This window comes from Aquimarina sp. I32.4, from assembly GCF_002924285.1.
Classification (GTDB): Bacteria; Bacteroidota; Bacteroidia; order Flavobacteriales; family Flavobacteriaceae; genus Aquimarina.
This window is the reverse complement of sequence record NZ_PGUB01000023.1, coordinates 1-53,194: the sequence shown is the minus strand read 5'-3', so window position 1 is coordinate 53,194 and position 53,194 is coordinate 1. Positions and strand designations below refer to the sequence as shown.

Here is a 53,194-nt window from a genome sequence, read left to right as displayed (position 1 = left end):
CCGCTTGTACGTAACTATGGAAACCTTGCTCTGGATTATTAAGTCGTTTTGATAATCCATCGTGTACAGCTGGAGTAATGATTCGCTTGCGCTGCTGTTTTTCTTTTGAATTCAAAAGCATGGCGAATAAACCTCCTTCTTTATATAACTTGAGCCAAAGTTCCATACTACGAACGTGATATCCTAAATGTTCTGCCAAGGCTGATTGTGTAGAAAAGCTTGATTCTCTAATATGTAACAAAGATTGTAGTCGTAATACATTTTTAGGATTAGTCTCTTTTCTGATTAAATTCCGTAAATGACTTGAGGATTCTTTTACTTCTAATAATATATGCTTACCCATTCTTTAAATATACGAAAAATTTATCCGTAAATTGTATTACTACAAAACTCGAACTTCTTTTCACTTTAATTCTTGGTCTATACCAACATTTCTATAGTGGAGTGGTTTCTAGAAATGAAGAAAAATAAAACAGCCGTTACTGTTGATGGTTATTCGAAAACTTTGGTGTTGGGCGTTCAGTATTAGGTGTTCGATATTTTTTCACTTTATCATTTTATATTTCAGTTCATTTGTTATTCTGAAGAATAGTGAGTGTAGACAGGAACCTATCACGACGCAATGAGTACGCCTTGTTTCCCAGCCTGTGCTGGGAGGATAAAAAATGAGGTGGTGAGTAGTGAGGTTTTGACTATGTATAACAATAGCAGATACTAATCATCATGTATATTTCTCATGAATCACTACTTCTTTTGTAAGCTTTCTTCTGTCCCATTTTTTTAGTTCTAATTCTGGTTGGTTATAGAACATATCGGTATATCCAAAACAGAGATATCCTATTAATTGATTTTCTTGGGGAGCTCCTAGTATTTGTTTTACTTTTTCTGGATCAAGGATGCTTACCCACCCCATTCCTATATTTAATGACCTTGCCATAAGCCACATATTTTGAATGGCACAGACGACACTGTATTTCCCCATGTTAGGCATACTGGTTTGTCCTAGTACGGGTTCTCCTTTGGGCTTATAAAATACTGCCATATTGAGAGGGGATTCTAAAATACCTTCTAGTTTGAGCTTGATATATTCTCGTTGTTTCTCATCTGCAAATTGCATGGCGGCACGGGCTGTTTCCTCAGAAAAGGTTTCTTTTATGGCTTGCTTTGTTTCTTGATCTTTGATCAATACAAATTCCCATGGTTGTGAGAACCCAACGGAAGGAGCGGTTAATCCTGCATCAATAATTTTATCTATGGCTTCCTGAGATATGGGTGTATCGAGAAAGTGATTTCCTCGTACATCTCTGCGATGCATTAGTATTTCTTCTAGTAGTTGTTGTTCTTCATTGGTAAAAATACGTTGTGGCTCCTTCATATTTTCTTATATTTTTGCTTCGTCGAGTGTAAATGCGGCATTGACTATGGCGGCCGCAAAATTGCTTCCTCCTCGTTTCTCAGTAATCAATGCGTATGGCAGGTGTTGTATCGTCTTGAGTCTTTCTTTGGATTCTATTACATTGATAAACCCTACTGGTGCGCCAATGACTCCTGCGGGTGATAGTGTTCCTTCTTGTATCTGGTCTACTATCTCGATTAATGCGGTGGGTGCATTACCGATTACAAATAGGGCATCTGGATATTTTTTTACGGCTACCTTTATCCCTGCTTGTGAGCGTGTCAACCCTTCTTTTGCGGCTACTTCTAGGGCTTCTTTATCATTGAGCATACAGATTACCTGATTTTTATATTTGGTAGTATATGCTTTGGTGATTCCTGCTTGTACCATGGTTACATCTGTTACAATAGTTCCTCCGTTCTTGAGATATTCATGCCAATTTGCTATGGCTTTTTCTGAGGTTTGCAAATAGTTGATATACTCAAAGTCTCCTGAGGTATGAATACATCGTATGGCTGCCCATAAAGCATCACTGGCTAGTGAGTTTGAGGGTATATTATTGAGTATCTCTCTAAAGCTGGCTTGCTGTATCTCTTCTCCTGTTTCTGGTTTTCTGTTTAGATATCCTCTTGGGGTTACTAGATTGTCTTTATGCCTAAATGTTTGACTGTTTCCTATCAATACGACACAAAACATATCTACCTCATTTATATCAAAGTCTCCTAGGGTAGTGATTTTAATTTCTTCTTCTACGCGTCCTAATTGCTTGCATATGGCTACGGGTGTTGCCGCAGAACGATATTGCAGGTATATCTCCTTTAAGGTTTGTAATTGCCAATAACGTTTTTTACTTCTGGGATTGTATAGCCCTGTTACAAAATCTCCCATAGCGGCCGCATGGATTCGTTTTTGTATGGTGGTCCATGGGGTCATCAAATCTGATAATGAGATGCAACAGAAATCATGTCCTAAAATAGCTCCTAGCTTGCTTCCTGCGGTGATAAATGCCGATATCCCTGGTACTGTTTCTACTGGGACATCTACTTGTTGCTCTGCTACTTTTTGATATACAATAGATGCCATTGCATATATACTTGCATCACCAGAACCGATCACCACTACATCTTCTCCTTCTAGGGCGTGTTGTATGGCGATATCTGCTCTTTTTTCTTCTTCGCTCAGTTCTTTACCGATGCATAATGCATCAGGTTGTATGAGATGTTGTATAAACTGAAAGTAATAATGATAGCCAATAATTACTGTGGCTTGTGATATGGCTTGTGTTGCCATTGGGATTATATAGTCTGAATGTCCGGGGCCTAACCCTACAACTTTGATCATCTGATCTTTGTGTTTAACGATTATTGTTATCGTATTATTTCTTAATTATCATTAATGAGAAATAAGGAATTTCTCTATGTTCTAATGTGGTGATATCGGTTGTGATATATTCTTCTTGTGTACCTAATCGTTCACAATAATAATAGTTCCAGTTCTTTTGTAATAGTTCTGGATAAAAATTACTCCACCCCGATCTGATCTTCATCAGTACAATGGTATCAAAATCACTAAAATACTGAGTAATTTCTTCTATATTTTTTACTCTTGGTACTATTGCTATTTTATCATTAAGCAAACTTAATGGTACTTGATGTTGTGCCGCTCCCATTGAAAAAGAATTTATACCAGGAACCAAAGATATTGGCAGTTTTGATTCTTGTAATTGTGCTAACAGGTAAGAGAAAGAGGCATACAAACTGATATCTCCTTCACATACAATAGCTATTCTTTTTCCTGAGTGATATGCTGCTTCAATTTTTTTTACTGTCGCGGCATATGTTTCTGTGGCTTCTTCTCTATTATTAGACATTTTTAGAAAAAAGCCTATTAGCTCTTTGTCTTCTAACCCGTGATATTGTAATATAGGATATACAAAACTTTTTTTTTGCCCTTTGGTAATAGACCCTGGATAAAAAATAAGATCTGCTTCTTTTAATATTCTCAGGGCTTTGAGCGTTAGCAATTCGGGATCACCAGGCCCCATAGCTATCCCATGAATTGTATGCAAATCTATGATGTTTTTTTCTTTTTTCTCTTATATAAAAATAGCTGCCATTTTTCTTCTGCAACTCCTGCTTTGTCCATTTCTGCTCTGGCCATTGTAAAAAACAAATCAGACAATCGGTTTACATAGGCGATTACATAGTCTTCTACAGATTCGGGGTCTTCATGCATGAGTGTTACTAATCTGCGTTCTCCTCTTCTGATTTGAGTTCTGCATACATGACATAATGCAGAGATTTCGTTTCCGCCTGGTAATAAGAAATAGTCTGAAGGGGAGCTTATATTTGCTTCCATATCATCCATCCATTGCTCACAAAAATCGGCTCCATCTACAGGTCTAGGATTTGGGTTTTCTTTTTTAGAGTCTGATGGTCTTGCCAAATGTGACATCATATCCATCAGATCTTTCTGGATTTTATGCAAATTCTGTTGCCATTCATGGTCATTATCTAATTTGGATCGTAATAATCCTATGGTAGAGTTTGCTTCATCCAAGGCTCCATTACATTCTATACGGGCTGAGTCTTTGTATTCTCTTTTGCCTCCAAAAACTCCTGTTTTACCTGTATCTCCTTTGCGTGTATATATTTTCACAGCGTACGGTTTTTTTAATTAGTATATTGATCTCTATCAAGTAATACAGTTATACCTGGGCTCCTGCCATTAGTTTTTCTTCTATGGCCTGTACTATTTTCTGCTCTTCAAGTTTTTCACCAATAATCACCAGTTGCGTGGCTTTGGTTTCTCCTTCTGCCCATTTTCTATCAAAATAGTTTTCGAACCTGCTTGCTACTCCTTGTACAATCATACGCATTGGTTTACCTGGTACATGTATGATTCCTTTTATTCTATATATTGGGTATTCTGCTACTAGCTCTTTTAGGGTATTTACCAAAACTGTTGGAGTGTGTGGGGCTTTGATTTCTATAACAATAGAGTTAATGGTTTCATCATGTTCGTGGTCATGATGATGATGTTCATGGTCGTGATCATGATCATGGTGATGGTGATGCGCTTCATGATGAGAGTGTTTGCTATCTACATGATCTTCTGCTTTTGCGTCTATACCCAATAATACGTCTACAGGTATATCTCCTTTTACTGCAGAAATCAATTTAATTTTTGACCCCACTCGTTTTTGAATAATGTCTCGTACTTCTATATACTCCTCATTATTAATAAGGTCTGATTTGGTCATTACAATCAAATCTGCACAAGACAACTGATCTTCAAACAGTTCTTCTATAGAGGATTCATGATCTAGGTTCTCATCGTCTAATCTTTGCGATTGTACTTTATCTCGATCACAAATTTCTCCTGTTGCCTGCCCTACAGAATCTACTACAGTAATAACTGCATCTACTGTAATTTGTGGTTTGAGATCAGGCCAATTAAAGGCTTTTAGCAATGGTTTTGGCAATGCCAATCCTGAGGTTTCTATAATAATGTGATCAATATCTTGTTTGCGCTCCATCAATTGTAACATGGTTGGCAAAAATTCTTCTTGTACTGTACAACAAAGGCAACCGTTACTCAATTCTAATATATTTTCTTCATCGCAACCGCAGTCATTCCCTTTTAGGATTTCTCCATCCATTCCTAATTCTCCAAACTCATTGACAATGATTGCTAATCGTCTGCCATTGGCATTTTTAGCAATTTGATGTATCAAAGTAGTTTTTCCTGAGCCTAGAAATCCTGTAATTATAGTTACAGGGATTTTTTGTGTTTGTATAGCCATAAGTTCTTATGAAAAAGATTATAAACAAAACTATTTATTATTGTTTAAAGGAAAAAACAATTCCTGATATCTTTCTCATTAATATTTACAGATTTATATCGCTCTTTTTATGTTTTTCTAAAGGAGGTATAATCTTAAATTCTTTTAACTCTATATCTGATGAAATAAAGTTTGATTTAATAGGCTCTTCTTTACATATATCTGTGCTTAAATATTTTTTATTACTATCACTAAAAACGGTCGCTACCACCGCTTTGCTTGATAAATTACTCTGTGCTACTACTGCCCCCAAAAAGTTTGCTCCAGAGGATATCCCTACTCCTAACCCTATTTCTTTTGCTAATTTTTGAGCCATAATAATAGCATCACCATCATCAACTTGTATGATGCTGTCTAATTCTTTGAGCTTGACTATTGAAGGTATAAATTCATCTGAGATGCCTTGAATTCTATGAGAACCCACTTTGTGACCTGTTGTCAAGGTCGGGGAATTAGAGGGTTCTAAAGGGTGTATCACAATCTTTGCGTCTTTTTCTCTAAGGTACTTGCCTACTCCCATAACGGTACCTCCTGTACCTACTCCTGCAACAAAAGCGTCTATTCTTTTATTTATCTGTTCTAGTTGCTCATAAATTTCGGGGCCTGTTGATTTGTAATGTGCTTCACTATTACAGGTATTATCAAATTGACAAGGCAAAAATACGTTGGGTGTTTTTTTTGCATACTCTTGCGTCATGGCTATACTCCCCAAAAAACCTCCTTCTTCACTATTGACTAATCGTATGGTAGCACCAAAATTCTTGATGATATCGATTCGTTCCTTACTCATCCAATCTGGCATAAATATTTTTACTGGATGACCTAATGCTTTTCCTATTGCCGCAAAAGCAATACCTGTATTACCACTTGTGGCTTCTACTATCTCATCTCCTTTTTTTAATTCTCCTGTAGCATATGATTTTTTGATAATATGATATGCCATTCTATCCTTAATACTACCAGTCATATTAAAATTCTCTAATTTGGCATATATAACTCGTGGTACTTGCTTGTATGTAAAGTGAATTTCTGCCAGAGGAGTGTTTCCTACTACAGCATCTATGTTTTTAGCCATGTTTTTGTTTTTATGGTTCGATTTGTTTTATTGAATATCTAAGTATGTGTGGTATTACTTTTTGGAAATAGCATGCCTAACCCAAGACATGAACACTTTATAAAGCACTATATATCAAGGGGTATTCATTCTGCATTTCCTCTATTGAGAAGAAAGAACCACTTTGATTAGTCAGATCAAAGCGATTCTCACTCAACTAACAAAAATCAACTATGTTTAAATGTTTAGTTTGCTAAAAAGTTCGTTTAATTTTGCATCTGACGGCCTTGGTGCTGATGCTGATATGATTTTACCTTCTGGGTCTAGTAATATGAATCTTGGAATTCCCATTACTTTATATTTTTCTATAAATTGGGATTTGAAGTCTTTATCGGCAATCAATTGTACTCCTGTTAATTCTTTCTCTTCTATCATATCTCTCCATTTCTGGTTATCTTTTTCTTGATCGAGAGAAATACTTACAAATTCTATGTTTTTATCATGATAGGCCATTTCTACTTCTTTGAGATAAGGTATCTCGGCTTTACATGGCCCACACCAAGTCGCCCATAAGTCTATATATACATACTTTCCTTTTAAATCATCAAGTGAAGTAGTGCCTCCATTATAATTTTCGTAATCTACAAACTGTGGCGAATGCTGTCCTTTTAAGTTATTTAAAAACTGTTTTTGCTTAAAACTACCTACCAGTTCTTTTTTCATTACTTCAAAATCTTTTTCCTCATTGGCAATAAATGTAGAATCCAAATCCTTTGTGGCTTGTAATAATTGCCTAAAATTATTAGTAACCTCATCTACTTTTTTATCAAAACCAGATGTATCGAGATCAAATAGTGCAGAATCTCTTAAACTTTCTTCTTCCATCAACGCTCTTTTAGCCAAATAATTGCTAGCATCAGCTCCTATACCATTATAGATTATAGTTTCATCAAATTGCTTGGTATCTAATGTAATCTGTACATCGTATCCATTTTTCAGATACATAGTGGTCTGCTCTTTTCCATCAAAAAACGTATGTTTTCCTGCCGCTACTTTTAGTGTATCCTTAAAGCTTCCGTCTTCATTTACTTTGATTACTTTTTTAAACCCTCTAGTGACTATCATGAGAGAGTCTGAGTTTTTATCCGTTATTTTTCCTGATAATGTGACATAATCTTTGGTGACCTCTTTTGTACATGATGCTGTAACTGCTATTGCAATCAGTGCTATTACAAGTTTTTTCATTGTTATATTTTTATTTATCAAAATTAGAAACCCCACTATTCAACCAATTCAGGTATTCCTCTACATCTGGGGTATATGCTACAGGGTCAATAAGGTTATTTTCGTCATGATCCATTAACACATAATAGGGTTGAGAGTTTGCTTTGTATTTTATAGTTTGTAATTCGCTCCATTTTTGACCTATGTATTTTATTTTTTTTCCTGGTCTTAATTTGGAGGCTATTATTTGATCTTTTGGCAGAGGTCTTTTGTCGTCTACATATAAAGAGATTAGTACTACTTTGTTTTTTAAAATATCCAGCACTTCAGGTTTAGGCCATACATTCTGTTCCATCTTACGGCAGTTTACACAAGCCCACCCTGTAAAGTCTATCATTATGGGTTTGCCTATTTTTCTGGCATAGGCTACTCCTTTGTCATAATCGTTAAAAGCTAGGATATCATGAGGCTCCATCAGGTGTGCTCCTTCTGGTATTTCTTTATGAACAGAAATTGCCCCTTCTCCTACTTTTGTGTACCCAACTCCATAAGGGGATTCACTATAATGTTGTGGTGGTGGAAATGCACTAATTAAATTTAATGGGGCTCCCCATAACCCTGGTATCATATATATAGTAAATGTGAGTGCAAGAAGCCCTAAACTCAACCGACCTACAGAGATATGAGTAAGGGGTGAGTCATGTGGTAATTGTATTTTTCCGAAAAGATATAGGGTAAGTGTGGCAAAAACTGCAATCCAAATGGCTAAAAACACTTCTCGTTCTAACCAGTGTAATTGTAATACCAGATCTGCTTGTGATAAAAATTTGAATGCGAGTGCTAATTCAAGAAATCCTAATACTACTTTTACAGTGTTTAACCAGCCTCCTGATTTTGGAAGTGAGTTTAACCATCCAGGAAAAGCAGCAAATAATGCAAATGGTAAAGCGATTGCCAAAGAAAAACCTAACATTCCTATGATTGGTGCCAATCCTCCTTTTGAAGCTGCTTCTACCAATAATGTACCTACAATTGGCCCTGTGCATGAAAAAGAGACAATAGCTAATGCCAAGGCCATAAAAAAGATGCCTATAATTCCTCCTTTATTGGCTTGTGAATCTACTTTGTTTGCCCATGAATTGGGTAACATAATCTCAAAAGCCCCTAAAAAAGAAACTGCAAAAACAACTAGTAGTAAAAAGAATATAATATTGAACCACACATTGGTTGCTAATGCATTTAATGCGTCTGCTCCAAAAATTCCTGTTACTGCTGATCCTAATAATACATAGATCACAACAATTGAAACTCCATAGAGTATGGCATTTTTAATTCCTTGAGTTTTATTTTTACTTTGCTTGGTAAAAAAACTGACTGTCATGGGTATCATGGGGAATACACAGGGGGTCAGTAGTGCTGCAAAACCAGATAAGAAGGCTATAAAAAATATTCCTAAAAAGCTATTATCTGATTTATGTTTGGTGGTATTCTTGGTATTTCCTTTATCTAACTGTGCAGAAGACTTTTTTCCACTCTTATCAGTTACCTGATCTTTATCAACAAGTTGATTGTTTTTCTTTTTTAATTTTTCTTTTTTTTTTTCGGCAGGCACCACTGCCCCCGATACCTGATTAGAAATCGTAAAACTTAAATCAACTTCTGTGGGAGGCAAACATTGTGTGTCATTGCATACCATAAACTCAACTATTGCTGTAATCACTCCTGATGGTTTTAGCAATTTAACACGTTGTTTGAATATTGCTTTATGCCCAAAATATTTGATCTTCATACCAAACACAGGATCGTCTATAGTTGTTCCTGTTCCTTCTTTTGTATCTTCGACAAGCTTATACAACTTTTTTGCCTCCTCAAATGTAAAAATAGTAGGTATAGGCCCATTTTTTGGTACTTGCTGAGCGTATAAATGCCAATTATCTTCTATAGTTGCTTTGACCACCAAATCATACAGGTTATCTGAAACTTTTTCTACGGATGTAGACCACCTTACTGGATCGTGTATTTGTGCATTGCTTATGAAAAAACAAAACAACGCTACTATCATTACAATTCTCTTCATATATTTATTATTCTTTTACAGAAACCTCTGGAGATTAAAAACACCGTCTCCCTTTGGTCATTTCAACCACCTTGGTTTCTTATTTAAACAGGCATTATTTTGTAATGTAAATTATGATTGCTTTGGCTTAAAAACTACCTCATATGTATCTGCTTTTTTAAGCATCTCTTTTGTAAACTCCTGAATATCTTTTTGGGATATGGTAGTTACTATGTTTTCAAAATTTTTAGGGTCATTTCTGTTATATCCATCTCTATAGAATGATAACAATGATTGCATATCATAACTGTTATAGCTTTTTTCCTGCTCACGTTCTTTAAGAAAATTTGTAAGAGTTTTATCTAGATCTTCCTGATTGATCTTTCCTTCTGCTATTTTATTGAGTTCTGCATGTACAATAGTAATTAGTTTTTCGGCTAAATCGGGGTTGCAATCAAAAGAAACAGAGATACTGCTTTGAGATTTAGGTTCTTTTTGCATACTACCTCTTGCACTTGGGCTATATACTCCTCCTTCTTCTTCTCTTAATGTTTCTGTAAGACGTAATTGTAAGACATCACTCAACGCACTTGTAAGCAATCTGTTTTTGATGGTATACTCCAAAGGTGTTTTTAGGGATATATTTACATTGGTTTTAGGATCTTCCATGTCTATATATATATCCTTATCAATCTTCTTATTGGCCCATTGTAGATTATTATCTTTAAACTTTTCTTTTGTGTTTTTTACAGGTAAACTTGCTATATACTTAGCTAGCAATGGTTGTAATGTTTCGGGTTTTATATCTCCCACCATGTAAAATTCAAAATCTGCTGCATTATTGAATCTACTGGTGTAGATTTCTTTTATTTTATCAAATGAAACCTTACTTGCATATTCTTTGGTAAATATTTTTAATCTGGGGTGATCTTCTCCGTATAGTGTTACAGTAAGGCTATCACTCATTTGAGATTTTATATTTTTGCTTTTTTGTAACAAGAAATTATCAATTGACCCTTGCAATACCTGATATGCCTCCTTATCAAAACGAGGTTTTACAAAATACAAATATGCCAATTGTAACATTGTCTCTACATCTTTTGTGGTAGATGATCCACCTAAACTTTCTGTAATTTTACCCAGTCCTGGGCCAAATCTTACGGTTTTTCCTGCCAGAACTTTTTGTAATTCTGTTGCGGAATACTCTCCCACACCAGACATTGATATCAAATCTCCTAATAGTTCTGCTGATGGTAAGTCGCTATCCTTGATCAAGGATTTACCTCCATAACTAATTGCTTGTAATGCTACACTATTTTTTTCTTTATCAGTAAACTTATAGTGTACTTTTACTCCGTTACTTAGTATAAATGTGGAGGAACCTAATTCCTTATTTTTTTTAACCTCCTCTACTTTCCCTTCTTTGATAGATACTCCCGAAATCAAGGTTTTCCCATCAAAAGCTTCTGTATATGGTTTGATATCTGATGAGTTCTCTACTTCTTTTATAATCTGTAATGCTTCTGTTTTAGTTACGTTATTTTTCCCTTTTACCCCAGTAACATTCAACATCCTATTGGTAGGTGTATATAAGCTTTGTATCGTTTGATGTAATTCTTGTGGAGTAATCATTGCAAAAATCTGTTTTGCTAAAGCATATTCTTTTTCTATATCAGTCATCTCTACCTGCTCTAGATAGTTATTCTGTATCACATTGATGATACTACCATGTGGCTGGTCATTCTTTGCTGCAATTTGCGTTTCATAGCTATTCACAAACTGAGCTATGGTTCTATCAATTTCTGATTGTGTATATCCATGTTTTACGGCTCTTACTATCTCTGTAAGCACCTCTGCAAAAGCTGCTTGTTGTTTTTCTGGTTTGGGTGCAATACGCACATTCAACGTATTATTGGTCCTAGAAGAGCCTCCGTATCCAATTCCTGCTCTTAAAAATGTAGCTTCTGGTTTTTGGGCTTTTTCTCTGATTCTGGAAGACAACATGGTCATTGCCATATTTTCTAGCAATGCTCTTTTTAGACCTCCTACAGTATTAGCATCTGATGGTTTTTTATGTCGAATTCCAAATCCAATTGAAGCTGTAGATACCTCTGGATCCATTCCCAGATTATACAACAGTTCTTTATTATCAGGAATAGTAACTACAAAACGTTCTCTAGGTTTTTTGACTGCTGGTATGCTAGAAAACCTTGCTTTTATTTTTTTCTCTATCTCCTCTACATTAATATCTCCAACTATTGCTATTGCTTGTAAATCTGTCCTGTACCAATCATGATAAAAATCACGAAGAGCCTTATATTCAAAATTCTCTACAATATCCATCAAACCTATAGGCATGCGTTTTGCATATTTAGAATGATTAAACATGGTAGGCAATGAAGCTTCAAGCAAACGCATTTGTCCGCTTTGTCGAGTTCTCCACTCTTCTTTGATTACCCCTCGCTCTGCATCTATTTCTTCTTCTGTAAGTGATAAATAATTAGACCAGTCATGTAATATCAATAAACAGGTGTCTACCAAACCATCTTTAACTGGAATGTTATCTAGGTTATATACGGTTTCATCAAAAGAAGTATACGCATTAATATCTTTTCCGAAAACTGCTCCGTGTTTTTGTAGGGTGTTGAGAATCCCCTTTCCTTTAAAATTTTTGGTTCCATTAAATGCCATATGCTCTAAAAAATGTGCCAGTCCTTGCTGGTCATCATTTTCTAAAATAGATCCTACATTTTGGATGATATAATAACTGGCTGCATCTTTTACTACATCAGTACTTTTAATATAATAGGTCATTCCGTTAAGCAACACTCCTTTTCGTATGCTTTGATCAATGGGTAATGCCTGCTTTAGGTTTATGGATTGACTGTTTACTTGTATGCAAAAGGCAAAAAGTAACATTATTACTACAGTAGAGTTGATTTTCATTAATATTTTTGGTTTTTTCATTTTTATTTTTTTTTTAAAGAGGGTCACTGACTAAGGTAACCCTCAGACTAAAACTTTATAATCTTTTTTAGGTAACTAATCTATATCAGACAATGAAAACAAAGATGTATAAAGGTTTTATAGGTAATTATTTCTTATTTAGGATAAACTCTAATAAAAAGTCATACAAAATCAAGGCTCTTCAACAAATAAAAATCTTGTAACTTATTATTTAGGTATCTCATCTTTTTTAAACTTTATATGTATACTTATTAATACGTCTAAAAAAGGTAATACCCTTATAATAGATACGTTAAAAAAAGCATAAACCACTTCACTATTCAATTTAAATACCCCCTTAACACCCTGACAGCAAACTAATTAACAAAAAACAACTATTATATTTGCTCCGTAGACAATCTTATTTACTCTCCAAATAATTCCTCCAATTTTTCATCCAAAGCCCACTCTCTAAGTCTTTTACCCACTATTTTACCCTCAGAATCTATTAAATAATTCATTGGTATCCCTCTTATGGCATAATCTGTTCCGGCTTTTCCATTATAAGCTTCATGATCTACCACATCTATCCAAGGCACGTTCTCTTCTTGCATAGCTTTTATCCAATCTTCTCTCTTTTCATCCAGTGACAAAGCATATATTTCAAACCCTTGATCATGATATTTTTTATATGCTTTCTTTAAATGAGGAAATTCTCCTCTACAAGGACCGCACCAACTTGCCCAGAAATCTAATAATGTATATTTATTTTTAGTAATTATTTCTGATAATTTTAGTTGAGTCCCATCTTCTTTATCTGCTTCTACATCTATATAAACTGCCCCGATTGATAGTTTTTTTTGTATTTTTTCAACCTCTAAAACCTTGTTCATTTCTTCTTGTAGAAAAGAAATTTGTGGATGATTCCCCAATTTTTTCTCATATTCATCCAATATTGAAAGGCTTTTCTCAAAACCAAACTCCTCAGAACCCACTAGTATAGACAAGGCGTATAACTTCTCTAATGTTGTTGTATTTCCCTTTATCACATTTTCTAAATAGTTAGTTGTAAATCCCCAAACTTTATCTAGTGCTTCATCACTCGCTTTTCTTGCATTAGTAACAGCCTTTTTATCCATCTTAAACGATTCATAGTCTTTAAAAACACTATCCAAAACCTTATCCTTATTTTTTATTAACTCATCATATTCTGATAATTCCTTATACCCATATATTGCAGTATTCAAATCCCCTCCTCTAATTTTTAATTCATCATTCTTAACAATAAAATCATAGGTGTCATTTTCCAAAATCATTTTTTCTCGTAGTTGAAATTTTTGTTCTTTTCCCTTTACCAAAACTATAGCTATGCACTCTCTCTCTAATTCTCCTTCTATTACAAAAGTGTTTCCTTGTACTTTGATCGATGCTATTTTCGTATCGTAGTCTATCTCAGTTCTTAATAAGACACTATCAATTTTGACTTCTCCTTCAACCCATCCTTTAATAACAAATTTCTTAGGTTTATTTTGACATGCGATTAAAACCATAAATAGTATACTACCTAAGATGCCTCTCTTTAATAATTTCATTATAATCATTTTTATATGTTTCTTGAATATTTATTGGTGTGATTACTATACATAAAACAATTGCTATTTGACATATAGATAACCTCCTTTTTTTTTATGGATTCGGAACTAATAGATTATTTCCTGACAAAGCATTTCTTGGAATGGGTAGGATTAGTTTATTTTCTGTAGCTATCGATGGCTTAAAATCTACTATATTCAACTCTCCTAGCCTATCATATCTTACTAAATCAAACCATGTTTCTGCACTTTCGGTAAAAAGCTCCAACATTTTTTCGTTTCGTATATCTTCTAACAAGTTTATCTGATTTACCAATTTTTTTGGAGCTACTCCTGCTCTGTTTCTTATTTGATTTAGTCTTTGTAAAGCGTCTGATAAGACACCTCCACTTCTTCTTGCTTCTGCTTCTGCATATATTAAATATACTTCTGCCATTCTCATATAATAAAATGTATTACCTTGATCATCGTTCAAGGAAAAGTCAACAAATGGATATTTCCCATTTCCTGTTGTTTCTAATGTATTTACATTATAAGCAAACATAAATCTGGGATCATATCCAGAGCTATTGGTTGCTATATCTCCATCATTAGAAACTCCATCCTGATCGTCTGCCAAAACCCTAAACAATGATGAAGGAGACATTACATTAATTCCAAAAAATATAGGAGGCCCTTTTTCAGTACTACCATCTACAAAAGGTGCAAATAAGACTTCTGAAGATTTCCAACGTTTTGAAAAAATATCCTCATACACTGGTTCTAGACTAAAAGTATCTGTATTATTTATTACATTTAAAGATGTTGCCGCGGCATTATCAAAGTTCCCCATGTACAAATAAACTTTGGCCAATAGACTTTGAGCAAAAGTACTATTGACATAATAATGCTCCCGGCCAGAAGGAGCGTTTAATACCGTAAATTGTAAATCTTCTACAATAGACCTATAGGTTTCCTGTACTGTATTACGTTCTAGATATACAGCTTCATTTATAGGACTGGAGCTAACTACAATACCTAAATCAGAGCTTAGATCATAGAATTTTCCAAAATGTCGTAACAAATTAAAATGGCTTAACGCTCTGAATAACCTTGCTTCTGCAATCATTTCCTTCTTTCTAGTTTCTGATAGATCAGGAGCTTTTCCTGCTTCCAGCTGATCTATTAAAAAATTTGCGTGGTTGATAATATTGTAAAAGATAATATAAGCCCCTAGAATAGTACCATTAGTATCCAAAACATTATTAGTAGCAAATCCTTCATCATTAAAAAATCCATTAATTCTGTCTTGTTCTGTTCCAGATAAAGTCATCCCCGATAATACCCAAGAATATTCAAAACTCCTCTGTAAATTATAAACTCTATTTAACAAAGCTTCAGCTGAAGCCTCATCCTGTACTACATTTTCTTCTGTCAGTAAATTAAGTGGTGTAATATCATCTATACTACATCCAATAGTTGACAATACTATAAAAATGTATATTACTATTTTTATGTTTTTCTGTTTCATAATACTTTTTTTTTAGAATTTAGAATGTAACACTAAAACCTAGTGACCATGTTTTTGTCAATGGGTAAGGATTCCTACTATTTGTAGATCCAAAACTGGAAATTTGCCCTGTTGCTTCAGGGTCAATCCCAGGGAAATCAGTCCATGTCCAAATATTAGAACCTGTTACATAAATAAAAGCTTTGGTTAGGCCCAGACTATTAAGAACCTGTCCAGATATATCATATTTGAATTGCATACTTTTTAATCTCAAAAACGAGGTGTCATAAACCAATCTGTCTGATCGCCTTGAATTACCATTAGGATCTTGAATAATTGCTCTCGGATATTGTGCAGTAGTATTATCAGGAGTCCAACGATCAAAAAATCTTTCTTGTATATTATTATGAGGTTCGAATATCCCTAAAGAAGCAGCATCAGAAAACAATGTAGCTTCACCTCCTTGGGAGAAATTAAAAAATGATGAAAACTCTAACCTTTTGTACCTGATTGAAGTATTAAACCCTCCAAAGAAATTTACCTGAGAACTCCCTAATACCTTTCTATCATCTATAGTGATTTCTCCATCTCCATTAAGATCAACATATTTATAATCTCCAATTGCTGTACCTGGTTCTTGATAAAAACCATCAGAAGCATTGGCATTGAGCTGATCTATTTCTGATTGATCCTGAAAAATATCTTCAACTACCCAACCTTTTATCAAATTTACTTCTTTGCCTACTTCATAAAAATCTATCAAAAATGAATTCAATCCTTCTTCATTAAATTTATCTAGCGTATTCTTATTTTGCGCCAAATTTATATTCGCCGACCATCTAAGGTCTTTATTTCTAACAATATCGCCTCCAAATTCTATTTCAATACCCTTATTGGTTAAATCTGCTACATTTGCCAGAAAAGAACCAGCCCCACTTTCTAACGGATATGGAGAATTCATCAGCGCACCTCTTGTTTTTCTGTTATACACATCTACACTACCTCTCAAACGGTTATTAAACAACCCAAAATTTAATCCAAAATTTGTTTCATCAGTAATTGCCCATTTGATATTTTGATTTGGCAATACCCCAGTCAAACCAACCGCAGGATTACCTGCATAAAATGCTCCTTCTCTAAATGGTGTGTTAAAAAATTGCAAATACTCAAAATCTCCGATATTATTTGATCCTGATCTACCAATACCAAATCGTACTCTCATGTTATTTACAATAGTGCTATTAATCAAAAAATTCTCCTTAGAAATATCCCAACTTGCTGCTATAGATGGGAAATAAGCCCTTTGATTACTTGGACCAAATTTAATTGACTTATCACTTCTAAAATTTACTGTCATAAAATATTTATTGGCATAGTTATAAGACAACCGACTAAAAATAGAATTTAACCCTGTTTCTATCTTAGATCCTGATTTTACTAATAAATCATCTGCATTTGTAATATTAGTTAATACCTCATCATCAGGAAACCCAACAAAATAAAACAAGCTTCTATCAGTAGTTGTTCTATCCCAAGCAAAACCAGCTAAAGCATCTAGTGTATGCTTTTCGAGTTTTTTTGAATAATTTGTGGTAATATTTGTTATCAAATTTGTATTTACCGCATTAGCCATAGTTAATCGAGATTCATTTGGTCCAAAAGCAGGAACAATATCTAAAACTATAGAAGCTGGCTGAAAAATATCACTATCCGTAGAAAACATTGATAGATTAACATCTGATCGTAGTATAAAACCTTTAAAAAGCTCTAAACTTGCATACATATTCCCTAATAATGTCAGCCCCTTTCTGGTATTAGTATTTCCCGTTACTACAGCCAAAGGATTAGCTGATTCTCCTTCAAAAGTTCCAAATAATTTAATTGGTAATCTATTAAAACTACCATTGGCATCTAATGGGGCAATATCGGGCCTTGCGTTTAATAAAGAATTAAGATTATCTCCACTACTACTTACTACATAACCAGACACATTTTTTGAATACCCAATATTAGCTGTTGCTCCCACAGATACTATTTTATTAAGCTTACTATCTATTCCTAATCTAAAATTATACTGTTTATAGCGTTCTTTTTTAAGTAAGCCTTCTTGATTAGTATGACCTAATGAAAATGTATAACTTGTATTTTCGTTTCCTCCTCGTAATGATAAATTATGCTGTTGTGTATATGACATACCTCTATACACCTCATCTGCCCAATTCACATCTTCTTTATCAAACCAATCTTCATTAAGTCCATTATAAGCTAACACAAATGGGGAACTGCCAAAATCTATTGATAAATCTCCCATATTATCATATCCTGCAACTCCAAAAATACTATATGAGTCATTCAAATTTGCAAATAAAGTGGATTGTTCCAGTACTTGATCGATATATGTTTTATAGTCGTTGGTATCTAAATAATGTAATGTACTCACAGGTTTACCAAACACAGAAGAGGTAGAAAATGTTATTTCCATTTTCTCGTTTTTTTTTCCCTTTTTTGTCTTCACAAGAATAACCCCATTGGCTCCTCTAGAGCCATAAATAGCAGTTGCTGCTGCATCCTTCAATACATCAATACTCTCGATATCATTGGGGTTGATGGAAAGCAGAGGGTTCTCTATCTCTACAAACTCAGTTTCATCTCTAAAAGTAAATGCTGGATTTACTTGAAATGGTACTCCATCTATCACAAAAAGAGGATTATTATCACCATCAGAGAAAGGAGAAGTAATTCCTCGTATATTGATATCAACATTACTACCAGGAGCCCCAGAAGTTTGTTTGATCACTACGCCTGGTAATAATCCTCCCAAAGCCCTGTCAAAACTTGTATTACCAATACTATTTTGTTGGATACTTTCTCCTTTAACTGAGGATATCGAAGTAGAAACCTCTGACCTGCTTTTACTACCATACCCTACTAAGACTATTTGTTCCAATTGAGTAGTATTTTCTTGTAAGACTACATTTATCTGGCTTTGATTCTGAATTTCAATTTCCTGAGTTATATATCCAATTGATGAAAACAATAAGGTACTTTTTTTATTCTTGGGTATAGAAATTTCGTATTGCCCATCAAAATCTGTTGTAGTACCTATATCTAATTTTTCCTTATAAACAACAGCAACACCTGGCAAGGGCATTTTATTAGAATCTGTAACAAGTCCCTTTATTACAATATCTTGTACATCTACTGTTTTTGAAATTACCTTTCGCTTAACAATAACGGTATTGTTATTAAATTCATATGTACATGAAATGGGTGCAAGCCCTTTTTTTAATAACATCCCAGCTTTGATAACTCCTCTTTCAAGAAAAACCCGAGGAGCATCCTTAATAAGGTCATATCTGTATACAAATTGATACTCAGTCTGTTCTTTGATCAATTTGAAAATTTGCTCAACAGATACAGTTTTGTTTACATCAATTATAATATTGGTATTTTGAGAAAATCCATTATGAGGATTAAAACTAAATACAACCGCACAATAAAAAAACAAAAAGGTTCTCATAATCATTTTTAGGCACCTTGGGTTATAATAAACCAAAGGCTTAGTCAATTTAAATTTCATAAATTAGCATTTCAATTAGTTAAACAATTATTTAATTAATTTCGAGTAAAGGGAATTCAGCTACTACTTTGGACGGTTCTAGCTTTATTCCTTTTTTTATTGTATTGTTATTTTCTTGTTATCTATTTTAAAATGTACTTCATTGGTTTTTTCTATATTTTCTAATAGCTCTTCTATATTATATTCTCTACTCAATATTCCTGAAAAAATGATGTTTTTAGCTTCTTCATTTTCAAATACTACTTCAATATCATACCATCGAGACAAGGTTTTCATCATGCTGCCTAGTTTTTGCTTGTCAAACATGAAAAAATTGTTTTTCCATGCGATCTCGGGAGTTGTATCTATACCATCTATTATTTTTAATTGCTCATTTTGAATATTGACTATGGCTTGTTGCCCTGAGTTCAAAAACTTGCTCAAAATACCATTATCGATAGCTACTCTTCCTTTAATCAATGTAGTATACAAGGACTCTTCGTTTTGATATGCTTTAATATTGAATTCTGTTCCCAATACCTCGATATTTTGTATTTGCGTATGCACCTTAAAAGCATCTCCGTTATGAAGTGTGCTATGGGATACATCAAAATAAGCTTCTCCATAAACCAGTTCTACCTCTCTGGGTTGCCCTTTGATAAAACTTACTGGGTACTTTAATTTGGTTTCTGAATTTAACCACACTTTGGTTCCATCAGACAGGTGTATAAAAAAGCGTCCTCCCCTAGGAATGGTAAGGTAATTATATTTCAATTCTTTGCCTGAAGAGGTCTCTCTATATACCAATTCTTCACCATTACTTACTCTATTCTGATAGTGATACTCTTTTCCTTTTTCCAAAAATATTTGTTTTCCATCTTCTAGACTTAATATCGCCTTGTTTGTTCCTGGTTCTATAATTGCCTCTACATCGTTGTCATAATATTTATAAACAAAAGGCATGGAAATCAATAGTACTATGACAGCAGCGTATTTAGATATTATTTGAAAATTAAATCTCCTACGATCATTTTTAATCTTTTTTGCAATGATCTTTTTAGTTTGTTCTGCATCATATTGATTCATATTATGACGGATTGCATAATTAATTTTGATATACTCATTAAATATTTTTTTGTTACCTGTATTTTCTAACCATTCTGACAACACATCAAGCTCTATTGCAGAAATTGATGCGGCCATATATTTTATAATAAGTTCTTCTGTTTTTTTGGATATCATACCCTTATTACGAGGCTCATTACGAATACCCTACCTTTTTTGTTAATTTTTTTTTATTTTTTTTAACATTACATTTGTTTCTTAAGAATGCTATTAAAACCTGCTATGTCTATTGTATAATTTTATCTAGAAAAGAGTATGAAACAGTGTTTTAAAGATGAAGCAACACTTATGTTGTTTTTGAAAAAAGGAGATGAGAAAGCTTATAATTATCTAATAGATACATACCACCACACACTTTGTGTTTATGCAGATAGTTTGATAAACGATACTATGAAATCTCAGGATATCGTACAGAATGTTTTTATCAAAATATGGGAAAAAAGAAAACTGCTTAATATAAATTTTTCATTACAAAATTATTTATATCGACTCACTTATAATGAGTTTATTGATCAATATCGAAAAACCAAAGCAGTAACCAAAATAGAAAAAAAATACATCGAATATCTTAATTCTTTTGTAGAGAAAGAAGATCATGAAATGATGGAAAAACTCATTAATATGGTTAAACATGCAATACAAGAGCTTCCTCCTAAATGCAAACAAATTTTTGAATTAAGTAAAAAAGAAGGACTTACAAATCTAGAAATATCTAATCATCTTAATATCAATATCAAAACTGTAGAAGCTCATATCACCAAGGCTTTTTCTCTAATACGCAAACGTCTTAAGGATAGCATTAATACCATCCTGTTTCTATTATTTGATTGGGGAAAAATGGGGCATCGTGTTTTTGGATAAATAGAGGTAGTAAAATTGTTTCGCTATATATAAAAGCGATAACCATTGGTTTGTGTTTTTTAAAATAATAATTTTACTTTTTGTAAGTACTACCTAATCATTACGACGGTATTAGTTCCAAAATGAAAATTGAGAATCCATTGCCAAACCATCAAAAGCAAATAGCTATCCTTGTATTTGCCAATTCTTCTCAAGAAGAATTGAAACACAAGCATTTAGTACATGGACAACAGTTGTTTGATCATTTTAATAAAAAAACTCTTACCGAGGTTCGTAAAACAGGGCTTCCTTATGCTATATATTCAGAGAAAGAGCAACATGGTACTACTTTTGGAGAACGTTTTGCCAATGCTATAGAAGATCTTTTTGAAAAAGGATATCAAAAAATTATTACCATTGGTAATGATAGTCCAAATCTAACTGCATCTTACCTTATTGATACTAGTCATAAATTGATGCACAATACTATGGTTGTTGGTCCATCTATAGATGGTGGCATCTACCTTCTGGGGCTTGATAGATCAGATTTTGAAAAAGACTCTTTTATACAATTACCTTGGCAAACAAGGCTATTATCAAAATCTCTTATTAAAAAAATATCTGCCTCTGGGGTACATATTAAACTCCTATCTAGGCTTAAGGATATTGATGAATTACAGGATTTAAGGTTCTTTTTAAGTAGAATAAATCGTACTACTAGACTATTAAAATCTATTCTCTTACAATTATTTTCTTGTATTTATGAGGCTATTATCTATCAGTTTAAACTTGTAGTTACTACAATACATACTATTCCTTTTAATAAAGGTTCTCCAGATTTGATATCATACATACAGTCAAATTAATAGTTTAATTCTATCTTATTATTTTTATGAAGCACCTTTTTATAGGGCTGGCACTATTATTAGTGTCCTTTGGTCATGCCCAAAATGTAATTACAGGAACTGTAACTACAGCAACCGATGGTACTACTATACCATTTGTAAATATTCAAGTTAAAAACACTTCTCAAGGTACTAGTAGTGATGCCAATGGTAACTATTCTATCTCAACACAAAACAATGATGCTATCCTTGTTTTTTCTTCTTTAGGTTTTAAAACCAAAGAGGTAATCATAAATAACAATTCTATTATCAATGTAAGTCTCGTAGAAGGATCTACAGGTTTGGATGAAATCGTTATTACAGCTCTCAATCGTAAACGAGAAAACAAAGAGTTGGGATATGTTGTGCAAAGTATTAATCATAAAGATATTGCAGAGGTAAAATCAGTAAACTTTCTGGATAATCTGGCAGGAAAACTGGCAGGAGTTACCGTTACTCCAGGAGGAGCTACAGGAGTTGGTTCTTCTTCAAAAATTGTAATACGAGGAGAGCAATCCTTTACCAATAATACCCCTTTATTTATTGTAGACGGTACTCCTATTAATAATTCAACCGTTTTTAATAATACTAATGAGGCAGCAGCAGGTTTTCAGGAAGTTGATTTTGGAAATGGTGCTATGGCCGTAAATCCAGATGACATTGAAAATGTATCTGTATTAAAAGGGCCAAGTGCTGCAGCATTATATGGAACCAGAGCTTCAAACGGGGTTATTATTATTACTACAAAAAATGGTGCTAACAGCAAAGGATTAGGAATTAGTATCAATTCTAGCTTGTTTATCGATACTGCTTTTCGATTGCCTCAATTTCAAAATCAATACGGACAGGGAAACTCTGGTCAGTTTGAATATGTAGATGGTTTAGGAGGTGGAGTTAATGATAATATCACCTATAGTTGGGGACCAAGATTAAATCAAGGTACATTGATTCCTCAATTTGATAGCCCTGTTACTTTATCCAATGGCACTGTTGTGCGTGGGGGAGACACTGCTCTATATGATAATCCTTCTACTTCTATTACTCCTACTCCATTTATTTCTCATCCAGACAACCTGAAAGATTTTTATCAAACTGGGGTAACCACTATAAATAACATAGCTCTTTCTTCTCATTTTGACAAAGGAAACTATCGCTTATCTTTTACTGATTTACGAAGCGAATCTATTATTCCTGGAGTAGATCTTGATAGAAAAACTATAGCTACCCACCTTGGTTTTTTGCCCACAAAAAAAACAACAGTAAATGCTTCTATAAATTATGTAAATACTGGCAGTGATAACCGCCCATCTAATGGGTATGGTTCTGAGAATGTAAACTATTCTCTAGTAGCATGGGGGCCTAGATCTCTTAATACCAACAACCTAAAAGACTATTGGCAATCAGGCCTTGAAGGAATACAACAATATTCATTTAACTATACGTTTTTTGATAATCCCTATTTTATTCTTTCTGAAAACCGAAACAGTTTTGATAGAGATCGTGTCTTTGGTAATATATCTATACAACAAGAGTTGGCTACTAATCTAAGTCTGACAATACGGTCTGGAATGGATTATTCTAATGAAAAGCGACAATTTTTAAGAAATTTTAGCACCAATAGATTTAGAAACGGTGCCTATGCAGAGCATGATGTTACCTATAGAGAAATCAATACTGATTTCTTACTGAATTATACTAAGAAAATTAATGATTTTAATTTTGACATCTCATTGGGAGGAAATCGCCTAGATCAAAAAGCAAAAACCTCACAGACCCAAACTACACAATTGGCGCAACCTGGAATTTTTAGCTTTAATAATGCCGCTTCTCCTATAGAAAGTTTTGGTTTTGAGTCTAAAAAGCGTATTAATAGCTTGTACGGATTGCTCAAATTTGGATATAAAAATTATCTATTTCTTGATATTACAGGGCGAAATGATTGGTCTAGTGCATTGGCAACTCCTTTTTCGGCAGAAAATACTTCTTTTTTCTATCCTTCGGCATCTACTAGTTTTGTTGTAAGTAATGCCTTCAAATTACCTAAAGTAATTTCATTTGCCAAAGTAAGAGCTAGTATTGCTCAGGTAGGTAACGATACTGATCCCTATCAGACTTCTGGTGCTTTTGTGTCGCAGACCTCTGTAAATTCACAACCTACATTTACAAATCAAAATTTTATCCCTAATCCTAATTTAAAACCTGAACAGACCACCTCATATGAATTTGGAACAGATATTCACTTTTTTAAAGATCGCCTGAATCTGGATATTACTTATTATCATGCACTCACCAAAGATCAAATCCTATCGCTGCCTATTCCTATATCATCAGGGTTCAATCAACAGGTAGTTAATGGAGGTAAGGTGCGTTCTTGTGGTGTAGAAATTGTATTAAACGCTATCCCTATTAAACATGAAAACTTTAAATGGAACACTACCATCAATTTTAGTAAAAATGTCTCTACTATTACATCACTACCGCAACAAGAAGGTAGGGTTACACTAGCTTATTCTAGAGTATATAATAACCCGGATCAAACAGTTTGGTTTCAGGTAGAAGAAGGTGGACGTATAGGCGATTTTTATGGTACTGGTTATTTGCGTAATGAGAATGGTGATTTTGTAATTACTCCAGAAGGGCGATTTATAGCCGATAATACACTAAAAAAACTAGGAAATTATACTCCTGATTTTATAGTCGGGATAAACAATCAATTTCAATATAAAAATTGGGATATTAATTTTTTACTGGATTGGAGACAAGGTGGTAAACTTGTTTCTCGCACACTATCGTTGGCAGCTGTTGGGGGGCAATTAGAAGAAACTGCTTACAGACCTGATGCTGGTATTATTGCTCAAGGAGTTGTAAATACTGGTACGGCAGACACTCCTGTTTATACTCCTAACACAACGGCAGTAACACCAGAGAGTTATTACCGACAGTTCTATGATCGTAATCATGAAGAGAACAATGTATATGATGCTTCTTATCTAAAACTTAGACAATTTTCTATCGGGTATTCTTTTGCTCTTGATAAAGGAGCTGTAGGCTTCCTAAAAGAAGGGGCTGATTTCAATATCTCCCTTATTGGTAGAAATCTATTTGCAATTAGTGATATTTCTCATTTTGACCCTGAACAATTAGCTGTACAGGGACAAGGGCTCGTAAGTGGCGTTGAGGATCTGTCATATGCTACTTCTAGAAGTTTTGGTTTAAAAATTGGGATTAACTTTTAAAAAACGCAAAAATGAAAAATTATATCTATTTATTTGTTTTTACAATTCTTCTAGCTGGATGTGCAGAGGATTTTGAAGATATTAATACGAATCCCAATGCTCCTGTAGATGTACAGCCTAGTTTATTATTACGACAAGTACTTTATAATTATGGAGAGCAAATGTCTTATGAAGGTTTTGTGGCAGGTAATCTATTGAGCCAACACCTTACTGCATTAGATTTTAATTTATTTGATCGCCATGCACTCAAATCTCCACAGTTAGGAGGAAACCCATGGGCTATCTTTTATACCAATCTTCGGGATAATGAAACCATTTTGACTAAATCACGTGAGGTGTCAACTTTTACTGTTTATGAAGGGCCTGCATTGATCTTTAAAGCTTATATGACCATGACACTTACTGATCTTTTTGGAGATGTTCCTTATAGCGAAGCGTTTATCGGTGATCAGGGTACCGTTACCCCAAAATACGATACGCAAGAAACTATCTATATGGCTGAAGGTGGAATTCTTGATAACCTAGAAAAAGGTATCGAAGCTATTCAAAACTATTCAGGAAATAGTACTCTAGAGGGTGATGTACTATATAATGGTAACCTAGATAACTGGATTAAATTTGCTAATTCTTTACGTATCAAAGCACTCATACGCATCTCTGGAAAAGAAGATATTAGTGAACAATTACAAGCTATCGTATCTGAAGGTAATTATATCACTACCAATGCTGGTAATGCCGTTTTTGAATTTACAGATAGTGAACCTAATAATTTTAGATTGGCCAGACTGCGTGCAGGAGATTTTAATAACTTTGTTATGTCTGAAACAATAGAAAATATCCTTATTGAATTGAATGATCCTAGAATAAACGTTTTATTTCGTCCTTTTGGTAATGCTACAGCGAATGAGTATAATGGACTTATCAATGGTATTGATGCTTCTCAAACCACAATTTCTCTGGCAGAATATTCTTTGGCAGGAACAATTTTTAGGGAACACACAGGGGACCTTGATGCCAATTATATGACTGCTTGGGAAACTCACTTTTTACTAGCTGAAGCGGCTGTAAAAGGGTTTATTACAGAAGATGCAAAAACATTGTATGATACAGGAATAACAGAGGCTTTTGAGTATTGGCAAACTACATTACCAGAGAATTACTTGAATACTACTGTAGCTTTTGATACCAATAAGGCACTAGAACAGATCAGTACTCAAAAATGGATTGCTAATATGATTAATGGATATGAAGGGTGGATAGAGTATCGCCGTACTGGTTTTCCTAGATTAAAACCTGTATCTGCAAGCTTGAATAATGGAGCTATCCCAGTGAGAATACCATACCCAACTGAGGAAGCAACATTAAATACTGCTAATTATAATCAAGCAGCACAAAACACGAATAACAATAGTATTGATTTTCCTGTTTGGTGGGATGAATAAAGAAATAAAATGGAAGAAATAGAAATCTGGCAATGGTCTCTAATTATAGTATCTGGATTGTTATTTTTCTGGTGGTCACCACTAGCTAAAACCAACAATCAATTTTATAAAGCATCCAGTGCAAAGACTCAGCCTTCGTTATGGATGCTTACTGGTAGTCTTGTAATCTCTTGGATATTTGCCAAAAGCATTACCAATGCTGCAAATCTGGGGCTTAGCTTTGGGCTGGTTGGAGGTGTTGCTTATGCTGCTTATTATGTATCCTTTGCTGTTGCGGGAATTATAATATACCAATTACGAACTCAAGGAGGTTTTGAGAGTATTCATCAATTCCTAGCTTCTCGTTTTGGGCAAGGAGCATTGCTCATTTTTTCTATATTGATTGGTATACGACTGTTTAATGAGGTATGGTCCAACACAATGGTAATAGGTTCTTATTTTGGAGAAGCAGGTAGTAGTGGGTATTATAGTGCAATCATACTTTTTACTATTCTTACACTTGCTTATGCGCTAAAAGGTGGTTTAAGTAGTAGTATCTTTACAGATGTATTACAAATGGGATTATTTGCAATTTTACTTTTTGTAATTCTTTGGAATATTTTTGAGGTAGATACTTTCTCCTTGACAGATGTTGCCTCATCTGGAGAGTGGAGCATGGCTATGGGAGGAAATCTATTACTTGCCGCCATACTGCAATCGTTCAGTTATCCTTTTCATGACCCTGTATTAACAGACCGAGGATTTATCAGCACACCAAAAACAACATTACACAGTTTTTTATGGGCTACAGTAATAGGCGGAGTATGCATTACCCTTTTTAGTGTAGTAGGTATTTTTGCTCAGCAACAAGGTTTACAAGGTCAAGCAGCGGTAACTGTGAGTAAAGCTTTTGGGGCTGTCATTTTACTTGTTGTCAATTTTATTATGATTACTTCAGGCGCTTCTACACTTGATTCCACATTTTCTTCTTCTGCCAAATTACTGGCAATAGATCTACAACTAGGTACTAGTTTATCTTTGGGTAGATGGATAATGGTTATTGTGGCTATTGCAGGAACAATTCCTGTTTTTCTAGATGCCGAGATTCTGTCTGCAACTACCATAAGTGGTACGATGGTTATTGGATTAACTCCCATTTTTTTATGTTGGAAACAAAAGGTTCCTAAAATCAGCTTTTTTCTTTCTGTAGGCTGTGGATTATTATTTGGCTTTATACTTGTCTTTGATCTTTTCCCAAAAGAGTTTATATATACTACTGGTACTTATTCTGAACTCTTATGGGTTAATATTTGGGGGTTAGTATGTTGTTTTATTGCTTATTTTGTACCTGTATGGATAAAAAGACGATAGCCCTAGGCAAACGTAACGGAAAAATACTCCTCTTTGGTGGAGTATACAGTAATTTGCAAGCATTAGAATTTCTTATTGCGATTGCTGAAAAAAAAGGAATTGCTTCAGAAAATTGTTTCTGTACTGGTGATATTGTAGGATATTGTGCACAACCCGAAGAAACCGTGCAACGATTTATGCAATGGGGAGCACATTCTATTATTGGAAATGTAGAAGAACAATTGCGAACTGGTGCTATAGACTGTGGATGTGATTTTAAAGCTGGTTCTCGTTGTGATGGGTTTTCTAAAACCTGGTATGCGTATGCTCAAAACCAATTATCAAAGACATCGATACAGTGGATGCAATCTCTACCAGACTATATGAGTTTTGAGTTTGCTAGCAAAAATTTCACAATGGTTCATGGTAGCTATAATCATATCTCAGAATTCATTTTTCAGTCTACTTCTTGGCAGATAAAACAATCATCTTTTGATGCGAGTAATAGCGATGTGATTATTGCTGGGCATTGTGGATTGCCTTTTTATGATAAAAAAGAAGAGTTAATCTGGATTAACCCTGGAGTAATTGGCATGCCTGCTAATGAAGGTTTGACTAGAAGTTGGTATGCGATTATAGATGATTCTAATGGTTTTTCGATTCAATATGAGACTTTTGAGTATGATAATCTAACCGCAAATCAATTAATGCTAAAAAAAGAATTACCGCAAGAATATGCAAAAACACTTCTCACTGGCCTCTGGGATAATATGGAAATTCTTCCTGAAATGGAAAAGAAGTTACAAGGCAGGGATTTGAAGAAATTGTTTAACACCATATTAATCAAATAATCGACTCTTTTGATAATGATCGCCATTACAAAACGTATAAAACTTACAAACATACACCCTATTAATCAATAAATTAAACTCAACAAACAAACCTTAAACTGCTATATTAGCTTGTGAGAATAACTCAAACATCTTGGCTATAATCTAGTGACATAAAGATTTGAGCATACTCAAATATGACACCTATCATAAGACCTACCTGATAAATTATATCACTCTTAGCTAAATATACTATAGAAAAAAAAGAACCAAACAACATAAACAACACCAGACACAATAAGAAAAAACAAAAATCGTATTTTACGAACACTTATGAAATTAAAAACAAAATATAAAAATTGATTTTTATGAACTGCGAAGAATTCACTAAATATTGGCGTACAACCTATGCTGAAGCCAATCCAATTTGGCATGAATTGAAAGGTATTTATTCAAATAGATGGATACGGGTTCATAATCTACCAGAATCAAAGAGATATGCAGAAACAGAAGATGAATATCAAATAATTTTAAATAGACAAAATAAATTAATTTCGGAATTAGTTGAAGAAAATTCAGAAATCATGATTGTAACGGGACAATACGAAAAGGAATTGACAACTGGTATCTCAAATGAATTATCTGGCTTTGGGGAATTTAAAAAATGTAGAACTCTTGAGCTTCATAAAATCTACCCCGAACAATATGATGTTGATTTTTTCTATGACATTTATTTTAGATCTGACATTTGGAAACGGAATTCTAAAAACGATTTATTGAAAAGTATAGCCGATGATGAATTTCAAGCAATGTTTATCAGTCCAAAAGGAGGTTGCATTCTAATACCATATTATGGAGGAATGGATATTATAGTTGATTCTAAAGAAAAAAGAGATGGCTTAAAAATCAAATATTCAGATTGGCTTTCAAAACGAGAAGATGGGCTTTAAAAATAAAAAAACGTGTTACTCCCAAGTAGAAAAAGGAAGTTTCAATTCTAAAACCCTATGCGTTTAATTAAGAAGAAGGTATGTCCTTCAGGAGTAAACTCACTACAGTATTAAAATTAATTAGTAAATAGTATCCGTAATTATAAGACCCAGATGCAACCTAATCATTTTTTTCCTGTCAATAGATTAGATCAATTGTCCAAATAACAAGAAGTAAAACAATACATACATGATAAAAAAGAACAAAATTATAAATCTGTTGCTATTCTTTGTTTCATTGACAAGTATCTCACAAACAGAAACCCCTACTCTTTCTAAAAAAGAATTGAGAAAAAACACACCTGCCTATATTGGTATTTCTGCGGGGTTGGGTCCTTCTAATTTCAGGGATTTTGCCACCTCTCCTCTTTTTTATAAAGGAACCTCAAAATACCTCTCTCTATCCTATCTCAAAGCTAATTCAAAAAGAGAATCAGAGATTGGATTATCTTATTCTTTTGGGCAGTTTCATAATAAATTTAATAATCATTCAGAATTCAGTACTGTTAAAAGTGTATCTCTATTTTATTCGCGATTATATCAGATCCGCAAATTGAGTTCTCAAAAACTAAATATAAAAGCTGGAGGTTTATTGAGTACTTCTGGTAATTTTAGAGTCAATGAGGCTTTATTAAATAACCAAATAGGGTTTGAACTAATACCAACTCTTTTTGGTTCTGTAAAACTGGAAAAAGATGTAAGCCGCAAAAAAGAAAAAAACAAGAAGTTTTTATTTATAAAATATAAGCTAAAACCTAGAACAAAAAATTTGGCATTCAGGCTTAATGTTGGTTTGATTAATAGTTCTTTTCGTAATGGTTATGCATATTCTGGGCAATCAAGCTTACTTAATGACCCTGTACTGTTTGATGATTATCAGTTTAAGATATTTTCTGGGTACAGAGTTAATAGCGCCTTAGACTACACCATTTCACTAAAAAACAAGAATGCAATTCAATTTTCCTATTTATGGGATGCATATAAGACTGGAGGTGATTTAGATAAATTTGAAATGGCTAATCACACTTTAAAATTCACTCTCTTGTTTAATACAAATAATAAATAAATGATGAGAAAGTTATATACTATAGTAATCATAGCACTATCACTTACTTCTTGTGAGAAAGTACTTTTTGAAGATGATCTAGAATCTACAAACCCAAGAGACAACTTTGAATACTTGTGGAATGAATGTAATGAGAAATATGCTTATTTTGAATTAAAAAATATTGATTGGGAACTTGTAAAATCTGAGTATTCTGCCAAAATATATGATGGCATGACTCAAGATTCTCTCTTTAATGTATTAGGAGCAATGCTGACAGAACTTAGAGATGATCATACAAACCTCATTTCAAATTTTAATATCTCAACTTTTGGAGTTAATTACTTAGGGCAAGATAATTTTGATTGGCGTATCATTGAGGATCATTATTTATCCCAAGATTACTATATTTCTGGGCCGTTTCGCCATAACTTCCTTGACAACAAAGAAATTGGGTATATACGTTTCCCATCTTTTCCAGGAACTGTTGACGCAACCAATTTAAATTTTGTACTAAATAGGTATAAAGATACCAAAGGACTAATTTTGGATTTAAGAGAAAATGGTGGCGGAGCAGTATCAGATATATTCGACATATTAAATCGTTTTGTTGAACAGAAAACACTTGTAAACTATTCTAGAATAAAAACAGGTACTGGTCATAATGATTTTTCAGATGCCAAACCAGTATACGTATCACCATATAACGGAATACGATATAAAAATAAGGTAATCGTATTGGTAGACAGAGGTACATATAGTGCAGGATCATTTTTCTCTCTTTCTACAAAGGCACTTCCTAATATGATACTCATGGGCGATACCACGGGAGGAGGACTTGGCCTTCCTAATGGCGGACAATTACCCAATGGATGGACCTATCGGTTTTCTATTACCCAAGCACTAACATTAGATAAAAAGCCTGATTATGAAAATGGAGTTCCCCCAGATATTCAAGTTCTTTTTGACTGGAGTGATTTGACAAAAGATGAGATTCTAGAGCGAGCTATCACAGAATTACAATAGAACTTGATATTATAATACGATACACTGATTAGCGATAAAATGATATAGATTAATAAAATCTTACTTTTTTATCGCTAGTTGTATTCTTGAAACATATCACAGCGTACAAGAAATACAATTACTACACTTATAATCAACCATTAAAAACAAAAAAAGGGCTTTAAATAAAATTTTAACACTATAAAATTTGTTTAACTAGACGAGTGGTCATACTTTTGTTTCTTCAAAAGAAAAATAATGTCAAAAACTATAAAGCATGAAACCAAGGCCGACTACCTTTTAGAAAAAGGGATAGAAATCATATGGTCTAAAGGGTATAATGCTACTAGTGTAAATGACATCGTAAAAGCGGCTGAGGTTCCTAAAGGTTCTTTTTATTTTTATTTTGATAGCAAAGAAGATTTTGTAGTGAAGGCTCTTGATAAGTATTTTACAATGCAGATCACTCCTACTATTGCTATTTTGCACGACACATCACTTTCTGCAAAACAGCGTTTGCTTAAATTTTATGAATATAGAATTGAAATACTCAAAAAAGAATTGGAATGCAAAATGGGGTGCATGGGTTGTAATTTGAGTAATGAAATGGCCGAGCATAATGACAATATCAGAAAAGCTATTTTGGATAAAAATAATATTATAAAAGAAGCAATTATCAAAACAGGCCTAGAAGCCCAACAAAAGGGAGAGATTGATGCTTCTATAAACATAATCGATATAGTTGAATTTATTGAGGATGCTGGTAAAGGAGCAATGACCACTATGAAAGAATCTCAAAGCAGCTATCCTATTGAAAATGTACTCAATATGACTAAACAATTCTTTTTAAAGTAATTTTTTTTGAACACCTAATAGATGACTGGTCAATTATTAATTTTAAAATAAAATAACAATATGGTATAGATAATAAATAATATTAACCAATAATCGACTGGTCAATTTTTAACCATTACTACTTAAAAGATCATGTCCTATTTTACTATAAATAAACCACCACAGAACTAGCCTCATAGTATTAAAATCTCACTTAGTGAGTAAATCGTCTAAATAATAAAACTCATATCAACAACCTGTATCAGATTGAATTGTATCACACCACAAGTCGACTGGTCAACTAATAAACTAAAAAATGAATGCACTTAAAAAAGCTGGTAACGCTACAAACGCGTTTGCAAAAAAATGGGCAGAATTTGTAATCAAATTCAAATGGGCAGTATTAATTTTTACCCTAATAATCGCATTAGGTCTCGGATCTCAAGGAAATATGGAGTTTGATGGTGATTATCATGTATTCTTCAGTGAATCTAATCCGGAACTCGAAGCTTTTGATGCACTACAAGATAAATACACCAAAGATGATAATGTAGTTATCGTTCTCTCCCCTTCTAATGAGAATATATTTACCAAAGAGAATCTGACTGCTATAGAAGAACTCACAGCAGAAGCGTGGAATACTCCTCATTCTTCTAGAGTAGATGCCATAACCAATTTTCAACATACAAGCGCTCAAGGGGATGACCTTTATGTAGATGATTTGTCGTATGAATCAGCTTCAAAAACAGAGGCAGAAATCAAAATCATCAAAGAAAAAGCATTAAAAGAACCTTTGCTTGTCAATCGTATTATCAATGAAAAAGGAAGTGTAACCGCTATTAATATTACCGTGCGATTACCAGGAAAAGACAGTGCAAAAGAAATACCAGAGGTAACTGCTTTTATAAGAAAAACCATTGCTGATTTTCAAGAAAAACACCCTAACTTTCAGATACATTCATCTGGTTTAGTTCCTCTAAACACTGCATTTTTTGAGTCTTCTATGAGAGATATGATGCTCACTTTAATCATGCTAGTAATTGTTATCATAACCACCTTGATCCTTACACGAAACTTTGTGAGTACGATTGCTACTTTTATCGTAGTTGTATTCTCTATAATGAGTGCTATTGGTTTTGTAGGGTTGATGGGAATTAAGCTTACTCCTCCCTCTTCAGTTTTTCCTACAATGATATTAACCTTGGCTGTAGCAGATAGTATTCATATTCTGATCACAATGTTACAAAAAATGCGTAAAGAAGGGTACGCAAAAAAGGAAGCTCTTGTAGAATCTATACGTCTTAATTTTATGCCTGTATTTATCACCAGTCTAACTACTGTTATAGGTTTTCTGACTATGAATTTTGGAGATGTTCCTCCTTTTTGGGATTTAGGAAACATTACAGCATTCGGGATGACTATGGCTTTCTTGTATTCTACGACTGCACTACCAGCTCTTATGGCTATTTTACCTGTAAAAACTAAAGAGACTAAAAAAGATGTTCAAAAAACAAGTTGGTACACCAGTCTAGGAGAATTTGTAGCCAAACAACCAGTACGACTTACTATTATATCCACAATCATTATAAGTGGTATGACCTACTTGGCCACAAAAAATCAATTTAATGATGAATTCATTAACTATTTTGATGAGACAGTACAGTTCAGAAGTGATACAGATTACATCAGTAAAAATCTAACCGGAATTTACAATGTTGAATTTTCTGTTGGTAGCGAAGAAAGTGGAGGAATCAATAACCCTGAATATCTGCAAAAATTAAATGAATTTGAGAACTGGCTCAATATACAACCAGAAGTTATTCATGTAAATGCATTTAGTGAGGTCGCTAGAAGAGTCAACAAGTCAATGCATGGGGATGATGAATCTTTTTACAAAGTTCCTAATAACCGTGAAGAAGCTGCTCAATACTTATTATTATATGAGCTCTCTCTTCCTTTTGGTTTAGACCTCAACAATCAAATCAATGTTGATAAATCAGAAACCCGAGTAACTGTTACTATACAAAATATATCGAGTTCTGAGATGATTAATTTTTCAAAAAGAGCTGAACAGTGGCTACAGGATAACACTCCAAAACCAATGCATACAATTGCTGTAAGCCCTACTCTTATGTTTTCAAAATTAGGCTTTAGACAAGCAGACAGCATGCTCAAAGGAAATATTATTGCTTTAATCCTAATTTCTTTAGTACTCATGTTTGCTTTACGGAATTTCAAAATGGGACTACTCAGTATCATTCCAAATGTTACTCCTGTATTTATCGGTTTTGGTTTTTGGGCTATGTACAAGGCACAAATCAATACAGGAATGGTCATCGTTTTTGGTATGACCTTAGGGATTATTGTAGATGACACAGTACATTTTATGAGTAAATTCTTACGAGCACGTAGAGAGCTGGGGTATGATGCCAAACAAGCTGTTATCTATGCTTTTGAAACGGTAGGAAAAGCATTGGTAACCACTACAATTGTACTCTTGGCAGGATTTGCAGTGCTTTCTACTTCTTCATTTGCTTTAAACAGTTATATGGCTAGGATTACAGTTATCATCATTCTATCTGCATTAATTATTGATTTCATATTGCTTCCTTCATTACTAATTCTGGTAAGCAAAAAAAGTGAAGTCAAAACACCTGTAAAAGAATTAAACACACAAATACAATTAGACAAATAATAAACAATAAAAATTATCATTTATGAAAACCTTAATTTTAATTGGCCTATCTCTTTTGAGTATCACTTTTTTAACAGCACAAAGTGCCGAAGAACGTGGCTTACAAATTGCTAAAGCTGCTGACAAAGCAGACCAAGGATTTAACAGTTCTATCGTTCATCTAAAAATGACTCTAAAAAATAAAAACGGGCAAACCAGTGAACGTTTGTTGATTACCAAAACTCTGGAACAAACTACCGATGGTGACAAATCATTAATTGTTTTTAATAGCCCCAAAGATGTAAAAGGAACCTCAACTCTTACCTTTACTCATAAAATAGGGTCAGATGATCAATGGTTATTCTTACCCTCTATCAAAAGAGTAAAAAGAATATCCTCTAATAATAAATCTGGGCCTTTTGTTGGTAGTGAGTTTGCTTATGAGGATCTTTCTTCTCAGGAAGTGGAAAAGTATAGCTACAAATTTCTAAAAGAAAATGGAACTCTTTTACTGGTAGAACAAGATCCTGTTGATCCAAAATCAGGATATACCAGACGTATTGTGACCTATAACAAGAGTAAAGGGTATCGCATTGAAAAAATTGAGTTCTATGATAGAAAGAATTCTCTTCTAAAAACACTTACTTATAGTAATTACAAGTTATACAAAGGAAAATTCTGGAGAGCAGGTACATTTACTATGGTAAACCATCAAAGTAATAAAGAAACTGTGCTAAAATTTAGTGAATACAACTTTGAAGCTAATCTTACCGATGAAGATTTTACTCAAGTAGCACTCAAAAGAGCTGGGCAATAAAAACAATTATATAATTGGCATAACAAAATCACAAGGCTCTGTCTGAGCGTTAATTACAGGTTTTTTTGGTTACAAAACAGTTAGTATCACAAACTTGCCTTGTGTTTTTTGTTACTCATAATAAAATAAAAGTATGAATAGTAAACCTATTTATTATCTACTTCTCTTAGTATGCAATATGCATAATATAGCTGCCCAAACGGAAAGCCTAAAAAAGACACATCATGATTTTGAACTAGAATTAGAAGGTGAATACCGTTACTTTTATGATGACGCTCTTTTTGATGAACAGAAAGATCATTTTCCTTCTCTGGCAATACGACCTGAATACAAAGCAGCATGGAATAAAGGATACGAGAGCATCAATTTCAAAGGTTTTTTGCGAGTAGATGTTGATGATGAGCGTACGCATTGGGATATTCGAGAACTATATTATCAAAAGGCTAAGAATAACTGGCAGTTGAATTTAGGAATCAGAAAAGTGTACTGGGGAGTAACAGAAAGCAACCACCTAGTTGATATTATCAATCAAACGGATGCGGTAGAAACTTTTGATGGTGAGAAAAAACTAGGTCAGCCCATGGCTCAGTTTACATGGAATAGCGATAAATTTGGAACTTTTGACTTTTTCTACCTTCCTTATCATCGCAAACGTACGTTTGCAGGTGATAAAGGGAGATTGCGTTTTGCTACGGTTATCGATAAAGATGATTTAGGCTATGAGAGTGGTGCTGAAGAGTGGAGACAAGATGCTGCTTTTCGTTGGAATCACTATTTTGGTATTTTTGACATTGGGCTTTCTCATTTTTATGGAACTGGTAGAGAACCTTTGTTTTTGTTTGATACCACAGGTAACATCAATGCTTTTTATCCTATCATCAATCAAACAGGATTAGATTTACAGATTACGCATAATGCTTTTTTATGGAAACTGGAGTCTATCTATCGTCATGCAAAGGCACAAGACTTTTTTGCAATGGCAGTTGGGTTAGAATACACTTTTTCTAATATTGACAGAAATGGTCTTGATATTGGATTATTAGCCGAATATTTATATGATGAGCGAGATGAACTTGCATTGAATGCTTTGCAAAATGACATCTTCTTTGGTAGCAGAATCGCTTTCAACGATACTCAAGACACATCAATACTATTTGGGGGAATTACTGATCTAGAGTCTAGTAGTACTATTTTTAGTCTTGAGGCTTCAAGGCGTTTTGGTAGTAGTTGGACTGCCGCTATAGAAGGTCGTATTTTTAATGATATTGATAAAGATGAATTGATCTTATCCAATTTTAGAGAGGATAGCTTTTTTAGAATCTCTATATCAAAATATTTTTAAACCAAATTGTACAGTAGAACATAGCTCGTCTTATAACTAATAGTTTTTCTACTGTACAACTTGTTTTTTTTTTCTAACTACAATCCTACTGGATTTATAGCCAAACTATTAAATAGTTTGGCTTTTGTTTTAAGAAATTTATTCTGCATTTTTACTTCTTTGAGTCTAGCGTCGATAAGACTACGTTCTCTATAATTCACAATAAATAAAGAACTCTCTCCAAAACTAAATTTACGTTCCTCAGCAGTAAGTAATGTGTTATAATCCTTGACGATATCTTTGATTAACTTATTTTGGTCTGTAAAAGATGATAATTCTGCATAAATCGTCAGAATTTTATTCTTGATTTTTAACTGAGTGGACTCTAGTTCAAATTTAGCATCTTGTACTTTATATTTTGCCATTTTTAAATCTCCTCGTTCTTTTCTTAGAAATAGAGGAAAACGAAACCTAACTCCTCCTTTATAATCTGCGGTATTATAAGACACTGCTTCTCTGGGATATTCTGTCAAAAACTTGTATTCCAGATTGATTTTTGGCAATAGCTTATTTGCTTTTAGTTTCTTATCTATTTCTAATCTTTTCACCTTATAATTGAGTGCTATTAATTTAGGATGGTTTTCTACCGTATAATCACTCAAAGGCAGATCATTTATCTCTAATGTAGTATCTACACTTTTTTCGAGTTCATTTTCAGGAACAACATTAGATTGTAATTCTACTGGAGTATTCTCTATCCATAAAAAATTAGATACTATTAATTGCTTTTTGATTAATTTAATTTTTGCTTGCTCTAGACTAAGTACTCTATTCTGAAAAGTAATTTTGGCTTCTACAGTATCTATACTTGCTTTATCACCAGCCAAAGCGCTTTTTTTGACTCCTTCAAAACGCATTTTTGCATTCTGTACAAAATTGGCATAAATCTCTTTTTCATTATACGCTTGTACCCAATCAAAATAGGATAATGCGGCATCATGTAAAACCTGGTTTACCAAAAGATCACGATCTGCTTTGGTTTGCTTTTTAAAGAGTTTCGCTTTTTTTAAGGCAGCCATTCTATCATTAATCAATAAGCCTTGTGCCACATCAATAGAAATTCCTGCATTAAAAAGACCGTCTTGCGGAACTACATTTTGAGGATTTAGATAATACCCTTCATTTTGTTCAAAACCTCCTTTTAATTCTATCCCATACCAAGTAGGGATTTTGAATGTCGCATTTAATAAATCATAATATTCTTTCTCTTTAAATTTTTTACGATCATAGTCTATTTCTATCTTTGGATCAAAGCCTCCTCTGGCTTTCATGAGGCTTGCTTGTCCAATACTAATAGTTAATTCAGCCTGTTTAGCTATTGGGTGGTACTTTTTTACATAGCCTAAATACTCTTTAAAATCTAATACGATAGTATCTTTTTGCTGAGAATAAAGAGAGTTTACCAACAAAAACAAGGAAAACAAAAAATAGTTTTTCATTTTATTTTTTTTCAGATTTGGCTATTTTTTTATTGGGTTGATAATAGTTTGGCGGAAAACCACTTAACTGTCTCCATAGCTCATACCATATGGGTACATCATCTAATAAAGCAATGGTTATCGCTCCTGATCCTACTTGTATTTTTGGCCATTTATGGTCATCTGGATCTGGAGCAATGAGAATTCTGTATTTTCCGTTGTCACTAATAAAAGTTTCTATAGCTACAATTTCTCCTCCATAAGTTCCGTAAGAAACATTAGGCCATCCGCTGAATACTATTGCTGGCCATCCATCAAATCGTATCCTTGTTTTTTCTCCTAGATGAATCAATGGTAAATCAATAGGTCTTACATATGTTTCTACTGCCAAGTCATATTCTGATGGCATGATATTAACAAGTTTTTCTCCTTCTTTGAATGTCTCTCCTACTCCAGAACGCAATGTTTTATTTATAAAACCATTTTGTGGCGCTTTTATATAATGCATATCACTTCGCCTCTCGTAGTTTGTATATTGGTTCTCTAGTTTGGTTACTTGTGCTTCTGCATCAAATTGATTAGATGTTGCCGTAAACTTATCGCTCTGAGATTTTGATATCTTATCTGTATATGCTGCCATTACACGACTAATCTCTACCTGAGCATTGATGATTTCATTTTTGCTTGCCAATAACTTATTTTTCTTAGATACTAGTTTTGCTTGGGTTTCCTGAAGCTTTAACCTCTTTCCTTCTACATCTGTCAATGACTTTAATCCTTCCTTTTCTAATTGTACTATACGATCATATTGTCGTTCTGCTATATTTATATTCGTTTTTGCCGCTTCATACTCAATACTATCACTTTGCACTTTTAACTTAGACTGTAAAAGCTTATTTTTTGCTTGTTGCAGTTTTAGAGATCGCTCACTTTGCAAAGCTTGTATCTGATTTCCTATGGCTTTTACTTTTCCTTCATACGACGATACTGCCATAGATTTGGCACGTATTTGCTTACCTGTTCTCTCTATTAGATTGGGGTCAAAATATTCATTTTTTACTTCGGAAATAAATAAGATAGTATCTCCTTTATTAACAAAATCTCCTTCTTTCACATACCATTTTTCTATCCTACCAGGAATCGGAGATTGTATTGTCTGCGGTCTTTGGTCAGGTTTTAGCGTGGTCAAAAAACCATTACCAGAAACATTTTGAGTCCAAGGAAGAAACAATACCACTACCACCAAAATGGCAAAGATTTTTAAAAATCTATTAAAATACTTATAGTGCCTTTTATGAAGGACTTTTTTCATTGCATTATAATTAGAAAGGTCTACTTTCTTATTTAAAGTATTATGAGAAATATTTAGCATAACTTTCTATTTATCGTCTATAATTTTACCTCTTTCAATATTCATTTTTCTAGTACATCGTTGTCTCCATTTTTGGTTTTGACTTACAACAATTAGTGCCCAAGGGCTTGAGGGTTCTGTAAGAAAATCCATAATTCTAGTTACCTCATCATCATCAAACTGATCTAGCGGATCTTTTAAAATCAATAATTTTGGTTTATTGATGATACTTCTTGCTAGAACTACTTTTTTGGATATGGTATATGCTATTTGTTTTCCTTCTGGATAGAGTATCGTATTCAATCCTGCTGGTTGTTCTTTTACAAATTGTGTTAATCCAACCTTTTCTATTGCCCAATACACATCTTGCATTGGTATAGAGGTGTCTCCAAAAGTGATATTTTCTAAAATACTTCCTTCAAAAGGGGATTCTTCTGCCAGTGATTGTCCTATATGAGATCTGTAATAGTTTAGATTTACACCTTTTAGATCAACATTGTTTATATATATATTTCCGTTATCGGGTTCTATAAGTCCTACTATCAATCGTAATAATGTAGACTTACCAGCACCATTGGCCCCTTGTATCAAAATTTTACTATTCTCATCTATAGTCAAAGACACGTCATCAATAATTTTTCTTTTACTGTCGGGGTTAACAAAAGAAACAGTATCAAGTTCAACAATAAAACCTTCATCTTCTTTAAACGGTTTTTCTCCTCCTTGTGGTTCTAACTCTTTATCTACAACCTGCCCTAATTTCTCTAAAGAGGTCAATACATCATAAAAAGTTTCTAGTCCTGCAATTAGCTTTTCTACAGAACCTATTACTAATACAATAATAATTTCTGCCGCCACAAATTGACCTATATTCATCTCTTGATTAAGAACCAAAATACCCCCTATCAATAAGAGGCCTGCAGTAACAAGTACTTTGAACCCTATCAATTGTATTAGTTGGACTACAAGAACTTTGAAATGCCCTTCTCTTTCTTTCAGGTATTCTGTAACCAAAGCATCATTTTTTTGTAGTGCCAGATTGGTTTTACCTGATAGTTTAAAACTTACAATAGATCTGGCTATTTCCTGAATCCAATGCGCTACTTTGTATTTATTTTTGGATTCTTTAAGGCTAGTTTCTAATCCTTTTTTTGCTGTGTATTTAAAAACTATATATACCAATACTAATAATAACAGCCCATAAATGATAAAAAACGGGTGATAAAAAGACAGTAACATTAACCCAAAAATAATTTGCAAAATAGCCGATGGAAAATCAACCAATATCTTTGCCAAGCCTTTTTGTGTTGTTAATGTATCAAAAAAGCGATTCGCTAATTCTGGTGGGTAATAGTTACGCAACTCACTCATTTTTATTTTTGGAAACCGATACGAAAATTCAAAAGAGGCGCGTGTGAAAATTTTCTGTTGAACATTTTCTATAATACGAATTTGCATTAATTGCAGCAATCCAACAAAGACCACTCCTATTGTTACCAAAACTACCAAAACAATCCATGATGTACTAATCTGTGCACTTTGTAGTAAGTTTATAATTGCTTGTATTCCCAAAGGAAGGGACAGGTTTACCAACCCCGCAAATATTGCATAATAAAATGTTTGTAAAATATCTTTTTTATCAAGTTTTAAAAGCCCTATTAGTCTTTGCCAAGAGGTTAAAACGTTTTTGATCATATATTACTTCTTTATTGAATTAAATACTAGGTCTATAAAATATTCTGTAGGAGTTACTTTTTTATTGCAGTCTGTTAATGAAGGAAAGTGATCTGCCAAAAAATGTTGGTGCATTGCGCCTTCTATTATAGTACTGGACAAACTAGAAGGATATGCATAGACGTTATCAACATCTTTAATCATATCGGTAAGTCGTATTACCAGTCGTTTATATATAGAAAAATACCCTTCTTTATTCTCTTCATCTACTTCTTTTGTCAAATATGACTTAGAATATTCATTGATAACAATCTGATTAAGTAATACCTCGTTTATATGAGAAAAAGAGGTATCTTCTTTTACAGATCTTGTAATGATCTCAATCCCTTTTCTTAGTTTATTCTTTGAATCAGGAATACTATTGGTTGCAAACACCAATTGATACTCTAGCCATCCCCAATACCAAGAGGTTAGATATAAAAGTAATTTATGTTTATTTTCAAAATAGCGATAAACAGAGCTTTCATTAGACCCTATTTTTTCTCCAAGCTTCTTAAAAGTAAACTTATCAAACCCTATTTCATGAATCATAAGAATACTATGCTCGATAATTCTTTTTCCTAAATCTGATGATTCAGGGTCTTTAATATAAATTTTGTCATTGACTCTAACCTTTAAATCCTGAAGCAAATATTTCATATTAATATATTTTCGCCCAAAGATAATAGTATTACTATCACAATATAGTAGATTAACTTTTATTTAACCTATTAAACCCCCTTTATGCAATAGAAAATTTACTACGAAACTCTATTGCATAAAGCGGATTAAACAAAAAAAAGTGTCATTTAAAAAAACCTGAATAAGAATAATTTATTCACCAAAAACACATGATTACAATCAATGAATCAACATTTTACATGGTATCGCAGAATACATTAAAAAGACAAAAAAAGCCATCCCTAGTTAACAGGATGGCTTTCATAAAACGTTCAAAGCTTATCTAATATATTACTATTTTTTAATACAGTGCATTAATTGCTGTTATATCACTACTTGAGAATTCTCCATCATCACTAGAGTTAAAACACGCAAGCATTATAGAATCTTCAAACTGAGAACTAGGTGTACCTGGTATTAAAACCGCCCCTACTCCTGCTTGTCCTTCATTCGTATTTTCATTACAACTTTGACGAGATACCCAATCCTGATGGCGAAATCCTATAGAATGCCCGATTTCATGAGTCATTACATGCTCTATTACATTCGTATTAAACGAATCTGTACCTTGGTTGATTTGAATCCACTTATGCGCTTTTCCTCCGCTAGGAAAACCTGCAGACCCTCCGCCTCCAGAAGCTCCATTATTATACACTACCATATCTGCATTTGTTGACGCACTAAAAGATAAAGTGAAATTTAATGAATTGTTTAATGCATTATAGTTATTTACTGCCCACTGTAATGCTGTTTGCATCTTACTGGTCAACGCATACCCAGACCCAGTATATCCGATAACGCTAATGTTTCTATTAGAACTAGATACTAGGTTATTTGTTCTGTACTGCTTTTGACCTCCTGCTACAACTTCTAATTCTTCGAATTTTTGAAGCCCCGAAAAAGGAACTGTTATATCCCCTGAAACCAAGAAATTTTCTGAGGTTCCATCAGGAAAAGCTATTTTCTCTACAGTAACATTATCTGTATTAATCCCCATATTATACAACTTTGACAGTTGATCTTTTGTTGGGGTTAAAACTGCTTCTTGTTGTGTTTCGTTAGAAATGTCTTCTTTTTGACAGGATGTTACGAACCCTGCTACGATAGCACAGAGTGCTAATACTTTGATTTTTTTCATTTTTAATTAAGTTGAATTTGTGTAGTTATTTTAAACTAAAAATAGAATTGTTACCTTCTATCCTAAATACAATTATGTAGAAAGCTTTGAACTTTTCTATTTTTTTGCGGTTTGAAGATATGATATTTTTTTTGAAAAAAAAGTTAATTTTTTACACTATTCTCTAAAAATACGGTTAAACCGTAGGTTTTTTTTAATTAAAATCAAAAAAACATATTTTTAGCCACCCAACAAAATCGACAAAATACACAGATAACTCTTACAAAAACATACAACTAAAGCATTTAAACAAAAGGGAAAAAAGAATGTTAAAGAAAACTTAATCATATATAAGGAAATACAAAAAAGAAAGTTTTTTCTTACAAATAAAGAGAATCAAGATTACGTATGTTAAATTTTACCTTGTTTTTAAATATTTAACAAAAAAGCAAAAAAGTGTACTCATATGTAACAGCAAAATGCAACTCTTTAGTTCCAAAAAAATAAAATAAAACCAAAAAAAAGTCCATAATTTTATGGACTTCTTAATTTTCTTATCAAAAAATGGTTGCAAATTAGTCAATCATACAATCTCTGCACTAAGTCCTGCTTCTAACAATTTAGAACACCTAGGCACTAATTCCTCATAAACTCCAGTTTTTACTGTACATTTCCCTTTATAATGTACCAATAATGCGCATTGTTCTGCTTGTACTGGTGTATGCTCACATGAATAGATTAAAGTTTCTATAACATGATCAAACGTATTCACATCATCATTATACAAAACAATCTCGCTATTGCCTTGTTCTACCGTTTTTTCTAAAACTTCTTCTAAAACTTTTTCCTGAGTACTCATAGGGGGTATTTTATGCAAATATACTAACTTCGTATTTTATAATCTCAATAAATATATCACTTTACATCATAAGATGCTGCTATCCAATTATTTCTAACAAAATTATCATTAAAAATTAAGTTATGCTTACTACATTCGTTGGTGATCATATCCAAATCCTCTTGATAAAACCCACTTAGAAACAGTTTCCCTCCTGTTCTTAAACATCTTGCATAATATTGAATATCATTAAGTAATATATTACGATTAATATTTGCTATAATGATATCATATTCTTTTCCTGACAACAAAGAAGCATCTCCTTCATAGGTCGTAATATTTTTGCAATGGTTACGCGCTACATTTTCTACCGTATTCAAATAACACCAATTATCAATATCGATAGCATCAGTTAATCCTGCCCCTCTCATTTCTCCTAAAATTGCCAAAACACCTGTACCACACCCCATATCCAATACTTTTTTATTTTTCATATCAGTTTTCAAAATATGTTGAATCATCATATGCGTGGTCTCATGATGTCCTGTACCAAAAGACATTTTAGGCTCTATAATGATATCATACTTTGTATCTGGTTTATCATGAAACGGAGCTCTCACACTACACACATCATCTACAATAATGGGGTTAAAATTTTTCTCCCATTCTTTATTCCAATTGATCTGTTCTATTTCTTCAACTTTATAATCTATCGCAAACTCTCCTGAATTCAAGACATAAATTTCTTCGAGAATTTTTTCATTCCACTCACTCTTTTGTATAAAAGCATTAACTCCTTCTTCTGTTTCTACAAAGCTTTCGAACCCAGCATACCCCAACTCTGCCACTAATATTTCTGTAGCAGGCTGAACAGGTGATACTTTAAAGTAATATCCTATATATATTATGTCTGACATTTCATTATTTTTATATCGAGGCAAAGTTACTCTATTACCACAAAATATACCTAATAAAAAAGCATCCCATATAAATGAGATGCTCTAGAATTATCACTTCTATTGAAGTGTTTATTTTTTAGATTGCATTTACTATAGCTGTAAAATTATCTGCATCTAATGATGCTCCGCCAATTAATCCTCCATCTACATCTGTTTTTGCAAAAATTTCTTGTGCATTCGCTGGTTTTACACTTCCACCGTACAAAATAGAAACTTGATCTGCTATATTTTGGTCAAAGGCTTGTGCAATAGTTTTACGAATAAAAGCATGCATTTCTTGTGCTTGTTCTGGAGATGCTGTTTCTCCTGTTCCTATAGCCCATACTGGTTCATATGCTAAAACTACATTTTTCCAATCTGCAGTATTGATATGAAAAAGCCCTTCTTTTAATTGGTTCTCAACCACTGTAAAATGAGCATCGTTTTTACGATCTTGTAATTCTTCTCCAAAACAAAAAATCACAGTCATCTCATGTTGTAATGCTGTATTCACTTTATTTGCAAGCAATTCATCTGTTTCTCCAAAATAAGCTCTACGCTCACTATGTCCTAATATCACGGTTTCTACTCCAATGTTTTTAAGCATATTTGCAGAAATCTCTCCTGTATAGGCACCATTTTCTGCCTGATGCATATTTTGTGCTGCCACAACAATATCAGTTCCTCCTAGAGCTTCTTTGGCTGTATGCAGATTTGTAAATGTAGGTGCTACAATTACTTCTGCATCAGATGATCCCCCTAACTTAGCTGTCAAATCTGACAACAATGTTTTGGTTTCTGCCAGGTTTTTATTCATTTTCCAGTTTCCGGCTACAATTTTTTTTCTCATTTAATTTAAAATTTTATGTATTTGGTTAATAGTGTGGTTACTTATTCTTAAGATATTAAGTTATCAAGTCCTTATCCTTGGATCCAACCATCCGTATATTATATCGACAAATATATTGATTAGTATAAACATAGTTGCTATTACTAATACAGATCCCATAATTACTGGCAGGTCTAATGTATTTAATGCATTTACTATTTCTTTCCCCAATCCATTCCATCCAAAAATATATTCTACAAATACTGCTCCTGCCAACATAGATGCAAACCACCCTGATACTGCAGTAACTACAGGATTCAACGCATTTTTTAGTGCATGTTTCCTGATGACATCAAATGTTGAAAGCCCTTTTGCTTTTGCGGTACGAATATAATCATGACTCATTACTTCTAATAATGAATTACGCATTAATTGTGTAACTACTGCCAAAGGGCGTATACCCAATACCACTGATGGGAGTAATAAGTTTTTCCACTGTATATAACTTCCTTCTCCAAAGTCATCTACTTCATACAAACTTCCCGTCATATTGAGGTTTGTATATTCTCTCAGCACATACCCGAACAACCATGCAAAAATGATGGCACTAAAAAAAGAAGGAACGCTCATCCCTAATGTGCTCAATAACTGAATCATTTTATCTGGCCATCTATCTTTTGTCAAAGCACTTATAATTCCTAACAAAACCCCTAAAATGATTGCTATTGATATAGCAAATACCGCCAAAATAGCGGTATTAGGTAGTGTTTCTTTAATTACTTCGCTCACTTTCTTTCCATTCTTTTGAAAAGATTCTCTTAGGTATGGAAATTTGAACACTATCACCTTATTACCAATCTCTAAAAGATCAAATCCTGTATATTTTTCTTTATCATAATATGAGAAATCATCAGGGTTTGTACTATGAATCGAAACTGGAGAGAGGTCATTAAGATAGTATAAATATTGTGTTGATATTGGTTTATCAAAACCATATTTTTTCTTTACATTTTCTAACTGCTCTTTTGTTTCGTTTTGCCCTAACATCATCTGCGCAGGATCACCAGGAAGAATTGTGAATAACATAAAAATTACAGTTACCACACCTATCAAAGTAAGCAAAGCATATCCGATTTTACTGATGAGATAACTCCCCATTTTTATTTTGAGTTTCCTTTTTTATTTAATCAACAGGTCTTGCTACTTTTTACAAATCAATTTTCCCTGCATCATTCCAATGTAATTTTTCTATGATGGTTCCTTTTTTGAGTTTCATAACCCCAGGATTTGATCGTATAATTGTTTTCAAAGCAGTTTCATCTGTTGTATAAAAATCAAACTCTAGACCAAACTGTTCTTGTTTTTTGGCAATATCTTCTGGCATAGAAGCGGTAAGTCCTATTACCTCATACCCTTGAGACTTTGCTTTATCTGTAATCTTTTTTATAGCATGAAAACCTTCTGTCTCACTTTTTGATAAATTATAAGTCACAATAATAATTACATTTTCTTTCTCTAAAAATTTTGCGGTATAATCTTCTCCTCCTTTTTCTATAGAAAAATCATGAATTGGGGGTTCGTACCCTTCTTCAACTGTTTTGGTTTCAACCTCAATAAAATCGCCTTCTACTTTTGGGTAGTCTCCTCCAGTTGTTATAATTTTTTCTTCTCCGTTGACATTAAATTTCCATAGGTATTCAAACACAGCTTCTGGCGCCCCTTCTGGAACCTCCATACCTGCCTGAATATTTGTTCCTTCTTTATATGCTCTAAAATCAAGAGCCGGAAGATGCATCAAAACATAATATGCAAATCCTAGACATGCTGTAAAAGAAGCAAATACTATCCACTTGTGAGCTGTAAGAGGCTGCAATGGTGTTATATACTTTCTCCCAAAGAACAATATCAAAATAAACACTAATAAAATCAAATCTTTGGTAAAAGACTCCCACGGCGTCAATGGTACTGCATCCCCAAAACACCCACAGTCTGTAACCTTATTGAAATAGGCTGAGTAAAACGTAAGAAACGTAAAAAAGAGTATCATTAATAATAATGACCATACCGTAAACTTTGATAGATACCCTAGTAATAAAGTAACTCCTAGTATGATTTCAAAGATCACCAAAAAAACCGATATCAATAATGCAAAAGGAATAAGGAATTCTAAATTAAGGACTCCTTCTCCAAAATATTCCTGAAGTTTATAGGAAAATCCTAAAGGGTCATTTAGTTTTATAAATCCCGAAAACAAAAAAAGTGCGGCTACAAATATTCTTGAGAAAGTAACTAATATTTTCATCTATGCATTTATATTTTTACTAATCAGAAAGTCGTCTAGATTCTATTTTTTTTTGATTCCTATCAAAAGCATATTATCTATATCGACCTCTCATTCTAATTACTGTTTTTTTATAGTACAATTTGCACAAGATACTATGGTTTACAGCTTATCACTCTCAGTTTAACAGTATTTTATACATCTAGTTATCTGCCTGGCCAAGGTGAATCATGGCAAAAACAGCATAATTAATCATATCTTGATAATTTGCATCAACCCCCTCACTCACCAAGGTTTTACCTTTATTATCTTCAATTTGTTTTACTCTCAGTAATTTTTGCAAAATTAAATCTGTAAGAGAGCTCACTCTTAAATCACGCCAAGCCTCTCCATAATCATGATTCTTATTCATCATCAATTCTTTGGTTATACCAATATGCTTATTATACAGTTCTGTTGCTTCCTCTGGTGACAAATCTGGCTGTTCTGCTATTCCTTTTTCCAACTGAATCAATGCCATTATACTATAATTAATAATTCCAATAAATTCAGGAACTTCACCTTCATCTACTTTGCGCACTTCATTTTCTTGAAGACTTCTTATTCGTTGTGCTTTTATAAAAATTTGATCTGTCAAAGAAGGTAATCTCAAAATTCTCCATGCACTACCATAATCTGTCATCTTTCTACTAAAAAGATCTCGACAATTATTAATTACTATATCGTATTGGGTAAATGTATCTTGCATATAACTGTTGAATTTTGCGTAAATTTCGCTTTAATATGGGAATTAAAAAAATCATATGCCAAGTTTGAAAATAAAATCCATAAAATTAACCCATAACTATTCTATCAATCCCTCTCAAAATGAACACTGATAGATTACATTTGCTTATTAAAACAAATAAACGAAATATCAATAATGACTATCAATTGCAAAGGCTCTTTACTTGATCTCTCTACTCCAAAAGTAATGGGAATTCTTAACCTTACTCCTGATTCTTTTTATGATGGAGGAAAGTACAAAAACGAAAATGACCTCTTACAACAAGCAGAGAAAATGCTTATTGATGGTGCAACTTTTATTGATTTGGGAGCATATTCTTCTAGACCAGGAGCTATTCATATATCTGCCGAAGAGGAAAAAAAAAGAATCTTACCTATTGTCTCCTTATTACTTGATAAATTCCCAAAAACCTTGGTCTCAATTGATACTTTTAGAAGTGAAATAGCACAGTTATGTATCCAAGCTGGAGCTGCACTTATTAATGATATTTCTGCGGGAAAGATGGACGCTAATATGATTCCTATAGTTGGACAACTAGGTGTTCCCTATATAATGATGCACATGAAAGGAACGCCTCAAACTATGAAATCTATGGATCATTATGACAATATGTTACTTGAAATAAACTCCTATTTTGCCGAAAGAATTGCAGAAGCCAGAAAACATAATATACATGATATTATTATTGATCCAGGGTTTGGTTTTGCTAAAAATATTCCTCAGAACTTTGAGCTTTTAAAAAAATTAAAACTTTTAAGCATACAAGATGTTCCTCTTCTTGCGGGGTTATCTAGAAAATCTATGATTTATAAAACACTAGACACTTCTCCCAAAGAAGCTCTAAATGGCACTACATCACTGAACACAGTTGCGCTTCTTAATGGCGCTTCTATTCTACGAGTTCATGATATTAAAGAAGCTATAGAATGTATTAATCTAGTCAATATGATGATTAGCTAATAACATTTTCACTTTCTTTTATCCGTTCTATAAAAGTCAAAATGCTACTACTACTCATAACTAAGGAAAAATAGAAAAACTATATCTTTTTGGCTTTCTCTTTTTGAATGAAATATTTATCAAGGCGTACTCAAGCAAATAAAACTGATATTCCTCTGGATAATTACCATCATATTCTACCCATTTTGACACTGCATCAACAAACTTTTCTTCTGTAGTTTTATTATTTATCACAAAATCGTTTATTACAAATGCGTTATTATCTGACTGCAAAGAGATCCAATCAACTTCTGCAATATTTTTTTCCTGATCTACCACAAATTCTGCATTGCTATATTGATACCTTTGATCCCCACTAAAACAACAATCTTGTTCTTTTTTCAAAATCTTTAAGGGATCTCCCATAACTTTAATCAATTGAGAGAGCGGTAATGTTTCATAATTAGAAAATTTGACTCCATTAATTACCAGATACGTACTTTCTGACACCCCTATAGCATGTAGCTTTTCAAAAGGCACTCTATGCTCTCCTGCTTTTGCCAATTTGAGATTTAGTTTGGCTGCATACATTTGCTTTTCATCTTTTAATTGATTTGCCAATTCAAGGAATCGTTCTAATGCGGGAATCTTGGATTCTCCTGATTTCCATGAAAACTCTACCATGCGCTCTCCTACTTGTTTTCTTTTTTTGAGATCTGATTTAGGAATAGCATCAAATTCTTCATACAATTCTTTCATACTTGGTTTTTGCCCCAAATATTTTTGTTGCACAAAATAATTTCCCACATTTACCCATTCTTCAGGATTACATGGATAAAAAGTAATTCTCACTACTGTCCCCATCGTAAAAACAGTTCCTATCTTGGCTTTTTTACTTGGCTGCTCTCTTCCTATCAATGAAGCTACTTGTGTATAAAGGTGTGGTGAGCCATACTGATTATTTTCATCAATGATAGGAGGAGGAGGTGATGTAAATTTATCTCCAGCATTCAATGTTTCTACAAGGAACCTTTTTTTTACATACCCTATCATATTATTATCAACTTTTACTTTTGCCCATTCTTGATCCTCAGAAGTAATTTCTACCAGAGCATCACGTAATAAAATCCCTTTTACTATTCCCTCTTCTTTTGGTTGTTCATAAAGGTCTGTTGGAGAAACCACCCACACATTTTGAGCACATATAGAGTGACCACACAAAAACAATAGAAATAAGCATTTTACATTCCACATATGATAACATCTTTAATTTACTGATACAGTTAGAACAAGTGAACCTAACTATTATTTACCTCTTTACCCAATAAAGAAACAAAATAAGAATCTATTTTATCCCAAAAACACAAAATAACTATCCATGGTTTTTATCTTGCTTTTCAAAACAAGGTTTCATTAATTTTTCTATTTTTACAAAAACGCCCGAATTTTGGATCTAATAGACCTGAGAATACTTGATGTACTCGATATTGTGCTTGTAGCTTTTTTGCTATATTATATCTATAAGCTAGTAAAAGGTACTGCTGCTATTAACATTTTTATTGGTATTGTCATTATTTATCTTGTCTGGAAACTTACTCAGTTTCTTGCCATGGAAATGTTAAGTAGTGTTTTGGGGGAATTTATTGGAGTTGGAATGTTTGCTCTAATCGTTGTTTTTCAACAGGAAATTAGAAATTTCCTCCTCATGATTGGATCTACCAATTTTGGAAGAAGGCGTAAGTTTTTCAGACAATTAAAATTTATCAGAGATACTCCTGAAGATAGTATTACTAATATTACTGCAATTGTTCTAGCTTGCAATGAAATGAGCAAAACGTATACGGGAGCATTAATTGTTATCAAAAGAACTACTTCATTAGATTTTGTAAAAACTACTGGAGATTCTATGGATATCCAAGTAAACGCACCTATTATAGAAAGTATCTTTTATAAAAACAGCCCACTTCATGATGGAGCAATGATTATAGAAGAAAATCAGATAGTCGCCACCAGAGTTATTCTACCAGTTACCAATGACACCAACATACCTTTACGTTTTGGGCTACGCCATAGAGCTGCCGTGGGTATTACAGAAAAAACTGATGCACTAGCTCTTGTAGTAAGTGAAGAAACAGGTAAATTATCGTATATAAAAAATGGGGCGTTTGTAATCTACAAAACAGATGAGGAGCTAATAGAAAAAATAAAAAGAGATTTGGATTAATGAGTAACCTTATTAGCATTACAAATTGTAAAAATTGTGGGTTGTATATAGAAAACTATACTTTTGCCCTGATTGTGGTGCTAAAAAAATCACAAAACGTATTACTTTCAAGAATCTATTTTCTGAATTTATTGATCGTTTTTTTAATCTTGATAATTCATTTATAAAAACATTTATTTACCAAACCCGAAGCGGTTATTGATGGATATATTCACGGTCTCAGAAAACAATATATAAATGCTTTTGGGTATTTTGCTATCTCTCTAACTCTTACTGGACTGTATGCTTTTCTCACAAGAGATCGCTTTTCTCAACTTATGACAATAGCAAAAAGTATTTCTAAAAAGCAAATTGAAGTTCAACAAGATGTGCTAGACATAACTTTTCAATACCAATCGGTAATAAACTTAGGCTTAGTTATGATTTGTATATGTTTTATCTTAGCCTAAATTTTATTTTTGATGATTCCTGAAGATTTCAAAGACTT

Annotated in this window: 41 protein-coding genes and 1 pseudogene; 16 read left to right on the top strand and 26 right to left on the bottom strand. The window is 33.3% G+C overall.

Annotated features, from left to right (window positions below):
• The 14 genes from CVD18_RS07345 to CVD18_RS07280 all read right to left on the bottom strand — a co-directional run.
• Positions 1-343: transposase (locus tag CVD18_RS07345; protein ID WP_103864054.1), on the bottom strand; the 343-nt coding region annotated here is incomplete at its 3' end.
• A gap of 378 nt (positions 344-721) precedes the next feature.
• The gene (bluB, locus tag CVD18_RS07340; RefSeq protein ID WP_103864794.1) at positions 722-1,375 is read right to left on the bottom strand and encodes a 5,6-dimethylbenzimidazole synthase; all 654 of its coding nucleotides are present in this window, start codon (positions 1,373-1,375) and stop codon (positions 722-724) included.
• A gap of 6 nt (positions 1,376-1,381) precedes the next feature.
• A complete protein-coding gene (gene cobJ / locus CVD18_RS07335; protein ID WP_103864793.1) occupies positions 1,382-2,737 on the bottom strand; it encodes a precorrin-3B C(17)-methyltransferase in 1,356 nt (451 codons plus the stop codon).
• A 34-nt stretch (positions 2,738-2,771) separates the two neighbouring features.
• The gene (cobI, locus tag CVD18_RS07330; RefSeq protein ID WP_103864792.1) at positions 2,772-3,464 is read right to left on the bottom strand and encodes a precorrin-2 C(20)-methyltransferase; all 693 of its coding nucleotides are present in this window, start codon (positions 3,462-3,464) and stop codon (positions 2,772-2,774) included.
• Positions 3,465-3,466: 2 nt separating this feature from the next.
• Positions 3,467-4,054 carry a cob(I)yrinic acid a,c-diamide adenosyltransferase gene (locus tag CVD18_RS07325; protein WP_103864791.1) on the bottom strand — a complete coding sequence of 196 codons (588 nt, stop codon included), beginning with the start codon at positions 4,052-4,054 and terminating at the stop codon, positions 3,467-3,469.
• A gap of 49 nt (positions 4,055-4,103) precedes the next feature.
• Positions 4,104-5,201 carry a cobalamin biosynthesis protein CobW gene (gene cobW / locus CVD18_RS07320; protein WP_103864790.1) on the bottom strand — a complete coding sequence of 366 codons (1,098 nt, stop codon included), beginning with the start codon at positions 5,199-5,201 and terminating at the stop codon, positions 4,104-4,106.
• Positions 5,202-5,286: 85 nt separating this feature from the next.
• Positions 5,287-6,315, bottom strand: a complete 1,029-nt coding sequence (locus CVD18_RS07315) for a PLP-dependent cysteine synthase family protein (RefSeq protein WP_103864789.1) — start codon at positions 6,313-6,315, stop codon at positions 5,287-5,289.
• Positions 6,316-6,531: 216 nt separating this feature from the next.
• On the bottom strand, positions 6,532-7,539 hold the full coding sequence (locus CVD18_RS07310; RefSeq protein ID WP_103864798.1) for a TlpA disulfide reductase family protein: 1,008 nt from the start codon (positions 7,537-7,539) through the stop codon (positions 6,532-6,534).
• Between the two features lie 10 nt (positions 7,540-7,549).
• Positions 7,550-9,595 (bottom strand): thioredoxin family protein, encoded by a 2,046-nt coding sequence (locus CVD18_RS07305; RefSeq protein ID WP_103864788.1) that lies wholly within the window; start codon positions 9,593-9,595, stop codon positions 7,550-7,552.
• A 111-nt stretch (positions 9,596-9,706) separates the two neighbouring features.
• Positions 9,707-12,541 (bottom strand): pitrilysin family protein, encoded by a 2,835-nt coding sequence (locus CVD18_RS07300; RefSeq protein ID WP_233194497.1) that lies wholly within the window; start codon positions 12,539-12,541, stop codon positions 9,707-9,709.
• Between the two features lie 404 nt (positions 12,542-12,945).
• Complete coding sequence (locus tag CVD18_RS07295; RefSeq protein WP_158250408.1) at positions 12,946-14,112, bottom strand: TlpA disulfide reductase family protein; 1,167 nt, start codon at positions 14,110-14,112, stop codon at positions 12,946-12,948.
• A gap of 94 nt (positions 14,113-14,206) precedes the next feature.
• Positions 14,207-15,622 carry a RagB/SusD family nutrient uptake outer membrane protein gene (locus tag CVD18_RS07290; RefSeq protein WP_103864786.1) on the bottom strand — a complete coding sequence of 472 codons (1,416 nt, stop codon included), beginning with the start codon at positions 15,620-15,622 and terminating at the stop codon, positions 14,207-14,209.
• Positions 15,623-15,641: 19 nt separating this feature from the next.
• Entirely contained in the window at positions 15,642-19,181 is a 3,540-nt protein-coding gene (locus tag CVD18_RS07285; RefSeq protein WP_103864785.1) for a TonB-dependent receptor, read from the bottom strand.
• A 96-nt stretch (positions 19,182-19,277) separates the two neighbouring features.
• Positions 19,278-20,363 (bottom strand): FecR family protein, encoded by a 1,086-nt coding sequence (locus CVD18_RS07280; protein WP_158250407.1) that lies wholly within the window; start codon positions 20,361-20,363, stop codon positions 19,278-19,280.
• A gap of 177 nt (positions 20,364-20,540) precedes the next feature.
• Between CVD18_RS07280 and CVD18_RS07275 the strand changes: the two genes are divergently transcribed.
• The 13 genes from CVD18_RS07275 to CVD18_RS07215 all read left to right on the top strand — a co-directional run bounded on the left by CVD18_RS07275 (position 20,541) and on the right by CVD18_RS07215 (position 37,552).
• Positions 20,541-21,146, top strand: a complete 606-nt coding sequence (locus CVD18_RS07275; RefSeq protein WP_199185054.1) for an RNA polymerase sigma factor — start codon at positions 20,541-20,543, stop codon at positions 21,144-21,146.
• A 122-nt stretch (positions 21,147-21,268) separates the two neighbouring features.
• Positions 21,269-21,991, top strand: coding sequence for a DUF2064 domain-containing protein (locus CVD18_RS07270; protein WP_103864783.1), 723 nt, complete (start codon positions 21,269-21,271; stop codon positions 21,989-21,991).
• A gap of 26 nt (positions 21,992-22,017) precedes the next feature.
• A complete protein-coding gene (locus CVD18_RS07265) occupies positions 22,018-25,245 on the top strand; it encodes a SusC/RagA family TonB-linked outer membrane protein (protein ID WP_103864782.1) in 3,228 nt (1,075 codons plus the stop codon).
• Between the two features lie 11 nt (positions 25,246-25,256).
• A complete protein-coding gene (locus CVD18_RS07260) occupies positions 25,257-26,687 on the top strand; it encodes a SusD/RagB family nutrient-binding outer membrane lipoprotein (RefSeq protein WP_103864781.1) in 1,431 nt (476 codons plus the stop codon).
• Between the two features lie 9 nt (positions 26,688-26,696).
• Positions 26,697-28,037: a sodium:solute symporter gene (locus CVD18_RS07255; RefSeq protein WP_103864780.1), complete on the top strand. Its 1,341-nt coding sequence runs from the start codon at positions 26,697-26,699 to the stop codon at positions 28,035-28,037.
• Complete coding sequence (locus CVD18_RS07250; protein ID WP_103864779.1) at positions 28,019-28,867, top strand: metallophosphoesterase; 849 nt, start codon at positions 28,019-28,021, stop codon at positions 28,865-28,867. Before CVD18_RS07255 ends, CVD18_RS07250 begins: the two co-directional genes overlap by 19 nt.
• A 347-nt stretch (positions 28,868-29,214) precedes the next feature.
• Positions 29,215-29,796: a hypothetical protein gene (locus CVD18_RS07245; RefSeq protein ID WP_103864778.1), complete on the top strand. Its 582-nt coding sequence runs from the start codon at positions 29,215-29,217 to the stop codon at positions 29,794-29,796.
• A gap of 229 nt (positions 29,797-30,025) precedes the next feature.
• Positions 30,026-30,901, top strand: coding sequence for a hypothetical protein (locus tag CVD18_RS07240; RefSeq protein WP_146052726.1), 876 nt, complete (start codon positions 30,026-30,028; stop codon positions 30,899-30,901).
• Positions 30,902-31,906: a S41 family peptidase gene (locus CVD18_RS07235; protein ID WP_103864776.1), complete on the top strand. Its 1,005-nt coding sequence runs from the start codon at positions 30,902-30,904 to the stop codon at positions 31,904-31,906.
• A 237-nt stretch (positions 31,907-32,143) separates the two neighbouring features.
• Positions 32,144-32,740: a TetR/AcrR family transcriptional regulator gene (locus CVD18_RS07230; protein WP_103864775.1), complete on the top strand. Its 597-nt coding sequence runs from the start codon at positions 32,144-32,146 to the stop codon at positions 32,738-32,740.
• A 295-nt stretch (positions 32,741-33,035) separates the two neighbouring features.
• The gene (locus CVD18_RS07225; protein ID WP_103864774.1) at positions 33,036-35,414 is read left to right on the top strand and encodes an RND family transporter; all 2,379 of its coding nucleotides are present in this window, start codon (positions 33,036-33,038) and stop codon (positions 35,412-35,414) included.
• A 22-nt stretch (positions 35,415-35,436) separates the two neighbouring features.
• On the top strand, positions 35,437-36,210 hold the full coding sequence (locus CVD18_RS07220) for an outer membrane lipoprotein-sorting protein (RefSeq protein ID WP_103864773.1): 774 nt from the start codon (positions 35,437-35,439) through the stop codon (positions 36,208-36,210).
• 133 nt (positions 36,211-36,343) lie between these two features.
• The gene (locus CVD18_RS07215) at positions 36,344-37,552 is read left to right on the top strand and encodes a hypothetical protein (protein ID WP_103864772.1); all 1,209 of its coding nucleotides are present in this window, start codon (positions 36,344-36,346) and stop codon (positions 37,550-37,552) included.
• 77 nt (positions 37,553-37,629) lie between these two features.
• Here CVD18_RS07215 and CVD18_RS07210 read toward each other — a convergent pair whose 3' ends face one another.
• The 11 genes from CVD18_RS07210 to CVD18_RS07160 form a co-directional block, all read right to left on the bottom strand.
• On the bottom strand, positions 37,630-39,030 hold the full coding sequence (locus CVD18_RS07210; RefSeq protein ID WP_103864771.1) for a TolC family protein: 1,401 nt from the start codon (positions 39,028-39,030) through the stop codon (positions 37,630-37,632).
• 1 nt (position 39,031) lies between these two features.
• Entirely contained in the window at positions 39,032-40,381 is a 1,350-nt protein-coding gene (locus CVD18_RS07205) for an HlyD family secretion protein (RefSeq protein WP_103864770.1), read from the bottom strand.
• A 6-nt stretch (positions 40,382-40,387) separates the two neighbouring features.
• On the bottom strand, positions 40,388-42,055 hold the full coding sequence (locus tag CVD18_RS07200; RefSeq protein WP_103864769.1) for a peptidase domain-containing ABC transporter: 1,668 nt from the start codon (positions 42,053-42,055) through the stop codon (positions 40,388-40,390).
• A gap of 3 nt (positions 42,056-42,058) precedes the next feature.
• A complete protein-coding gene (locus tag CVD18_RS07195) occupies positions 42,059-42,733 on the bottom strand; it encodes a TetR/AcrR family transcriptional regulator (RefSeq protein ID WP_103864768.1) in 675 nt (224 codons plus the stop codon).
• 322 nt (positions 42,734-43,055) lie between these two features.
• Positions 43,056-43,892, bottom strand: a complete 837-nt coding sequence (locus CVD18_RS07190) for a M57 family metalloprotease (protein WP_103864767.1) — start codon at positions 43,890-43,892, stop codon at positions 43,056-43,058.
• A gap of 562 nt (positions 43,893-44,454) precedes the next feature.
• Positions 44,455-44,730: an ATP-dependent Clp protease adaptor ClpS gene (locus CVD18_RS07185; RefSeq protein ID WP_103864766.1), complete on the bottom strand. Its 276-nt coding sequence runs from the start codon at positions 44,728-44,730 to the stop codon at positions 44,455-44,457.
• Positions 44,731-44,786: 56 nt separating this feature from the next.
• Positions 44,787-45,626, bottom strand: coding sequence for a 50S ribosomal protein L11 methyltransferase (gene prmA / locus CVD18_RS07180; protein ID WP_103864795.1), 840 nt, complete (start codon positions 45,624-45,626; stop codon positions 44,787-44,789).
• Between the two features lie 118 nt (positions 45,627-45,744).
• Positions 45,745-46,497, bottom strand: coding sequence for a triose-phosphate isomerase (gene tpiA / locus CVD18_RS07175; protein WP_103864765.1), 753 nt, complete (start codon positions 46,495-46,497; stop codon positions 45,745-45,747).
• A 63-nt stretch (positions 46,498-46,560) separates the two neighbouring features.
• Entirely contained in the window at positions 46,561-47,634 is a 1,074-nt protein-coding gene (locus CVD18_RS07170) for an ABC transporter permease (RefSeq protein WP_103864764.1), read from the bottom strand.
• A 49-nt stretch (positions 47,635-47,683) separates the two neighbouring features.
• Entirely contained in the window at positions 47,684-48,778 is a 1,095-nt protein-coding gene (locus CVD18_RS07165) for a BT_3928 family protein (protein WP_103864763.1), read from the bottom strand.
• Between the two features lie 181 nt (positions 48,779-48,959).
• Positions 48,960-49,505 (bottom strand): DUF1599 domain-containing protein, encoded by a 546-nt coding sequence (locus CVD18_RS07160; protein WP_103864762.1) that lies wholly within the window; start codon positions 49,503-49,505, stop codon positions 48,960-48,962.
• Between the two features lie 174 nt (positions 49,506-49,679).
• On the opposite strand from CVD18_RS07160, the gene folP reads away from it, so the two are divergent.
• On the top strand, positions 49,680-50,504 hold the full coding sequence (folP, locus tag CVD18_RS07155; RefSeq protein ID WP_103864761.1) for a dihydropteroate synthase: 825 nt from the start codon (positions 49,680-49,682) through the stop codon (positions 50,502-50,504).
• 60 nt (positions 50,505-50,564) lie between these two features.
• Here the strand turns inward: folP and CVD18_RS07150 are convergent, their stop codons facing one another.
• Positions 50,565-51,737, bottom strand: coding sequence for an SH3 domain-containing protein (locus CVD18_RS07150; protein ID WP_146052725.1), 1,173 nt, complete (start codon positions 51,735-51,737; stop codon positions 50,565-50,567).
• Positions 51,738-51,930: 193 nt separating this feature from the next.
• Between CVD18_RS07150 and cdaA the strand changes: the two genes are divergently transcribed.
• Entirely contained in the window at positions 51,931-52,707 is a 777-nt protein-coding gene (cdaA, locus tag CVD18_RS07145) for a diadenylate cyclase CdaA (protein ID WP_103864759.1), read from the top strand.
• A 179-nt stretch (positions 52,708-52,886) separates the two neighbouring features.
• A pseudogene (locus tag CVD18_RS23455) lies at positions 52,887-53,156 on the top strand (DUF3667 domain-containing protein); the annotation flags it as partial.
• Positions 53,157-53,194 lie beyond the last annotated feature (38 nt).

What these genes read in the sequence shown, in the direction of transcription:
- cobW (WP_103864790.1), bottom strand. Translation starts at nt 5,201, where the DNA reads ATGGCTATACAAACACAAAAAATCCCTGTAACTATAATTACAGGATTT.
- CVD18_RS07250 (WP_103864779.1), top strand. Translation starts at nt 28,019, where the DNA reads ATGGATAAAAAGACGATAGCCCTAGGCAAACGTAACGGAAAAATACTC.
- prmA (WP_103864795.1), bottom strand. Translation starts at nt 45,626, where the DNA reads ATGTCAGACATAATATATATAGGATATTACTTTAAAGTATCACCTGTT.
- CVD18_RS07290 (WP_103864786.1), bottom strand. Translation starts at nt 15,622, where the DNA reads ATGAAACAGAAAAACATAAAAATAGTAATATACATTTTTATAGTATTG.
- CVD18_RS07255 (WP_103864780.1), top strand. Translation starts at nt 26,697, where the DNA reads ATGGAAGAAATAGAAATCTGGCAATGGTCTCTAATTATAGTATCTGGA.
- CVD18_RS07240 (WP_146052726.1), top strand. Translation starts at nt 30,026, where the DNA reads ATGATAAAAAAGAACAAAATTATAAATCTGTTGCTATTCTTTGTTTCA.
- CVD18_RS07215 (WP_103864772.1), top strand. Translation starts at nt 36,344, where the DNA reads ATGAATAGTAAACCTATTTATTATCTACTTCTCTTAGTATGCAATATG.
- CVD18_RS07210 (WP_103864771.1), bottom strand. Translation starts at nt 39,030, where the DNA reads ATGAAAAACTATTTTTTGTTTTCCTTGTTTTTGTTGGTAAACTCTCTT.
- CVD18_RS07260 (WP_103864781.1), top strand. Translation starts at nt 25,257, where the DNA reads ATGAAAAATTATATCTATTTATTTGTTTTTACAATTCTTCTAGCTGGA.
- CVD18_RS07170 (WP_103864764.1), bottom strand. Translation starts at nt 47,634, where the DNA reads ATGGGGAGTTATCTCATCAGTAAAATCGGATATGCTTTGCTTACTTTG.
- CVD18_RS07190 (WP_103864767.1), bottom strand. Translation starts at nt 43,892, where the DNA reads ATGAAAAAAATCAAAGTATTAGCACTCTGTGCTATCGTAGCAGGGTTC.
- CVD18_RS07305 (WP_103864788.1), bottom strand. Translation starts at nt 9,595, where the DNA reads ATGAAGAGAATTGTAATGATAGTAGCGTTGTTTTGTTTTTTCATAAGC.
- CVD18_RS07230 (WP_103864775.1), top strand. Translation starts at nt 32,144, where the DNA reads ATGTCAAAAACTATAAAGCATGAAACCAAGGCCGACTACCTTTTAGAA.
- CVD18_RS07200 (WP_103864769.1), bottom strand. Translation starts at nt 42,055, where the DNA reads ATGATCAAAAACGTTTTAACCTCTTGGCAAAGACTAATAGGGCTTTTA.
- bluB (WP_103864794.1), bottom strand. Translation starts at nt 1,375, where the DNA reads ATGAAGGAGCCACAACGTATTTTTACCAATGAAGAACAACAACTACTA.
- CVD18_RS07280 (WP_158250407.1), bottom strand. Translation starts at nt 20,363, where the DNA reads ATGGCCGCATCAATTTCTGCAATAGAGCTTGATGTGTTGTCAGAATGG.
- cobJ (WP_103864793.1), bottom strand. Translation starts at nt 2,737, where the DNA reads ATGATCAAAGTTGTAGGGTTAGGCCCCGGACATTCAGACTATATAATC.
- CVD18_RS07265 (WP_103864782.1), top strand. Translation starts at nt 22,018, where the DNA reads ATGAAGCACCTTTTTATAGGGCTGGCACTATTATTAGTGTCCTTTGGT.
- CVD18_RS07300 (WP_233194497.1), bottom strand. Translation starts at nt 12,541, where the DNA reads ATGAAAAAACCAAAAATATTAATGAAAATCAACTCTACTGTAGTAATA.
- folP (WP_103864761.1), top strand. Translation starts at nt 49,680, where the DNA reads ATGACTATCAATTGCAAAGGCTCTTTACTTGATCTCTCTACTCCAAAA.
- CVD18_RS07245 (WP_103864778.1), top strand. Translation starts at nt 29,215, where the DNA reads ATGAACTGCGAAGAATTCACTAAATATTGGCGTACAACCTATGCTGAA.
- CVD18_RS07195 (WP_103864768.1), bottom strand. Translation starts at nt 42,733, where the DNA reads ATGAAATATTTGCTTCAGGATTTAAAGGTTAGAGTCAATGACAAAATT.
- CVD18_RS07205 (WP_103864770.1), bottom strand. Translation starts at nt 40,381, where the DNA reads ATGCTAAATATTTCTCATAATACTTTAAATAAGAAAGTAGACCTTTCT.
- CVD18_RS07295 (WP_158250408.1), bottom strand. Translation starts at nt 14,112, where the DNA reads ATGAAATTATTAAAGAGAGGCATCTTAGGTAGTATACTATTTATGGTT.
- CVD18_RS07270 (WP_103864783.1), top strand. Translation starts at nt 21,269, where the DNA reads ATGAAAATTGAGAATCCATTGCCAAACCATCAAAAGCAAATAGCTATC.
- tpiA (WP_103864765.1), bottom strand. Translation starts at nt 46,497, where the DNA reads ATGAGAAAAAAAATTGTAGCCGGAAACTGGAAAATGAATAAAAACCTG.
- CVD18_RS07235 (WP_103864776.1), top strand. Translation starts at nt 30,902, where the DNA reads ATGATGAGAAAGTTATATACTATAGTAATCATAGCACTATCACTTACT.
- CVD18_RS07185 (WP_103864766.1), bottom strand. Translation starts at nt 44,730, where the DNA reads ATGAGTACTCAGGAAAAAGTTTTAGAAGAAGTTTTAGAAAAAACGGTA.
- CVD18_RS07160 (WP_103864762.1), bottom strand. Translation starts at nt 49,505, where the DNA reads ATGCAAGATACATTTACCCAATACGATATAGTAATTAATAATTGTCGA.
- CVD18_RS07225 (WP_103864774.1), top strand. Translation starts at nt 33,036, where the DNA reads ATGAATGCACTTAAAAAAGCTGGTAACGCTACAAACGCGTTTGCAAAA.
- CVD18_RS07275 (WP_199185054.1), top strand. Translation starts at nt 20,541, where the DNA reads ATGAAACAGTGTTTTAAAGATGAAGCAACACTTATGTTGTTTTTGAAA.
- CVD18_RS07150 (WP_146052725.1), bottom strand. Translation starts at nt 51,737, where the DNA reads ATGTGGAATGTAAAATGCTTATTTCTATTGTTTTTGTGTGGTCACTCT.
- CVD18_RS07315 (WP_103864789.1), bottom strand. Translation starts at nt 6,315, where the DNA reads ATGGCTAAAAACATAGATGCTGTAGTAGGAAACACTCCTCTGGCAGAA.
- CVD18_RS07165 (WP_103864763.1), bottom strand. Translation starts at nt 48,778, where the DNA reads ATGAAAATATTAGTTACTTTCTCAAGAATATTTGTAGCCGCACTTTTT.
- CVD18_RS07220 (WP_103864773.1), top strand. Translation starts at nt 35,437, where the DNA reads ATGAAAACCTTAATTTTAATTGGCCTATCTCTTTTGAGTATCACTTTT.
- CVD18_RS07285 (WP_103864785.1), bottom strand. Translation starts at nt 19,181, where the DNA reads ATGAAATTTAAATTGACTAAGCCTTTGGTTTATTATAACCCAAGGTGC.
- CVD18_RS07310 (WP_103864798.1), bottom strand. Translation starts at nt 7,539, where the DNA reads ATGAAAAAACTTGTAATAGCACTGATTGCAATAGCAGTTACAGCATCA.